This window comes from Pseudonocardia sp. EC080619-01 (assembly GCF_001420995.1).
GTDB lineage: Bacteria > Actinomycetota > Actinomycetes > Mycobacteriales > Pseudonocardiaceae > Pseudonocardia.
Genome location: NZ_CP012184.1, coordinates 232,501 through 290,171, shown reverse-complemented (window position 1 = coordinate 290,171; position 57,671 = coordinate 232,501). Strand labels below are relative to the sequence as shown.

Here is a 57,671-nt window from a genome sequence, read left to right as displayed (position 1 = left end):
GGGGACCGCCGTGGGGCGCCCGCGCGGACGTCACCCGCGCGTGGGGCGCTCCTCCGGAGCGGTGTGCGGGGTGGTGGCAACGTTCGTCCGTCCTCGTGGGGCGTCGTACGACACCCGGGTGGGTGATCGGACGGAACCTAGCCGAGGAGAGGACTGGTACGAGCGTCTCGAACGAGGCCGTAGCCGAGACGTAACGCGGCGGTACCGCAGGGCGAGGATCAGGACACGAGCGGTCGTGTGTCCCGGTGCAGACAGGTGAGCTTCGCGGTGCAGACGCGACGCCCGTCGTCGTCCACGAGCACGATCTCGGACGTCGACGTGGACCGTCCCATGTGGATCGCGCGGGCCGTGCCGGTGACGTGTCCCGAGGTGGCCGACCGGTGGTGGGTGCAGGACAGCTCGAGGCCGACCGGGAACCGCTCGGGCAGCGCGTTGAGTGCCGCCAGCACCGAGCCGAGGGTCTCGGCGAGCACCGCGCTCGCGCCGCCGTGCAGGAGGCCGTACGGCTGACGGTTGCCCGCGACCGGCATCCGCCCGACGACCTCGTCGGCGGTCGTCGTGAGCAGCTCGATGCCCATCCGCTCGCCCAGCTGCTCGGCGGAGTGCTCGGGGGACATCTCGGGGAGCTCGGCGGCGTCGATCGGCACGGGAGCGACCCTACGACCCCTGCGGGCCCGCCGGACGAAGGGACGCGGTGACGACGGCGACTCCGGATCCCCTTGATCACTCGAAGGGGTGGCGATAGCGTTTCGTTCCATAATAGAGAGCATTGCAAACTTTCGGTCGGCGACGGGGGCGGCAGATGGACGGGATCGGACGGCGTCAGGTGTTGCGGGGCGCGGTGGGGACAGGACTGGCCCTGGTCGGTGCGGGCGTGCCCGCCACGGCGGCCGCCGCGGCACCCGGGGGAGCGGCGCGCGCCGCGGCACCGGGGATCCCGGAGGCCGTGCCGGACGCCGACGGGGCACTGCGGCGCCTCGCCGAGGGCAACCGGCGCTGGCGCGACCTGCATCCCGAGCACCCGCACGAGGGCGCCGAGGTCCGGACCCGGCTGGTCGGCGGGCAGCACCCCTTCGCGACCGTGCTCTGCTGCGTCGACTCCCGGGTGCCGCCCGAGCTCGTGTTCGACCAGGGGCTCGGTGACCTGCTCACCGTCCGGACCGCGGGCCAGGTGCTCGACGACGCCGTGCGGGGCAGCCTGGAGTTCGGCCGGGCCGAGCTGGGGATCCCGCTGGTCGTGGTGCTCGGTCACACGTCCTGCGGCGCCGTCGCCGCGGCCGTGGACGCCGCGGCGGCGGGGGAGGAGCCGTCCGGCCGTCTCGGCTTCCTGGTCGACGCGATCGCGCCGGCGCTCCCCGCGTCCGGCACGCGCGAGGAGCGGATCGCCGCCGGGGTGGACGAGAACGTCCGGCGGATCGTGGCGGTACTGCGGGCCGACCCGGACCTGTCGGGGCCGGGGTCCGGCGGGGTGCCGACGGTGGTGGGTGCCCGTTACGACCTGGGGACCGGGCGGGTCGACCGGATCGTCTGAGCCGCAGCCGGTCCGGCCCGGCCCTCCCGGGCGGCCGCGGTGCTCGACACATCGCGGCGTGCGCACTTGCCCGATCCGACCGGTTCCCGCGATCGTGATCACCGACGGTGCATCCCTAGCGGAACGAGAGGTTCATGGCGAACGACGGCAGGCCGACCGCGACCGAGGCGTGGTCGACGATGCTCGAGGGCAACGGGCGCTGGCAGCGCGACGAGACCACCGGGCCGCACCGCACGGCCCGGGACCGGGAGTCGGCCGTCGGCGGCCAGGCGCCCGCGGCGATGGTGCTGTCCTGTGCGGACTCCCGGGTCCCCGCGGAGCTGGTGTTCGACCTCGGCCTGGGCGACCTGTTCGTCGTCCGGACCGCGGGTCAGGTCGTGGACGACGCGGTGCGCGGCACCCTCGCCTACGGGGCGGGTGCGCTGGGCATCCCGCTGCTGGTCGTGCTGGGTCACTCGCACTGCGGTGCGGTGAAGGCGGCGGTCTCGGTGGCGGCCGGCGGCGACACCCCGGCACCCGCGCCGTTGGGGTGGCTGGTCGGCGACATCGCGCCCGTCTGCTCGGGTGAGGGCGACGAGGCCGTGGCCGCCGCGGTGGACGCCAACGTCCGCCGCGAGGTCGCGCAGCTCGGCACCGAGCCGGCGCTCGCCGAGCTGGTGCGCGACGGGCGGCTGACGATCGTCGGCGCCCGCTACGACCTGGAGACCGGCGCGGTCGTCGGGCTCTGACCGCACGGGCGGGCCGGTGCGCCGGCCCGCCCGGCGCTCACGCGGGCCTGCGGGTCACCAGGATCGCGGTGCCCGGGAAGAGCTCGCCCCGCAGCGGCGACCACTGGCCCCACACCCGGTCGTGCCCCTCCGGCCACTCCGGCTCCACCAGGTCCTCGAGGACCAGCCCGGCGGCGACGACGTCGCGCACCCGGTCGCCGATCGTCCGGTGGTGCTCGACGTAGGTGGCCCGGCCCTGCGCGTCGACCTCGAGGTAGGGCGTCCGGTCGAAGTACGACTGCGTGACGGTCAGGCCGGCCGGGCCGGGATCGTCGGGGAACATCCAGCGCATCGGATGGTTCACCGCGAACACCCAGCGCCCGCCGGGGCGCAGCACCCGGTGCACCTCGCGCATGACCCGCTCCGGCTCCGCGACGAACGGGATCGCGCCGAAGGCGGAGCAGGCCAGGTCGAAGGTCCGGTCGCCGAACGGCAGGTGCTCCGCGCCCGCCTGGACGAGCGGCACCGCGATCCCGGTCCGTCCGTTGAGCGCCGCGGCGTGCCGGAGCATGCCGCCGGAGACGTCCAGCGCGACCGGGTGCGCGCCGTGCGCGGCGAGCCACCGGCTGCAGGGGGCCGACCCCGCGCCGATCTCCAGGACCCGCCTGCCGGCGAGGGACTCCCGCGGGCCGAGCAGCTCCGCCTCGTCCTCGTGGAGGTTCTCCGGGCACCAGACGAACGCCGCGTCGCCGATGTCGGCACCGTGCTCGGCCAGGTAGTCGTCGGCGTCGGCGTCGGCGTCCCACCACCGGCGGCCCGCGGCCTCGGACTCGGCGCCGGACACCCGGCGCCGGGCCACGCCCGCGGTCCCGACGGCGGTCTCGGCGGAGGAATACTCGTCGCGGCTGCTCATCGCCACCCGATCGTCGCAGTGCCGGCCGTTCGCCCGTTTACCGGACCCGCATTGCCCGGGACTTTCGGTGCCGCGTAGCATGATTTCCTGACCGTGGTCAACGTGTCGGACGACCGCCCGGCGCCACTCCTGCGCCGCCTCGCGACCGCCCGTCGCACGTAGGTTCCGACCACGGGAATCGACGCCAGAGGGTGACTGTTACAACGTCACAGCTATACGCACCAGAACCGGTGAGCGTTGCTGCAGCAGCGCGGACCGGACCGCCCATGTCAGAGAAATCCATCGGAGCACCCCACTACATGTCCACCGACACCACCGCCGCCCCGACCACGCCGCAGGTCGCTATCAACGACATCGGGTCGGAGGAGGACTTCCTCGCCGCCATCGACCAGACGATCAAGTACTTCAACGATGGCGACATCGTCGAAGGCACCATCGTCAAGGTCGACCGTGACGAGGTCCTGCTCGACATCGGCTACAAGACCGAGGGCGTCATCCCCTCGCGCGAGCTGTCGATCAAGCACGACGTCGACCCCGCCGAGGTCGTCGAGGTCGGCGAGTTCGTCGAGGCCCTCGTCCTCCAGAAGGAGGACAAGGAAGGCCGCCTGATCCTGTCCAAGAAGCGCGCCCAGTACGAGCGCGCCTGGGGCACGATCGAGGCCCTCAAGGAGGCCGACGAGCCGGTCGAGGGCACCGTCATCGAGGTCGTCAAGGGCGGCCTGATCCTGGACATCGGGCTCCGTGGCTTCCTCCCGGCCTCGCTGGTCGAGATGCGCCGCGTCCGCGACCTGCAGCCGTACGTCGGCCGCAAGATCGAGGCCAAGATCATCGAGCTGGACAAGAACCGCAACAACGTGGTCCTGTCCCGCCGCGCCTGGCTCGAGCAGACCCAGTCCGAGGTCCGCAGCGAGTTCCTCAACCAGCTGCAGCGCGGCCAGGTCCGCAAGGGCGTCGTCTCCTCGGTGGTCAACTTCGGTGCGTTCGTCGACCTGGGCGGTGTCGACGGCCTGGTGCACGTCTCCGAGCTGTCCTGGAAGCACATCGACCACCCCTCCGAGGTGGTCGAGGTCGGCCAGGAGGTCACCGTCGAGGTCCTCGACGTGGACCTCGACCGCGAGCGGGTCTCCCTGTCGCTGAAGGCGACCCAGGAGGACCCGTGGCGCCTCTACGCCCGGACCCACGCGATCGGCCAGATCGTCCCGGGCAAGGTCACCAAGCTCGTCCCGTTCGGCGCGTTCGTCCGCGTCGAGGAGGGCATCGAGGGCCTGGTCCACATCTCCGAGCTGGCCGAGCGCCACGTCGAGGTGCCGGAGCAGGTCGTCCAGGTCGGCGACGACGCGATGGTCAAGGTCATCGACATCGACCTCGACCGGCGTCGCATCTCCCTCTCGCTGAAGCAGGCGAACGAGGGCATGACGACCGAGACCGAGTTCGACCCGACCCGGTACGGCATGGCCGCCGAGTACGACGACCAGGGGAACTACATCTACCCCGAGGGCTTCGACGTCGACTCCGGCGAGTGGAAGGAGGGCTTCGACGAGGCCCGTTCCACCTGGGAGAAGCAGTACTCCGAGGCCCAGGCCCGCTACGAGCAGCACATGGCGCAGATCCGCAAGGCCGCCGAGGCCGAGGCGGAGGGTGGCGACGACGTCGCGCCGGCCAACTACTCCTCGGGCGGGGGCGACGAGCGTCCCAGCGCCGGCAGCAGCACCGGTGGCAGCGGCGGTGGCCAGGCCGAGTCGGGCGGCTCCCTCGCCAGCGACGAGCAGCTCGCCGCGCTGCGGGAGAAGCTCTCCGGCGGAGCCTGATCCCGTGACCCGGCCCCCCGCGGGCCGGATCGCAGTGCCGCACCGAGCCCCGGTGACCCCTGTGGTCGCCGGGGCTCGGCGCATGTCGGCGGCCGTCCGAGGGAGTACATCGGCGTGTCGACACGACCGGGTGATGCCTGCGCCGTTGCACGGCGTGTCGGTTCGGACACGCCGGGTAGAGATCACGGTTCGGCACCGGTCGCCCTACGCTCCGGCTGCGTTCGGGAAGTCGATCTCCGCCGGGCTCTAGATTGTCATCATGGTCGGCCGCTCCGTCCGCCGGACGCGCTCCGGCACCGCCCTGCAGTCCTTCTCCGCCACCCGTCGCGGACGGGTGGCGCTCCTCGCCGGGGTCGCCCTCGTCGGGGCCGTCTTCTCCGGATGCGCCACCGCGTCGGGTGATCCCGGGATCGCCGTCCCGACCTTCGCCGCGGAGGACTCGGCCTCGGCCCAGTCCGGGTCCGCGCCGATCCCGATCGCCCTGCCCACCGACTGTGCGCAGATCATGGACCCGGAGCAGGCCGGTGCCCTGTTCGGCCAGGTCCTCGGCTCCGTGTCGGTCCAGTCCGTGCGCGGGGTCCCCGAGCTGGCCGTGAACCGCACCGAGCGCACCGCCTGCACCTACCGTGCCGGCGGGCAGGAGCAGGCGTTCGGCGGTGGCGGCGCCCGCAACAGCGGCCCGGTGCTGTACCAGCTCAACATCGGCCGGTACGGCGACACCGCATCGGCGACCCGGCAGTGGCAGCTCAACGCCAACGCCGAGCGGTCGGACGCCACGGCCTCGCGGGACATCACCGTCGGGACTGTCCCCGGGGTGCTGATCGAGCGGCCGGACGAGACCACCCTCGCGATGGTCTACGGGGTCGACACGCTGACCTTCATCCTGCCGGTCGCGGCGCCGGGGCAGAACCGCCCGGCCTCGGAGACCCTGCCGGACCTCGCCCAGCGCATCCTCCCGGCGCTCACGCCGACGCAGCCGCCGTCGGCGCGCCCGGCCACGCCGGCGCCGGGCGGCCCCGTGTCGCAGGCGGGCCGTCCCGCCTCCGGTGCACCCGGCGCGACCTGATCACGTCCTGACGGTCGTCGCCGATACGGTGCTCGTGTGCTGCGGACAGGGCTGACCGGAGGAATCGGGGCGGGCAAGTCGACGGTCGCCCGCCGTCTCGTCGAGCGTGGGGCGGTGCTGGTCGACTCCGACCGCATCGCCCGCGAGGTCGTCGCGGGCGGGACCGAGGGGCTCGCCGCGGTGGTCGGGGCGTTCGGTGACGGCGTGTTGGGGCCGGACGGCGAGCTCGACCGGCCCGCGCTCGCGTCGATCGTCTTCGGGGACCCGGAGGCCCGGCGCACGCTGGACGGGATCGTGCACCCGCTGGTGCGGGCACGCTCGGACGAGCTCGTCGCCGCGGCGCCGCCGGAGGCGATCGTCGTGCAGGACGTCCCGCTGCTCGTGGAGGGCGGGACGGCGCCGGCGTTCCCCCTCGTCGTCGTGGTCGGGGTCGACGCCGAGGAGCGGGTCCGTCGGCTCGTCGGGGCCCGCGGGATGGCCGAGGCCGACGCCCGCGCCCGGATCGCGGCCCAGGCCACCGACGCGCAGCGCCGGGCCGCTGCGGACGTCTGGCTCGACAACTCCGGCGACGAGGACTCCACCCGTCGCCGGGTGGACGCGCTGTGGGACGAGCGGCTGGTGCCGTTCGAGGAGAACCTGCGCCGCGGGCGACCGGTGTCCGACGGGGCCCCGAGCCTGGTCGAGCCGGACCCGGACTGGGCCGGGCAGGCCCGCAGGCTCGCCGACCGGATCGGCGTCGCGGCCGGGCGGCTCGGGCGCGGCGTCGAGCACGTCGGCTCGACGGCGGTACCCGGGCTCCGCGCCCGCGACGTGCTGGACCTGCAGCTGGCGGTCGAGTCGCGCTCCGACGCCGCACTACTGGCCGGTCCGCTCGCCGACGCCGGATTCCCGGTGGACCCGGGGGCGGAGCCGGACGCCGCGGGAACCGTCCGGGTGCACCGTTCCGCCGATCCGGGCCGGCCGGCCGTCGTCGTCGTGCGGGTCCACGGTTCCCCCGCGTGGCGGCACGCGCTCGGGATCCGGGACCGCCTCCGTGCCGACGACCGGGCCCGTGCCGGCTACGCCGAACGGAAGCAGGCCGCCGCGACGCTCTACGGGGACGATCCGGACCCGATCCGCTACTCGGCGCACACGGCGGCGTGGCGCGACGACCCGTCCGGGTGATACGTCCGTCCGGGTGTGATGCGATCCGTGACGCCCGCGTGAAGATCCACCCGTTTCTGTAACGGTTCCTGCTCGTTGGTCGATCAGGCGGGGAGAGAGCGTCGGCGCTCCCGTCCCGCCGGGGTACGGGCGGTCTCCGCCGGTCGGGCCGCACCGCGGCCCGGTCGGCACGGGGACCGGGTACGGCGACGAGAGGACACGGGGTTGAGCACGGTGGCGCAGCGATACGGGGCGGGCGGCGAGTACGCCGAGCCCGGTCGCGTGCCCGGCGTCCCCCATCCGGACGAGTACGGGTACGACCCCTACGTCGGAGGGGCCCCGGGTGCCGAGTACGGGGCCTGGACCGGCGGCGGTGCGTGGGACGACGGACCGGCGGGCGAGGAGCCCCCGCCGATCAGCGGGGCGATGGTGCAGCAGCACCGCACGCTCCCGCACGGCGAGCTCCGCGCGGACTTCGGTGCACACCTCGAGACGCACTACCCGCGCCTGGTGGCCCAGCTCTACGCGATCACGCTGAACCCGCAGGAGGCGCACGACGCCGCGCAGGACGCGTACTCGCGCGCCTGGCGGCGCTGGTCGGACCTGCGGGCCGACGACGGCCACGGCGCCGACGGCGACGGGGCCGTCGGCTGGGTGCGCCGGGTCGCGATCCGGACCTCGATGCGTGGCCGGTTCCTGCGGCGCAGGCGCCGTCCCTCCGCGGAGGAGACCGACCCGCGCACCGGGGCCCTGTTGGAGGCGCTGGGCCGGCTCGGCGCGGCGGACCGCCGCGCGGTCGTGCTGCACCACATGGCGGGCCTGCCGGTCGGCGCCGTGGCGGAGCTGGAACGGGTCGGGGAGCAGGACGTCCGGCGACGGCTGGCGCGGGGGCGCGAGATCGTCACCGAGGGCATGGCCGAGGTGCTGGAGGAGATCGTCGGGGCGCCCGTGGCGTTCCCCGGCGCGGACGGTGGGTACCCGCCCGCCGTCGAGGGGGGACGGGCATGAACGGGTACGGCGACATCGACCGCGAGTTCCACCGGCTCGACGACGTGCTGGCGGCCGCGGTGCCGCTGCCGGCGATCGACGACGTGATCGCCCGCGCCGCCGGAGCCCGGCGCGCGACCACCGCCGCGGCCGCCGCGGTGCTGACCGTCGGCTCGCTGGGCGGGCTCACCGCGGTCGCGACGGCCGCTGCCCCGGGCGGCTCCTTCGTCGGAGCGCCGTTCGCCATCGCCTCGCCGCAGACCGGCGCCTCGACCCCGGCGCCGGTGCAGGCCGAGGAGCCGGGCAGCCCCGCGCTCGACGACGGGACGCTGCCGCCGTCGTTCGACCCCACCACCGCCGCGACCGAGGGCGGCGCGCTGGAGGGCTCCGGCCCCGTGGCGGGTGCTCCGGCGCCCGTGCTGCCGCCGCCCCCGGCGCCGCCCGCCGGTGGGGGACAGGTCCCGCCGCCCCCGCCCGCACCGGGTCCGGGGCCGGGTCCGGGCACACCGCCGCCGGGGGACGACGACGGTGGCAGCACGCCGCCCCCGTCGACGACGAACCCGCCGGAGGGCTCGCCGGACCCGACCACCCCGCCGACGACGCCGCCGCCGAGCGAGACGCCGACGCCGACCCCCACCGACGACCCGACGACGCCGCCGTCGTCGTCGAACGGGGAGGGCTCGCCGGAGCCGACCGAGACGACGACCTCGAGCTCGGCTGCCCCGACCACGAGCTCGACGACGGCCGGCCCGACCAGCACCAGCTCGGAGACCGGCGAGTCGTCGAGCACCAGCGCCGTCGGGCTCGGCCCGGCACAGCACCCGGCCGTCTGACCGGGCGCCGGGTCAGCCGGCGAGATCGGCGGGGGCCTCGGGCTCGGCGCGCGGCCCCAGGTCGACGCCGAGCGAGGCCAGCCACGCCTCGTGGTCGTGGCCGTGCCGCGCGAGACCGTCGAGCACCGCGTGCGAGCGCTCCAGGGCGTACTCGGCCTGCACGGGGTCCAGGAGGCCCTGGGCGACCGCGGCGACGAACTCGTCCGTGTCGACGACCTCGGTCTCCCGGCCGCGGTGGACCACGAGATCCAGGTAGAGGTCGGTCATCCGGATCCGCCGGCCCTCCCGGACCAGCGACGCGACGTCGATGTACATGTCCTGGTCACGCTCGTGCCCGGGCCGCCACCGCCAGTCGGACAGACAGACGCCGAGTTCCGGCAGCACCCAGGACTCGACCCACCAGGCGTTCGGCCGGGCGACGACCGGCCGGGAGACGTAGAGCCCCCAGCTCTCCTCCCGGAGCGTCTCGATCTCGCGGCGGATGCCCTTGGTGTCGTACTGGGCACGGGCGTCGGGGTCGAACAGCTGCGACTTCGGCGGGTGCACGGGGTGCATCCTGCCGGGGCGGGCGAGGGGCTGTCAGGGGCGTACGACGCGAAACTGTCGGAGGTCGCTCGTACCCTGGGGCCATGGCTTTCGCGACCGAGGTCCCGGGCTCCGCGGCGAGCACCGCCGCCGACGTGCACCCCGATGCCGGCACCACGCCGACGGACACGCCGCTCGCGCACTCCGAGCACCGCCCGGTCGGCGAGATCGAGCGGAAGGACGGCCGGTTCCAGGTCGTCAGCGACCTCCAGCCGGCGGGGGACCAGCCGACGGCGATCGCGGACCTCGACCGGCGGCTCCGCGCCGCCGAGCAGGACATCGTGCTGATGGGCGCGACCGGTACGGGCAAGTCGGCGACCACGGCCTGGCTGATCGAGCAGCAGCAGCGGCCGACGCTCGTGATGGCGCCCAACAAGACGCTGGCCGCACAGCTGGCGAACGAGCTGCGGGAGATGCTGCCGCACAACGCGGTCGAGTACTTCGTCTCGTACTACGACTACTACCAGCCCGAGGCGTACATCGCGCAGACCGACACCTACATCGAGAAGGACAGCTCCGTCAACGACGACGTCGAGCGGCTGCGGCACTCGGCCACGATGAACCTGCTGTCCCGGCGCGACGTCGTCGTGGTCGCGTCGGTGTCCTGCATCTACGGCCTCGGTACCCCGCAGTCGTACCTGGACCGGTCGGTGGCCCTGGCGGTCGGTGAGGAGGTCGAGCGGGACCGGTTGTTGCGGCTCCTTGTCGACATCCAGTACACGCGCAACGACATGTCCTTCACCCGCGGCACCTTCCGGGTCCGCGGGGACACCGTCGAGATCATCCCGGCGTACGAGGAGCTGGCGCTGCGGATCGAGTTCTTCGGCGACGAGATCGAGGCGCTCTACCACCTCAACCCGCTGACGGGGGACACCGTCGAGCAGGTCGACGAGATCCGGATCTTCCCGGCCACCCACTACGTCGCGGGCCCGGACCGGATGGAGCGTGCGGTCTCCGACATCGAGGCCGAGCTGGAGCAGCGGCTCGAGCAGCTGGAGAACCAGGGCAAGCTGCTCGAGGCCCAGCGCCTGCGGATGCGCACCCAGTACGACATCGAGATGATCCGGCAGGTCGGGTTCTGCTCGGGCATCGAGAACTACTCGCGTCACATCGACGGCCGCGGGGCCGGCACCGCACCGGCCACGCTGATCGACTACTTCCCGGAGGACTTCCTCCTCGTCATCGACGAGTCGCACGTGACCGTGCCGCAGATCGGCGGCATGTACGAGGGCGACATGTCCCGCAAGCGCAACCTCGTCGAGTACGGGTTCCGGCTCCCGTCGGCGGTCGACAACCGGCCGCTGACCTGGGAGGAGTTCGCCGACCGGATCGGTCAGACCGTCTACCTGTCCGCCACCCCGGGGCCCTACGAGCTGAACCGGACCGGCGGTGAGTTCGTCGAGCAGGTGATCCGGCCGACCGGGCTGGTCGACCCCGAGGTCGTGGTGAAGCCCACCAAGGGCCAGATCGACGACCTGGTCGCCGAGATCCGCGACCGCACCGAGCGCGACGAGCGGGTCCTGGTCACCACGCTGACCAAGAAGATGGCCGAGGACCTCACCGACTACCTGCTCGAGCTCGGCATCAAGGTCAGGTACCTGCACTCCGAGGTCGACACGCTGCGCCGGGTGGAGCTGCTGCGCCAGCTGCGGTCCGGCGAGTACGACGTGCTGGTCGGCATCAACCTGCTCCGCGAGGGTCTCGACCTGCCCGAGGTGTCGCTGGTCGCGATCCTCGACGCGGACAAGGAGGGCTTCCTGCGCTCGGGCACGTCGCTGATCCAGACGATCGGCCGCGCCGCGCGGAACGTGTCCGGCCAGGTGCACATGTACGCCGACCGGATCACCGACTCGATGCAGTACGCCATCGACGAGACCGACCGTCGCCGGGCGAAGCAGGTCGCCTACAACACCGAGCGCGGCATCGACCCGCAGCCGCTGCGCAAGCGGATCGCCGACATCCTCGACCAGGTCTACCGCGAGGCCGAGGACACCGAGTCGGTGCCGGTCGGCGGCTCCGGGCGCAACGCCTCCCGGGGCAAGCGGGCCGCCGGCGAGGCGGGCCGGGCCCCGTCGGCGGGCAGCGCCGGTGTGCCGGCGAAGGACACCGCGGGGATGCCGCGGGCCGAGCTCGCCGACCTGATCCAGCAGATGAACGACCAGATGCTGACCGCGGCCCGGGACCTCCAGTTCGAGCTCGCGGCCCGGCTGCGTGACGAGATCGGGGACCTCAAGAAGGAGCTGCGCGGGATGGACGCGGCCGGGGTGACGTGACGGCCGTGCCGTAGGGCGGCCGGGCTGTGGGTGTGCCACGGCCTCCCGCTACCGTGGGCCACCGTTCTCGTCCACCACACGGCCGTCCGGGTCCTCCGGCCCGGCCCCGGCGCGCAGCGGAGGAGCCCGCGTGACCGTCACCAGCACCACGCCCGACCCGGACGTGCCCGTCCCCGGTGCCGGGACCCTGTTCCGGCTGCGGTCCGCGGCGCTGACCACGGCCACGCTCTGGGTGACGGTGCCGCTGCTGGCGGTCTCGCTGTTCTGGTCGTTCATCCGGCTCGGCGGCTACGCGCTCGATCTCGACGTCTACCGGCTCGGCGTGCAGGTGTGGATGGCGGGCGGCGACATGTACGGCCCGCTGCCGTTGCCGATGAACGGGCCCCCGCTGCCCTTCATCTACCCGCCGTTCGCGGCGATCGCGATGGTCCCGCTGACGGTGATCCCGTACGGCGCCGCGTTCGGCACCCAGTTCGTCGTCTCGTTGCTCTCGCTGGCGCTGTGCATCGTGCTGGCGATCCGGGCGGCGTGGCCGGCGGGCGGATGGCGTGCCGCGCTCGTCCTCGGAGTGCCGGCACTGGCGGCGACGCTGCTGATCGAGCCCGTGGCGCAGACCTACGCCTTCGGCCAGATCAACCTGGTCCTGATGGCGCTGGTCGCCGTCGACTGCCTCGCCCCCCGCACGCTCTGGCCGCGCGGCATGCTGCTCGGGCTCGCCGCCGCGATCAAGCTGACCCCCGGCGGGCTGGTGCTGTTCTTCCTGGTGCGCCGTGACTGGAAGGCGGCGGGCGTCGCCGTCGTCACCGGTGTCGTCGCCACCGGGATCGGGTTCCTCGTCGATCTCGACTCGTCGGTCCGTTACTGGTTCGTCGGGGGGCCGGCGGCCGGGGTGAGCGGGTCGACGTTCTTCTCCAACGAGACCGTGCAGGCGTCGCTGGCCCGGATGGGGCTGCCCGAGCCGTGGTTCACCGTGCTGTGGCTGCTGATCGTAGCCGGGCTGCTCGCGCTGGCGGTGCCGGTGATCCGCCGCAGCGAGCCGGTGATCGCGCTGTCGGCGACCGCCGCCGTCGTCCTGATGGCGACGCCCACCGCCTGGTCGCACCACTGGGTGTGGGTGGTGCCCGCCCTGATCGGCATCGCCGCGCACGCGATCCGGTACCGGTCCGTCGCCTGGGGGGTGGTCGGCGCGGTCATCGCGACGATCTTCTTCCTCGCGCCGTTCCGCTGGCTGCCGAACGTGTGGGGCGTCCAGATGCGCTGGACCTGGTACGAGCAGCTGCTCTGCGCCAGCTACGTCGTCCCGGCGGTGATCGCGCTCGCCCTGGGCTGCTGGTACGTCACCCGCGGGGCGGGCCGCCCGGGCGGCCCGGCGGCACCTGCGCCGGAGATGCTCCGCGTCGGGCCCTGACCCCGCCCCGACCGGCTCGTCGTTCGGCGTGCCCCTATGGCGCGCGCCACAGGGGCACGCCTAACCTGGGGCCGGGAGGTGCCGGTGGCCGACGACGACGTCGAGAACGAGGCGAGCATCTGCGCGGTACGTCCGGGCACCGATCTCGGCAGGCACGCCCGCATGCTGTCCCGGCTGCACGACGCCGTGCTGTCCGGCGACGCCGTGCCCGACCGTGCCCGACGGCTGGTGGCCCGCTCCTGGGACCGGGTCCGCGCGCAGGGTGTGAACCCCGACGCGGGTGACCCTCCCGGTCCGCTCGACGCGGGCGTGGTGGAGCAGCGACGGACCACCTCCCCGCTGGTCCCGGTGCTCCCGGCGTTGCGGTCGGCGCTCACCTCGATCGCCGAGGACGCGCGGCACGTGATGGTGGTGACCGACGCCGACGGGGTGCTGCTCTGGCGAGAGGGCTCCACCTCCGTCCGCCGCCGTGCCGACGCACTGGGCTTCACCGAGGGCGCGAACTGGTCGGAGCGCACGGTCGGCACGAACGCGATCGGGACCGCGATCGCCGAGGACGGGCCGGTCCAGATCTTCTCCGCCGAGCACTTCGTGCGCAGCCACCACGGCTGGACCTGCACCGCGGCACCGGTGCACGACCCGCGCAGCGGGGAGCTGCTCGGGGTCGTCGACATCTCCGGGCCCGCCGAGACCATCCATCCGACGACGGTCGCGCTGGTCGACACCGCGGTGCGCCTCGCCGAGGCCGGGCTGTGGCAGTGGCACGAGGCCCGGCTGGAGATGCTGCGCACCATCGGCGCCCCGATGCTCGCCCGCTCGTCGGGGCCCGGTCTGGTCGTCGACGACCACGGCTGGGTCGCCGCTGCGACCGGGCTGCCCGGTGTGGAACGGGTCGCGGCACCGACCGCGGACCGGTTGCTCGCGGTGCACGGCCTGGGCCCGTGTCTCCCGGAGCCGGTCCCGGGCGGGTGGCTGCTGCGGCCCGCCGACGCCGGCGGCTCCCCGCGGATGCGGCTCCGCCTGGACCTGGACGCCCGCCCGCCGAGCGCCGTCGTCGAGGGCACCTCCCGCTGGGTGCACCCGCTGTCGATCCGGCACGCCGAGGTGCTCGTCCTCCTGGCCCGTGCGGGCACCGGTGGGCTGGACGCGGCGGCGCTGTCGCAGGGCCTGTACGGCGACCGGGCGCACCTGGTCACGGTGCGCGCGGAGATGTCCCGGCTCCGGCGTGGCCTCGGCGGGATCCTGCTGGCCCGCCCGTACCGGATCGCCCCGGAGGTCGAGCTGGACCTCGCCGGGGTCGCGCAGAGCCGGATCGTCCGCGACTCGGCGGCACCCGGCGTCGCCGCCCTCCGCCGGGCCTGACGGCCCGCGGCCGTCCCGCTGCAACCCGGCTGCAACGGTGGCCGTGACCGCCGTCACGCGGTGGACTCGGTGTGGCGGGCCGGGACCGGCCCACGCGGCAGGGACGCCGCGCCGCGCGCACCGGCGTCCCGCGCGTCTGCCGAGACGAAGGGAGCCGACATGGGTGTCGCCGTGGTCACCGGGGCAGGGCGGGGGATCGGGCGGGGGATCGCGTTGCGCCTCGCCCGCGACGGCCACTCGGTCGCCGTCAACGACGTGAACGCCGACGGCGCCGCCGCGGTGGCCGAGGAGATCGTCGCGGCCGGCGGGACCGCCCGTCCGTATCCCGGCGACGTCACCGACCCGGACGCCGTCACCGCGCTGGTTGGCCGGGTCGTCGACGAGCTCGGCGGGCTGGACGTCATGGTCGCGAACGCCGGGATCGCCCAGGTCAAGCCGCTGCTGGAGGTCACCCCCGACGACCTGCGGAGGATCTTCGACGTCAACGTGTTCGGTGTCGTGTACTGCCTGCAGGCCGCGGCCCGCGTGATGATCGACCGCGGTACCGGGGGCAAGATCGTCAACGCCGCGTCGATCGCCGGCCACGCCGGGTTCGACCTGCTCGGCCACTACTCGGCGACCAAGTTCGCCGTCCGCGCGCTGACCCAGGCCGCGGCGAAGGAGCTCGCGCCGCACCGGATCACCGTCAACGCCTACTGCCCGGGCATCGTCGGCACCGACATGTGGGACCTCATCGACGAGCAGATGGGCGCCCGTAGCGGCGCGGCGAAGGGGGAGACCCTGAAGCAGTACGCCCAGGGCATCCCGCTGGGACGGGTGCAGACCGCCGACGACGTCGCGGCCTTCGTCTCCTACCTGGCCTCACCGGACTCGGACTACATGACCGGCCAGGCCGTCATGATCGACGGCGGGGTCGTCATGGTCTGAGCCGCGCCGGGCCGGGGAGCCCCCCGGCCCGGCACCGCTCAGCTGGTGATGTCCTTGCGGGTGAAGCGCCAGGCCGCCGCCCCCAGGAAGACGGTCGCGTAGCAGACCGCGGAGAACGCCCCGTAGGTCATCTCGGCCCAGTCGATGTCCCGGGCCAGCAGTGCGGACCAGGCGTCGCCGTAGTGGGTGGGCAGGAAGTTCCGGATCACGCCGAGGTCGTCGATCTGGTCGATGATCTGGGAGACGATCGACGCCATCACCGCCCCGCCGACCGCGCCCAGCGGTGCGTCGGTGCTCACCGACAGCAGCAGGGCGAGCCCCGCGACCCAGCTCAGCTGCACGGTGACGTAGAGCGCCCCGAGCAGGACCCGGCCGACGGCCGTCCAGAACGGCAGCGACTCGCCCACCGGGGACACCAGGTCCCCGGTGCCGTACGCGATCGCACCCACCACCAGCGACGCGATCGGGAGCAGCAACAGGGCCGCGACCGACAGCAGCCCCGCGACGACGGCCTTCTGCCGCAGCAGCCGCGCCCGCGGCACCGGGATCGCCAGCAGGTAGCGCAGCGACGACCAGGACGCCTCGGCCGCCACCGTGTCCCCGAAGAACAACGCCACCAGCACCACCAGCAGGAAGCTCGCCGACGCGAACAGCGTGAAGACCGCGAAGTTCGTCGCGGAACCCGACGCCAGGTCGACGAGGTTCGGCCCGCTCGCCGTGCCGCCGTCGTCGTCGCCGCCCAGTGAGAACGCCGCCCACAGGATGATCGGCATGGCCACGACCAGCGCGAACGCCACCTGCGTGCGGCGCCGCTCCAGCTGCCGGACCAGCTCGGTCCGCAGCGGCAGCGTCCGGCCGGGGACGGCCGGTGGCGCGGCCCCGCCCTCGACGAGATCGCCCACGTGCCCCCGCCGGGTGGACAGCTGGCGCTCGTCCCCGCCCCGGCGGCCGTCGTCGCTGCTCACGAGCCACCTCCGCTCACGTCACGGCCCTCCGGGCCCACCAGTTCCAGGAACGCGTCCTCCAGCCGTCCGCGCGGCCCGGCCGCGCTGACCGCGACCCCCGCGCCGACCAGCGCGGCGACGGCGTCGGCCCGCGCGACGCCGTCGAGGTGGGCGTGCACCACACCCGGTTCGTCGCCGGTGATCACGTCGGACACACCGTCCAGACCGGCCAGGATCCCGGCGGTCCGGCCGGTGTCGTCGACGGTGAACGACGACCCACCGCCGGCCGCCGTGAGCTCGGCGACGGTGCCGGACGCGACGACCGTTCCCCGGTGCATGACGACGACGTCGGTGCAGGTCTGCTCGACCTCCGACAGCAGGTGGCTGGAGACCAGCACCGTGCGGCCGGCGGACGCGTAGCGGCGCAGCAGCTCCCGCATCGCGTGGATCTGGGGCGGGTCGAGCCCGTTGGTGGGCTCGTCGAGGATGAGCAGCTCCGGGAGCCCCAGCATGGCCTGCGCGATCGCCAGCCGCTGCCGCATCCCCTGCGAGTACGTGCCGACCTTCCGGTGCACCGAGTCGCCGAGCCCGGCGATCTCCAGGGTCTCCGCCATCCGCGCCTGCTCCGGGGGGCGCCCGGTCGCCTGCCAGTACAGCCGCAGGTTCTCCGCCCCCGACAGGTGCGGCAGGAAGCCCGGCCCCTCCACGAACGCCCCGATCCGGGACAGCACCGCCGCCCCCGGGCGGATCGGGCGTCCGAACGCCCGCATCTCGCCTCCCGTCGGTGCGATCAGGCCCAGCAGCATCCGCAGCACGGTCGTCTTCCCGGCGCCGTTCGGGCCGAGCAGCCCGAGCACCGCGCCGCGGGGCACCGTCAGGGAGACGTCGGAGACGGCCCGGAAGCCGTTGCGGTAGGTCTTCGCGAGGCCGCTCACCTGCAACGGCGGAACCTCGTCGCCGCTCCCGTCCGCGGCGGCGTCCGCGGCGTCCGGATCCGCACGGCGGGACCGGTACCGGGTGACCAGCCAGGCTGCCAGCGCGGCGGCGAGCACACCGGCGATCCCGAGGACCGGCCAGAGGGGCACGGTGCCTGCCGATTCGGTACGGCCGGGGACCTGCGGGACCGACAGCGTCCCGTCCCCGCCCGGGGAGACCCGCCACACCGCCGGATCGGTGCCCGAGTCGTAGGACTGGTCGGTCGTCGCGAACTGCACCTGCAGCCGGCTGCCCGCCGTGACCGGTGCGACGACGCCGGGCAGCGTCACCGCCACCTCCACCGGGCTGCCGTCGGCCGGGACGCCGACCCGCAGCGGGGCGACGGCGTTGCCGAGCAGGGTGCTGCGGCCGTCCGGGGACAGCGCACTCACCGAGGCGAACAGGACCGCCGTCGACGGCGCCGGCTGGCCCGGCACCCGCGCGATCCGCACCGTCGTCCGCGCGGCCCCGGACGGCTGCATCGCCTCGGCGACCGGCTCGGAGACGAACCGTGCGGACTGTCCGGGCGCGGCGAGCGAGGAGAGCGACCCGAGCGACCCCAGCGAGCCGAGCGCCGAGCCCAGACCGGGCAGCGAGGTGATCGCCGCCGGGTTGCCGCCGGGCGGGTGCGCGACGACCTGCTCGCCGCCCGACAGCGGGACGGGCGTCGCCGGGGTCGCGCCACCGGTGAGACCGGGGTAGCCGTCGGCGAGCACGGTGCGGCCGGTCGGCGTGTCGCCGCGGGTGCGGACGTTGCTGCGCACCTGGTAGGCGAACGGGGCCTCCGCCAGCGCTCCGGTCGTGCCGTCGGCGGCGGGTTCCCCGCGCAGGTGCTGGTCGAACCAGTCGCCGATCCGGGCGCGGACCTCGGAGTCCGGGGCGGAGCCGTCGTGACCGCCCGCGAACCACAGCACCGACACCGGCGTGCCGTTCGCGGCGATCTCCCGGGCGTTCGCGTCGGCCTGGTCGAGGCCGAAGAGAGTGTCCTGCTCGCCCTGCACCAGCAGCGCCGGCGCGGCGATCCGGCCGGTGACGGTCGCGGGGGAGGAACGACGCAGCAGTGCCGCCAGCTCCGGGGAGACCCGGCCGCTGCGGGCGGCCTCGGCGTAGGCGGCGCAGACGTCGGCGGCGAACCGGCCGCAGGTCACCTGTGCGCCCGGAACGGCGGCGGACGGCGCTTCGGGGACGCCTCCGGCTCCGGGGGCGGCGGAGCCGGGAACGGCCCCGCCGGCCGGGCCGCCGCTCCCGGCGGACGATCCGGCTCCGGGCGCGTCGGAGCCACCGGAGCCACCGGAGCCACCGGCCGACGATCCGCCGCCCCCCGCGGCGTCGTCGGACGCTGAGTCACCGGAGCCACCCGGACCAGCGGAACCGCCGGAGTCACCGGTGCCGTCCGAGCCACCGGAACCACTCGAGTCGTCCGGGCCACCCGACCCGCCCGAGCCTCCGGCGACCCGGCCACCGGAGCCGAAGAACACCCCGGCCCAGCCGCTCTTGAAGACCCCGTCCGGACCGTCCGCGGCCGCGGCGGGCGTGCCGGGCAGGTCCTCGCCGGCCGGGACCGCGTTGTTCGGGAACAGCGACTGCCCGAGGTCGTTCCACGTCATCACCGGGGCGAGCGCGTCGATGCGTGGATCGGTGCCGGCGAGGAGCAGTGCGAGCCCGCCGCCGTAGGACCCGCCCGTGACGCCGGCCCGCGGGTCCCCGGCGCCGTCCTGCGCGACCTCGGGCCGCGCGGCCAGCCGGTCGAGGAGCCGGGACGCGTCGGCGACCTCGCGCTGCGGGTCGTTCAGCCCGATCGTGCCGCCGGACGCACCGAACCCGCGGGCGGTCCAGGTCTGCACGACGTAGCCGCGCGCGGCGAGCTCGCGGGCGTCGCGGTCGACCGACTGCTTCGACCCGCCGAAGCCGTGGGCGACCAGCACCGCGGGTGCGGGCGTGGCCGCCGTCGCGGAGGCCGGGACGTACAGCGAGGTGTCGATCCCGACCGACCCCGGCTCACCGGGCCCGGCCGGCACCGCGACCCGCTCCTCGGAGACGGTGACGGCACCGCCGTCGTCGCCGGTCGCGGCGGCGGCCACGGGGGCGACCGACACCAGGAGGCCGCCGACGAGCAGGGCGACGAGCGGACCGGTGAGCCGGCGGGCCCGGGGGAGGACGTGCACCACACCGAAACTACGCAGAACGCTCCGGCCGCGCCCCCGCGCCGGTTGCGGTGTCCGGCGAGTCACGTCGCCACCGGCCCGGGTGGGACGCTTCCGGCATCCGGAATCGGACCGGGCAAAAAGGACGGACGGGGTCCCCGTCCGGGTGGTACCGGGTGCTGTCGGTCACCCCGCCTCGCCACGCAACGGTTCTGAGGTGGACACTCCACGCGAACCGCAGGGGAGTATCCCTACCGCGGTGGTGTCGTCAGCACGGTGCCGACGGGAGCGTTGTTCCCGGTGGACCCGGCACCACCGGCCACGCCTGGCGCCGCCACCGCGGCGACGTGGCGGGAGAGACCTCGGGCCGTCTCATGCTGCCCTGGTCTGGAGGAAGTACGTGAACGTCCCCCTGTGGGTCTGGCTGGTCACGATCGCCGGGTTCGTCCTGGTCATCGGCGCCGATCTCTGGCTGAACGACCACAAGCCGCACGCCGTCACGCTCGGCGAGGTGACGCGCTGGGTCGCCTTCTACGTCGCGCTCGCCGTGGCCTTCGGTATCGGCATCTGGTTCGTCGCCGGAGGCACCTACGCCGGTGAGTTCTTCGCCGGCTACCTCACCGAGTACTCGCTCTCGGTCGACAACCTGTTCGTCTTCCTGATCATCATGTCGGCGTTCAAGGTGCCGGTGATCCACCAGCACCGGGTGCTGCTCGTCGGCATCGTGATCGCGCTGATCATGCGCAGCATCTTCATCGCGGCGGGCGCCGCGGTGATCAACGAGTTCAGCTGGGTCTTCTACCTGTTCGCCGCGTTCCTCGTCTACACCGCGATCACGCTGGTCAAGCAGGCCGCCGGTGGCGACGACGAGGAGTGGGAGGAGGGCCGTGTCCTCCGCTGGGTGCGCAAGGTCTTCCCCGTCACCGACGACTACCAGGGCGCCAAGACGATCGTGAAGATCGACGGCAAGCGCTGGCTGACGCCGATGCTGATCGTGATGATCGCGATCGGCGTCACCGACATCATGTTCGCGCTGGACTCGATCCCGGCGATCTTCGGCCTGACCCAGGAGGCGTACCTGGTCTTCACCGCGAACGCGTTCGCGCTGATGGGCCTGCGCCAGCTCTACTTCCTGCTCGGCGGCCTGCTCAACAAGCTCGTGTTCCTGTCGTACGGGCTGGCCGTGCTGCTGGCCTTCATCGGCGTGAAGCTCGCGCTGCACGCCATGCACGAGAACGACCTGCCGTTCCTGAACGGCGGGGAGCCGCTGCCGGTGCCGGAGATCGGGATCGGGCTGTCGCTGGCCGTCATCATCGGCGTCCTGGCGATCACCACGATCTCCAGCCTGGTCGCGGTGCGCCTCAAGCCGGAGCTGGCCGAGCAGAGCAGCGCCATCACCGCGCCGCCGCTGGCGCGCTCGAAGGAGGAGGCCGCGCGGATCGTGGCCGCCGACGAGCAGGCCGACCACCACGTGTCGTCCCCGCCGCGCGACTAGCCCTCGAGGTGGTGGAGGACGACGTCGCCGATCCGGCCGTCGTCCAGCGTGAGCGTCATCCAGGTGTGGGTGGGCATCCGCCTGCGGTCGGTCGGCGACCCCGGGTTGAGCAGGCGGAGCCCGCCCGCGCACGTGTCCCACGGGATGTGCGAGTGCCCGAACACGAGCAGGTCGGTCTCCGGGTGTGCCCGCAGTGCCCGGTTCTCCCGGCCCTGCTTCGCGCCGGTCTCGTGGGTGACCGCGACCCGGACGCCGTCGATCACCACCCGGGCCGTCTCCGGCAGCCGGGCCCTCAGGTCGTCGCCGTCGTTGTTGCCCCAGCAGGCCACCAGCCGGGCCGCCCGCGCCGACAGGCGGTCGAGCAGCTCCACCGAGCACCAGTCGCCCGCGTGCACGACGACGTCGGCGGCGTCCACCGCATCCCAGACCGGCCCGGGGAGGCCGCCCTCGTGGGCGCCTCCCCGGGCCGGGGCATGGGTGTCCGAGATCAGGACGAGCGAGCTCAGTTCACGCCGACCAGGTCGCAGACGAAGATCAGCGTCTCGTTCGGCGCGATGACGCCGCCGGCGCCACGGGCGCCGTAGCCCAGGTGCGGCGGGATGACGAGCCGGCGACGGCCGCCGATCCTCATGCCGACGACGCCGGTGTCCCAGCCGGAGATGACCTGGCCGGCGCCGAGGCCGAACTGCAGCGGCTGGCCACGGTCGTAGGAGTTGTCGAACTCGCGGCCGGTGGACTGGGAGACGCCGACGTAGTGCACGGCGACGGCGTCGCCCGGCTTGGCCTCCGGGCCGTCGCCGACGGCGAGGTCCTCGACCACCAGGTCGGTGGGCAGCGGGCCGTCGACGATCTCGACGGCGGGCTTCTGCGGTGCGGTCACGGTGCGTGCTCCCAGCGGGCTGGATCCCGACCTCGGTCGGCTGTCCCCGGGGACCCTGCCAGAACGGGGTCCACCGGGACGCGCCGGACCCCGGGCCGTGCCGCTCGCGGAGCGCCCGGTGCCGGTCGTCCCCGATCCGGCCCGGTGACCACCCGGTTCGTGCCAGGCTGCGCCCCATGACCGATCCCGACCCGCGCGTCGCCTGGACCACCTGGCTGGCCGCCCTCGACACCGCCGGCTACCCCGCATCGGAGAACGCCCGCCCGCCCGCCGGCCCGGCCGACGTCGACGCCGCCGAGGTCGTGTTCGGCAGCCCGTTCCCGGCCGCGCTCCGGGCGCTCTACCTGCTCTGCGACGGTCAGTGGAACGACCACCCGCGGGTGCCGGGGTACAAGCCGGACCGGTTCACCAGCCTCTTCCCGGCGACCTACCGGATGCTCCCGGTCGCGGAGGCCGTGGTGATCTACCGCGGCTGGCTGGACGTGCTGGAGGACGGCAGCCACGACCACGTGACCGTCCGCGCCGGTGACCCGGTCCGGGCCCGCTACTGGGACGCGGGCTGGTGGCCGCTCGCCCTCGACGGGGGTGGGAACGCGCTCGCCGTCGACGTCGTCCCGGAGCCGGGCGGGGACGTGGGCCAGGTCGTCGTCGCCGGGCCGGACGAGGACGAACGCCGGCGCGTCGGGGCCGGCGTCACCGACTACCTGCGCCGGTTGGCCGCCTCCGCACTGCCCGCACCGCAGGACCCCGACCCCGGCGGGTCGTCGTACTGCTTCTGGGACCTGCCCGACCTGCGCTGAACCGCCCCAGCGGTCCGGATCGGACGGTGTGGTGCCGATCACCGCGAACAGGACATAGTGCTCCGAAGAGGATCGGAAATCAACTCTGTCGTGGCTGTCACATTCTTGCGAGCATCTATCACAGCATCGATCCCGGTGGGGTGACGCCGGTGTCGTGGTGCGCGCACGAATACTCACACGACGAGTTCGCCGATGGCGTTCGCGCTGGTCCGCGGCGGTGTGGCGACGAGGAGGCTGCGACCGCCGATGATGTCGATCCTCATATTCGCGGCCGGTGCCGCGTTGCTGATCTACAGCGCCGAGAAACTGATCACCTATCTGGTCGGGGCCGCCCGCGGTCTCGCGATCTCCGTCTTCCTCCTCGCGGTGATCTTCACCGGAATCGAGTTCGACGACCTCGTGTTCGGCGTCGCGCTCAACCTGGAGGGCATGGAGGACGTCGCGCTCGGCGTCGTCTTCGGCACGGTGATCTCGATGGTCGGCGTGGTGCTGGCGCTGGCCGCACTGCTGGTGCCGTGCCGCGTCCAGGTGCCCCGCGACTACCTCGTGATCTTCGCGGCGTCCCCGCTGGTCCTGGTGGCGCTGGCGTTCGTCGGCCAGATCGGGACGGCACTGGCGATCCTGCTGATCGCGCTGTTCGTCGCGTTCGTGGCCTACGTCGCGGTGCGCGAGCGCACCCGGTCGGTCGCGGTGTTCCGCGACAGCGAGGTCATGGAGGGGGCCGGGAACGGCGGTGGCGGCACGCTGTCCGACGACGTCTCCCGCACCGGCGACATGACACTCACCTCCAAACGGCACCTGCCCGGCTGGGCACTGCTCGGGCTGGCGGTGCTGTCGCTGGTCGGGCTGGTCGTCGGCGCCTGGGTGATGGCCGAGGGCACCGAGGGCATCCTGGAGGACTTCGGGATCGCCGGCACCGTGTTCGGCGCGACCATCGCGACCCTGGTGCTGACCCTGGAGGACATCTTCCTCACCGTCGAGCCCGCCCGCCGCGGTGCGCCGCTGATCGGCGTCGGCAACGTCATCGGGTCGGTCGTGTTCTCGGTGACGGCCAAGCTCGGCATCATCGTGCTGGCCGGCGGTGCGATCGAGGTGGGCGACGACGTCTTCGTCTGGCACCTGCCGGCGCTGATCCTCCTGATCGGGTTCTCGACGTACGCGTTGTGGACCGGACGGCTGCGACGCTGGCACGGCGTCGTGCTGCTCGTCGGCTACGTCCTCTACTGGATCGTCAGCTTCGTCGTCTTCGGGGTCGTCCCTGCGGACGACGATTAGGGGCGCTGCGCGCCCGTGAGTGGAAAACGTGGCCCTGACCCACTTTTCCACTCACGAGCGCGGAGCGCCTACCGATGCGGCCGCGGCACCAGCTCGAGATCCACCGGGTCCGGGCGGTTCGCCTCGGCCACGGCCTCCTCCACCCGGGCGTGCTCGGGGGAGAGGTGGCAGACCGGGTCGGTCGCCGCCGGGTCCCCGGTCAGCTGGAAGGCCTGGCAGCGGCAGCCCCCGAGGTCGATCTCCTTGCGGTCGCAGGTCCGGCACGGGTCCTGCATCCAGCTGTCGCCGCGGTACGCGGTGAAGAGCGGCGCGGAGGTCCAGATGTCGGCGAGCGAGGACTCCCGGACGGACGCGGGTGGCAGCGGCAGGGTCTGCGCGGCCGGGCAGGGCAGTGCGTGCCCGTCCGGCGCGACGGTGAGCTGGCGCTGCGCCCATCCGCCCATGCAGGGCTTCGGGTAGCGGCTGTAGTAGTCGGGCAGGACGTGCACGATCTCCATGCGCCCGGCCAACCGCGCCCGGGCCGCCGTGACGATCTCCTCGGCGCGGTCGAGCTGCTCGCGGCTCGGCAGCAGCGACGACCGGTTCTTCCACGCCCAGCCGTAGTACTGGGTGTTCGCCAGCTCCACCCGGTCGGCCTGCAGCTCCTCGACGAGGGTGATGATCTCGCCGATCCGGTCGATGTTCTGCCGGTGCAGCACGACGTTGACGGTCAACGGCCAGCCCAGCTCCCGGACCAGCCGGCACGCCTCGATCTTGCGCTCGAAGGAGCGGACCCCGGCGATCCGGTCGGACGTGGCGGGCTCGTCGGCCTGGACACTGACCTGCACGTGGTCGAGCCCGGCGGCGCGCAGCGCCTCGGCACGCGGCCGGGACAGCCCGATCGCGCTGGTGACCAGGTTCGTGTACATCCCCAGGGACTGCGCCGTGCGCACCAGCTCGGTCAGGTCGCGGCGCAGCAGCGGCTCGCCGCCGGACAGGTGGCACTGCAGCACCCCGAGGTCGGCCGCCTCGGCGAACACCCGCTGCCAGTCGGCGGTGGAGAGCTCGTCGTCGTAGCGGGCGAGCTCGATCGGGTTGGAGCAGTAGGCGCAGGCCAGCGGGCAGCGGTAGGTGAGCTCGGCGAGCAGCCCGAACGGGCGCGGCGCGGTCATCGGCCCGCTCCGCCGAGGGTCACGAGGTTCCGGTCCGCGAGCCGGCCCAGGTAGTCGCGCACCTGGCCGGCGACCGTGGCCTCGTCGGCACCCTCGTGCCCGGCGACGAGCGCGGCGACGATCTCGTCGACCGTCCGGCCGCCGTCGCACAGCGCCAGCACGGCGTGCCCGGTGGGGTTCAGTACGACGACGGTCTCCGGTCCGAGCAGGACGTGCCCGCCGGTGGCCCGGTCCGGACGCATCCGGACGAACTGGCCGAGCCGGGGACGGGCGTCGCCGGGAACCTCCGTCACGGTGTCACCCACGATCGGGATAGGCATGGTCGATCGCGTCCATCATGGACCACAACACGTCGCACTTGAAGGACAGCGCGGCCTCGGCGGCGTCCTGTTCGGCGGCGCTGTGGCAGTGCTCGACGACGACCTCGAGCGCGTGCTCGGAGTCCCGCGGTGCCTGGAACAACCGGTTCCGGAAGTACTGGAGGCCGTCCGGCTCGATCCAGGTGTAGTACTTCTCGAACGCGGCCAGCCGCTCGGCCATCAGGTCGGGCGCGAACAGCTCGGTCAGCGAGGACGCCACCGCCTCGACCCAGGGCTTCGTGCGGGCGAAGGTGACGTAGGCGTCGACGGCGAACCGGACACCCGGCTGGACGTGCCGGTGGTCGAGGATCTCCGCCCGGCTCAGGCCGCACGCCTCGCCGAGTCGCAGCCACGCCTCGATCCCGCCGCTCGTGGGGCCGTCGGCGGCGGTGCCGTCGTGATCGGTGATCCGGCGGATCCAGCGCCGCCGGACCGTGACGTCCGGGCAGTTCGAGAGGATCGCCGCGTCCTTGACGGGGATGGCCTCCTGGTAGGCGAACCGGTTCGCGACCCACCCGCGGATCTGGTCGGGCGTCAGCGTGCCCTCGTTCATCCGCAGGTGGAACGGGTGCGCGCTGTGGTAGCTGCGGGCGTGGGCGCGCAGGCGTTCCACCAGTGCGGTGCCGGTGCCGCTGTCGAGCGTTGCGCTCACCTCAGACCTCCAGGTCCAGTCCGTCGGTGCCGACCGTGAAGCCGGCCTTCTCCACCTCGGCGCGCTCGTCCGAGTCGTCGAGCAGGATCGGGTTGGTGTTGTTGACGTGCACGTAGACGACCCGCGGCAGGCCCAGCCGGGACAGCACGTCCAGACTGCCACCGGGGCCCCCGACGTGCAGGTGTCCCATGTCGTGCGCGGTCTTGGAGGCCAGGCCGAGCCGGATCATCTCGTCGTCGTGCCAGGTGGTGCCGTCGATCAGCAGTACGTCGGCACCCGCCAGCTCGCCGAGCACCGCGGGGGTCAGCTGCTGGACCCCGGGCAGGTAGACCGCGCTGCGGCCGCTCGCGGTGTCGGTGAACCGGTAGCCGACGACCCGGCCCGCGCCGTCGCCGCCGGTGCCGAACCGGTCGTGCTTCGCGGTGGGCACGTCGAACGCCCGGTAGACGAGCCCGCCGAGGTCGTGCCCGGTCCCGGGGACGACGGGTGTCCAGTGCACGGGGCAGAACTTCTCGAGCGTGTCCAGCAGACCGGTGCCGGCGCGCAGGGTGCGTTCGGAGGCGGCGGTCGCGTGCACGTGCACACCGCTGCCCTCGCGCAGCAGCACCAGGCCGAGCGTGTGGTCGATCTCGGCGTCGGTGAGCAGCACGCCCTGCAGCGGTGAGGCCCGGTCGCCGGTGGGGTGCAGCGCGGGGGTGTCCGCCAGCTGGGTGCGGACGTCGGGGGAGGCGTTGACGAGCCACCACCGTTCCCCGTCCGGGCTGACCGCGATCGACGACTGGGTACGCGGTGTCGCGGGGCGCGTGCCGTCGCGCACCGCCCGGCACCCCGGGCAGCCGCAGTTCCACTGCGGGAATCCACCACCGGCTGCCGAACCCAGGATCCGGACGCGCATGTTCCTCCTCGTAGGCACGCCGCAGGGGCGCCGGATCCTCTCCGGCGCCCCTGGACGTTCACTCCGTCACGCCTCGGTGCGGGCGATGTACATCGTCACCTCGGGCGCGCAACCGACCTCCTCGAAGTCGGGGGCCTCCCACTCGGTGATGCTCTCCACGGCGGACACCTCCTTCCGGGTCTCGGGTCTGCCGTGTCCAGAATGGCCGGTCCTCAGTCCTCCGGCAGGGCGAAGCAGAACAGCGCGTCGCCCGCGGCGGCCCCGAGCAGGCCGGGCAGGAAGCCCTCGATCCAGCCGCCCCAGCCGGTCGGCACCGCGATGTACTGCCGGCCGTCGACGCTGAAGACCGTCGGGCTGGAGTGGTGACCGCTGCCGCACTGGAACGACCAGAGCTTCTCCCCGGTCTCGGCGTCGAGCGCGACGAACTCACCGGTCGGCGTGCCCTGGAAGACCAGGCCGCCCGCCGTGGTGACGTTCGAGGCGCACATCGGGTACTCGTTGCGCCAGCGCCACTTCTCCTCGCCGGTGAGCGGGTCGATCGCGCTCACGAAGCCGTAGAAGTCCTCGAGGTCGACGGCGACGCCCGCGCCCCAGTAGGGGATCGACTCCTTGAACTCCCGGCGCCTGCGGGTCGCCGTCGCCCCGACCTCCTGCACCGGGACGTAGATCAGCCCGGTCTGGCGGCTGTAGGACATGTGCGTCCATTCCTTGCCGCCGGCCGGACCCGGCCAGAAGTGCACCGGGACGCCCTCCTCGTCCGGATACACCTTGGGCGTGACCTTGCCCTCCGGGGTGATCTCACCCCAGGTGATCCGGTCGACGAACGGGAACACGCGGACGAGCTCGCCGTTGGTGCGGTCGAGGACGAAGAAGTAGCCGTTCTTGTCCGCGTGCGCGAGGAGCTTCCGCCCGTCCGGCGCGTCGAACAGGACGTTCTCCATCGTGGAGTCGTAGTCCCACAGGTCGTGCGGGGTGAACTGGTAGTGCCAGCGGATCTGCCCCGTGTTGACGTCCACCGCGACGGTGCTGTCGGTGTACAGGTTGTCACCGGGGCGGACCGCGCCGTCGAAGTCCGGCGCCGGGTTGCCGGTGCCCTGGAACAGCAGCTCCAGCTCCGGGTCGTAGGTGGGTGTGACCCAGCAGTTCGCCCCGCCGCGCTGCCACGCCTCGCCGTCGTCGGGCCAGGTCTCCGAGCCGGGCTCGCCCGGCTTCGGGACCATGTAGCAGCGCCAGCGCCGCTCGCCGGTCTGCGCGTCGAAGGCGTCCAGGTGACCGCGGACGCCGAACTCGCCGCCCGCGCTGCCGCAGATCACCATGTCCTTGACGATCAGCGGCGCGACCGAGCCGCTCTCGCCGGCACGTACGTCACCGTTGACGACGTCCCAGACCTTCTCGCCGGTACGCGCGTCGAGCGCGATGAGGTGGGCGTTGAGGGTGTACATGTACACCTTGCCGTGGCCCACGGCGACGCCTCGGTTGACGTTGCCGCAGCACAGCGACACGTCGTACGGCGAGGCGTGCTTGTAGCGCCAGAGCTCCTCGCCGGTCTTGGCGTCGATCGCCCAGGCCCGGCCGTCCGGGCCGGAGACGTACATGACGCCCTCGACCACGATCGGCGACGCCTCGAACGAGTAGGTCGAGGCGCCGGACTGCATGCCCACCGCGCCGGCCTGGAACACCCACGCGGGGGTGAGGCGGCGGACGTTGTCCTTGTTGATCTGGTCGAGCTCGCTGTAGCGCTGACCGTCGTAGGTCCCGTAGTAGGTCAGCCAGTTGTCCGGCTCCGAGCGGGCACCGAGGATCCGGTCGTAGTCCACGTTGCGGGTGGCCGGGGCCTCGCCCTTGACGTTGCTGAGCTGTGCGTGCGGGATGGCTTCGCCCGCGTCGACGTAGTCGGTCATCTCGTCTCCTTCCTACGGGCGCGGCTGCGGGGGTCGGTCGAGCTTGGCGCTGTCGGGGACCTCGCCACCGATGACGATCGCCCCGGTGAGACCGCGGCCCTCGTCGTTCCCGCTCGCGGAGCCGTAGTAGTAGGTGCCCGGCCCGTCCAGGTTGAGCTTCGCGGTGCCCTTGGAGTGGTTCACCAGCCAGATGAACTTGGGGTCGCCGTTGCTCGGCAGCACCGCACAGTGGGTGTTCTTGTCGTCGTTGATCAGCGTCAGCTCGATGTCCCCGCCGTGCGGGAGGACGAGGATGGCGGGGTCGTAGCGCAGCTCGTCCTCCGGGATCCGGATGGTGGCGCGCAGGACACCGTCGGCACCCTCCTCGGCGTTGCCGATGCTCCCGGTGTTGAGCAGTCGGCCGAGTGCGGTCCTGTTCTGCCCGTCCAGGCCCGCAGCGGCCAGTTCGGCCGTCCGATCACCTGAAGTCGTCGTCATTGACATATCCTCCCGAGCGCAATTCGTCGGCGGGTTGCGTGATCACTTTCACACTGGTCGGTACGGCCGTCAACCCCAGGATCGTGGGAATTCCGGAGAACGATCACGCGGTCCCCCGGGGGCGATCCGGACGTGAATACGACGGCGCTCCCGCAGGCTTCGCGAGGGGCTCACCGTCCGGTGTCGCGCAGCAGGTCCGGGTGGCCGGTCCGGCGCCGGGGCGCCGCCGGTGGGACGTGGTGTCCGCCGGCACCGGCACGCTCCACGGGAGGATCTTCCTGGTCATGGCGGTGCACGGTCGACGGCGTGGTCGGCCGTGGCGGCGCGCCGGGGCGCGGGTGGGCGGGGGCCGGGGGATCGGGGCCGGGCGTCGAGGTCGTCCGCTCCGGTGGTGCACCCGCGCGCCGGGTGCTGATCCGGAAGTGCCGTTCGTAGCTGTTCCGGAAATTGCTCCGGGACGTGTGCGATCGCATTTCGCCGGACACCGCACCTCTGGCCGAAAATAAGCGTCGAGCCTGTGTCGGTGAGCTTTCCGGAATTCGTTCCGGCTTCTGTCCGGTGTGCGATTCCGTCGCCCGGTGGGTGGCGCCCGTCACTCCAGCGGGCCCGGCCCGTGACGCTGTGACGTGCAGCGTTCCCGTAGACGAAGATCGTCCGGCGGTCGCTCTGTCTGATGTGGACATCGAGTGCGACGCCCGCTCCGGGCGCGTCCCGGGGCGGTGCCGGGAGGTATTTCCCGCTGGTCCGCGCGGTACCGGGGCGAATGAAACATGTGTTTCCCGGGTCGGTTCCGGCGAGGCGTCACCGTGGTGCGGGCGCGGGGCCCGGGACAGGGACGGCGCGGGAGGGCAGGAACACGGCGCCGGGCCCGGTGCCCGCAGGTGGCGGCCGTGGCGGCGGGCCCGCCACGGGCGGGCGGAAAGACGGCGGCGACCCTGACCTTACGGTCAGGGTCGCCGCCGTTCGTGCCGTCCGGTCGTCGTCACCAGAACTTGATGCCGGCCGCCTTCAGCCGCCGGCGGTGCTGACGCACCGCGGTGTCGATCGCCTCCGGGGTGATCAGGTCGCCCCAGACCTTCGCCGCGTTCTCGCCCTGCTCCAGCAGCGCGTCGGCGTCCTCACGGCCGATGTCGGCGCACTGCACGATCCGGGAGCCGAACCCGATGTGCCACCGCTCGTCGCGCAGGACGAGCTCCATCCCCTTCCGCACCCCCGGCAGCGGGCGGGACAGGCCCTCCAGGGTGTCGAGCATCGCGTGCTGCCCGGCCAGCAGGACGACCCCCTCGATGACCATGTGGTAGAGCCCGACGGCCCCCGTCAACCCGGCCGGGTCCTCGGCCAGCTGCCGCGCGGTGGCCGGCAGGCGGTGCTCGAACAGGTCGACGAGCTCGGCACCGACCTGCGCGCGCAGCACGTCCTGCCGCGCGGCCGGGTTCGCCCCCGGGATCCCGGCGACGTCCGAGGCGACCCGGTCGAAGAAGCGGGCGTGCCGCGCCTCGTCCCGGGCCTGCGCCCGGAACGCCGCCTCCATCGAGTCCTCACGGGCCGCCGCCTGGTAGGAGCCGAGCTGTCCCGCCACCGAGGTCTCGGCGATGCAGAAGCCCGCGATGAGCCCGAGGACCCGCTCGTGCTCCCACTCGGTCAGCGCAGGCCAGGCGGCGCGGTCCTCCGAGAAGTCGATCTCCGTCTCGTCCCACTGCAGCGACGCGGCCAGCGTCACGAAGTGGTCGTAGCTGCCGATCATGGCCATGACCGCACCGTCCTCACAGTCCCGGGAACTCCTCGCCCGGCTCGAGCTCGCGGAAGTCCGACTTCGAGGCGCCGCAGATGGGGCACATCCAGTCGTCCGGGATGTCCTCGAAGGGGGTGCCGGGCTCGATGCCGCTGTCCGGATCGCCCTCGGCCGGGTCGTAGACGAAACCGCACGGTTCGCAGAACCACAGCCGGGCCTGCGCCTCGGCGACCGCCGTCCCGCCGCCGCTCATACGCCGCTCCGGACCGGACCGGACCGGCGCCGCGTGGTGTGTTCGTGCATCGTCATGTGCCTCCCACGGCGTCGTTGCCGTACCACCGGACGACACCGGCCGCGCCGCACGAGGCCGGTCACGGTCGTCCTGTGACCAGGGAGCCACACCACGTGCCGCCCTCGCAAGGTCCACCGCGAAACACGTGTTTCGGGTGATGCGGCCCGTCGCGGTGCCCGGTACCGGCACCGGGTGCACCGGGGGCGGGACTCAGCCGCCGAGGGCCTCGCGCAGGAACCCGACCTGCAGGAGCAGCAGGTTCTCCGCGACGACCTCCTGCGGGGTCATGTGCGTGACCCCCGACAGCGGCAGCACCTGGTGCGGGCGGCCGGCGGCGAGCAGCGCCGAGGACAGGCGCAGCGTGTGCGCGGCGACGACGTTGTCGTCGGCCAGGCCGTGGACGATCATCAGCGGGCGGTGCGGGGCGTCCGCGGTCGGCGGGGTCCCGGCGTCGTCGACGATCGACGACCGGGTGTACGACTCGCCGCCGGGCATCCCGAGGTAGCGCTCGGTGTAGTGGGTGTCGTACAGCGCCCAGTCGGTGACCGGCGCGCCCGCCACACCCGCGTGGAACACGTCCGGCCTGCGCAGCACGGCGAGTGCGGCCAGGTACCCGCCGAACGACCAGCCGCGGATGCCGACCCGGGTCAGGTCCAGGTCCGGGTACTCGTCGGCGGCGGCGTGCAGCGCCGCGACCTGGTCCTCCAGCACCGGACCCGCGAGGTCGCCGTGGATCGCCCGCTCGAACTCCGGGCCGCGCCCCGGCGAGCCGCGGCCGTCGGTGACGACCACCGCGAAACCCTGCTCGGCGAACCAGCGGCTGGTCAGGTGCGCGTTGCGGGACCGCACGACGCGCTGGGAGTGCGGCCCGCCGTACGGGTCGAGCAGGACCGGGACCTTCGTGCCCGGGACGTGCCCGGACGGCAGGAACACCGCGGTCCGCAGCGCCCGCTCGCCGAACGCGTGCAGCGCGGGTGCGGGCGAGAGGCCCGGCTCGACGGCGTGCCCGGCGACCGGGTGCTCGGTGCCGTCCGCGGTCACCAGCACCGCGTGCGGCGCGGTCACCAGGTCCTGGGAGATCCGGACCAGGGTGCCGCCCGCCGCCGTGCCCGCGTGCAGGCCGTCGGCGGGGGAGAGCAGGACGGGCGAACCGCCGGGGGCGACCGAGTAGAGCGCCACCGACGTCGGGTCGGCCGACGCCCGGAACAGGACGGTCTCGCCGTCGATCCCGAGGACGTCGCGGACCTGCAGGTCCGGCCCCGTGAGCGTGGCGTCGCCGTGTACGAGGCGGCGCGCCCCGCCGTCGTCGGTGACCCGGACGAGCGCACCGGACTCCGTGCGGGCCGGCACGCCCGGGACGTTCTCCACCCACACCGCGTCGGTCTGCGAGTGCAGGGTGGTCGTGGTGCCCGTCGCGGGGTCGACGGCGAGGGTGCGCACCTCCCGCTGGTCGCGCGGCTGCACCGAGAGCAGCGGGCCGTGCGCGTCCCACCCGGCGGTGGCGAGGTACTCGTGGGCGCCGGCGTCCCAGCGCACCGGCGTACGGGTGCCGTCGAGGGTCACGATCTCCAGGCCGACGACGGCGTTCGGAGTGCCCGCCGCGGGGTACCGGACCTCGGCCGGGACCCGGTCCGGGTGGGCCGGATCGGCGATGTGCCAGCGGGCGACGGGGGACTCGTCGACCCGGGCGACGAGCAGCGCGTCGCCGTCGGGGGACCACCAGAAGCCGCGGGTGCGGCCCATCTCCTCGGCCGCGGCGAAGTCGGCGAGTCCGTAGGACACGTCGTCGGCGTCGGGCACGGCCGGCCGCGTCGTCGTACCGGTGGCGAGGTCGTGCAGGTGCAGTGCCCGGTCGGCGACGAACGCGACCCGGGAACCGGTGGGGTCGATCCGCGGGTCGACGACGGCCTCCACCGCGCCCACGTCGAGCGGGCGGACCTGCGGGTCCCCGGTGAGCGCGACGGTGAACGGACGCCCGGACAGCGCGAACACGGCCCGCTCGACGGCGGCGTCCACCGTGTACCCGACGACGCCGCCGGCCTGCTCGCGCACCCGCTCCCGGCGGGCGCGCTCCGCGGCGGGCAGGTCCTCCTCACCCGGCAGACCCGGGACCTGCGCCGGGTCCACCAGCAGCCGCTCCTCGCCGGTCGCCGCGTCGACCGACCACAGGCACGTCACCGGGTCGGTCCCCGACCGGGTGCGCAGGAACACCGCGCGGGACCCGTCCGGGGCGACGGTGAACCCGCGGGGGACGCCGAGGGAGAACCGTCGGGTGCGGGCGTGCAGGCGGGGGAACGTGTCCGTCACGGGCGTCTCTCCGGGGAGGTCGGGGTCGAGCCGGACCGTATCCGACGCCCCGTCGCGGCCGTGCGCGCCGGCGCCGCCCGGCCACCGCGCAGCCTTGCGCCGCGAGCCGGTCGGCGCGCTCGTTCTCCGGGTGCCCCGAGTGTCCCTTCACCCAGAACCAGGTCACGTCGTGCCGCCGGACGGCGGCGTCCAGCTCGCGCCAGAGGTCGTCGTTCTTCACCGGCTCCCCGGCGGCGGTGCGCCAGCCGCGCGTCTTCCAGCGCGGCAGCCACTGGGTGATCCCGTTGCGCACGTAGGTGCTGTCGGTGTGCAGGTGGACGACGCTGTGCCGGGTGAGCGCCTCCAGCGCGCGGATCGGCGCGGTGAGCTCCATCCGGTTGTTCGTCGTGGTCGTGGGCTCCCCGCCGTGCAGCTCCCGCTCGTGTTCGCCGTAACGCAGCACCGCACCCCAGCCACCGGGACCCGGGTTCGGCACGCAGGCACCGTCGGTGAAGATCTCCACGACCACCGTCACGGGCCGCGACGCTAGCCGTCAGTACAGGCGGTACGACGCCCGGGCCGCGCTGAAGCCGTGGCCGGACGCCGCATCACGGCACTCGACACCGGTCCGGCGGCTGACGCAGGTGACGTCGCCGCGTGTCACGTGCGTGTCGTAGCCGAGGGCCGTCCCGTCGGTCGGCGCCGGGACTCCGTCGCAGCTCGCCCGCGCGCCGCCGGCGCGGCCGACGACGAGGCCGGGGTCGGTGCAGCCGTCGATGCCCTCGGCGGTCCACTGCCGGTTCCGCACGTCGCAGCGCGCCTCGCCGCCGTCGACGCGGCAGGCGATGTTGCCGGTCGGGGAGGTGAAGGCCGCGACGTCGCCGAACGCGGCCGGGTCGGCGGCGGTGCTGCCCGCGACCAGGTCGGCCGGGGCCGGGACGGTCGCGTCCGTCGCCGGCGCACCCACACCGGCGGCGTCCGTCCCGGAGCCGGCTCCCGCGTAGGCGGCGACGACGACGCCGACGGCGAGCGCCAGCGTCGCGCCGACGGCGATGGCGGCGGTCCGGTGCGGCACGGCGGACCGGAGCGTCCCGGTGAACCGCTCGGTGTCGACGGCACGCAGGGCGACGAGGGGGTTCCACCGGCCCGCCTGCCGGTCCTGGTCGTGCTGCGGACGGCCGCCGGGGTACACCTGCGGCACGGGCGCTCCGGGCGGCGGGACCGCAGGCCAGGGCATGGGGGGGGAGTGCGCGGGCCGGCCGGCGGGCCCTGGACGGGGCCGGTCAGCTCGGTCGCCCCGGGGGCCGGGCCCGCCGGTGCGGCGGGCCCGTGTCCGGCCGGTCCGGCGGTCCCGGGTGCACGCGGACCCGGGACCTGTGGGCGCGGTGGAGCGATCGGTCCGGCGTCGCGGCGCGGGCCGGGGACACCGGCTACCCCGGGGAAGCCGGCCTGCCCGAGGGCGCCCGGCCCGTCCGGCGTCCCCGCCTCACCGGGGCCGCCGGGAACGCCCGCTCCGTCCGGGGCGGCGCGGCGATCGGCGCCGGCGCCGGGCGACGGTGCCGGACGGGGACGCGGCAACGGTGGTCCGTCGAGCACACCGGCGGCCGGATGGCCGTTGCGGCGGTCCTCGGTTCGGTCGTGGGCACGGTCGTCGGCGTGGGGAGCGCTCATCGATCGGGCACGGTAAGTGCACCTCGTGGTCGCGCACAGCGTCCGTTCGGAGCAGTAACGGCGGCCGGTCGTCCTGCAACGATGACCGTGCGTGAACGACAGCGACGGACGTACCGCCGGCACGACCGGAGCCCGTACGCCGCTCGGACGGGCCCGGTCGCCGACGGGGCCCGCGCGTCACGGCATCCTGGCCGGGTGAGCCAGGCCCTCTACGAGATCACCGTGAACGCGCTGCTCGACCGCGACCGCCCGCTCACGGCCGCCGAGTGGGACGCGGCGGCCGCCCGAGTCGGCGGGAACCGGGTGCCGTTGCTGCTCGCCGAGCTGGACGACGCGGGCCTGCTGGACGACGAGCTCCTCCCCGCGGCGGTCCGGCAGGCCTGGGCGGGGGCCGACGACGCCGTCGACCGGCTGGGCCCCGCACGCTGGGCCGAGCTGTTCGCGGCGGCCGGGCTCCCCGTCCCGCCCGGCGCGGCGGTCACGGACGAGGCGGCGCCGCGGATCACGGATGGACGCGCGTCCCCTTGACGATCTTGTCGACGGCGTTCCGCGGCCCGTGCACGGCCACACCGACGAGATCGAGCTCCTCGGCCCGGTCGGCGGCGACGACGGCCCGGTTGTCGTCGTCGTTGCCGGTGCCGAACATCGCCGAGGTGTAGATCGCGGCCGGCAGCCCGCGGGTGACGGCCCGGGCCCGGCAGGTCCCGAGCGTCGCGGCGTCGGCCGCCCGGACGATCACCGGGAGGCCGAGTGTGGGGAGGTAGGTGTTGCCGTCGGCGTCGGCGTAGGGGGCGCCGATCAGTTCCGGGACGGCGGTGGCGACGCCGGCGGAGAGGAAGGCGGTCACGTTCGCGACCTGCCAGCCGGCGAGATCGTCGCGGAGCACCACCACGATCTTCGTCGCGGGGCGCTCGACCGGGGCCGGGGCGGGGACGGTCGTCGTGTCGGGTGCGGTCACCCGGCCGATCCTCCGGTGCCGGGCCCGGCGGGTCTTGTACGTTCCTCACATGTCCCGAGCGGAGCGGGCACCGGACGACGTCGTCGCCTGGCGCCCGGAACGGGTCCCCGGGATCGCCGAGGTCCTGCACGCCCGGTTCGGCACGCACCGCTACCCGGTGCACGCGCACGCGACGTGGACGCTGCTGATCGTCGACGACGGTGCCGTCCGCTACGACCTGGACCGGCGGCCGCACGGGACCGAGGAGGCCCCGGTGACGCTGCTGCCCCCGGGCGTCGCGCACGACGGCCGCGCAGCGAGCGGGGCGGGCTTCCGCAAGCGGGTGCTCTACCTCGAGCCCGGGCTGCTCGGGCACCACGGGATCGGGCCCGCCGTCGACCACCCCGGGGTGCGCGACCCGGTGCTGCGCCGTCGCCTCGACGAGCTGCACCGGGTGCTGACCGCGTCCGGGACGGACCTGCACGCGGAGAGCCGGCTGGCACTCGTCACCGAGCGGCTCGCCCGGCACCTCGCCCCCGCCGGGACGCCCGATCCGGGGCCGCCCGGCGACGGCCTCGCCGGGCGGCTGCGCGACCTCCTCGACGCCCGCACGGCGGACGGGATCACCCTCGACGAGGCGGGCCGCCTGCTGCACGCCCATCCCGGTCACCTGGTGCGGGCGTTCTCCCGGCGGTTCGGGCTGCCCCCGCACCGCTACCTGGACGCCCGCCGCGTCGAACGGGCCCGTGGGCTCCTGCTGGACGGCATGGCCCCGGCGACGGCGGCCGTCACCGCCGGGTTCCACGACCAGGCGCACCTGCACCGGCGGTTCGTCCGGCTGCTCGGCGTCACGCCCGGGCGGTACTCCCGGTCACGACCGGGCGCACCGGCGACGCGCTGACGACGACCGGGCGGCCCTCCTGCGTCACCAGCCGCGCGACTTCCACTCCGGCAGGCCCGGGCGCTGCTCGCCGAGCGTCGAGTCGTCGCCGTGGCCGGGGTAGAACCAGGTGTCGTCCGGCAGGGTGTCGAACACGCGGCCCTCGAGATCGGTGAGCAGCTGCGCGTTGTCCTCCGGCGACCAGGTCTTGCCCGGACCGCCCGGGAACAGGCTGTCCCCGGTGAACAGGTGCGGCCGGTCCTCGCCCCGGTAGAGCAGCGCGATCGAGCCCGGCGTGTGCCCACGCAGGTGGATCACCTCGAGCTCCACGGCGCCGAAGACGATCGTGTCGCCGCCCTCGACCAGCTCGTCCATCGGGGCCGGCAGCTCCGGGGCGTCCTGCGGGTGGGCGATCAGCCGCGGCTCGAACATGCCCGCGATCGCGCCCAGCGCCTGCCAGTGGTCGGCGTGCCGGTGCGTGGTGACGAGGTGACGCAGGTCGGGGCGCTCGTCGGTCGCACCGATCAGGTCGGCCAGCCGGGCCGGCTCCGCCGCCGCGTCGATCAGCAGCGCCTCGCTGCTCTCCTTGCAGACCAGGAGGTAGGCGTTGTTGTCCATCTCGCCCACCGAGATCTTGCTGATGCTGAGCTTCTCCAGGTCGCGGCGGATGGCCGCGCCCCCGGGGTCGGTGTGACCGGTGTAGTTCTCCAGGACGTCCACGGCGCGAGGGTATCGGCCGCCCCCGACGATCGCGGCGGGGAGAACCCGCCGGTCGCACCCGCGGGGCCGCTCACGGCTCGAACATGCGTACGAGTATCGTCCCCGGCGTACCGACCGGCGCGTGCCGGGGTGCGTCCACCGAGGAGGGACCGGGCGGAGCCCGGCTCGACGGGTTCTTGTCGGTGGGCCGACCTAGCATCGGAGCCGGACGTGGAGACAGCCCGCACCGGCCGCCGGAGCCCGGTCACGGGAATGTCCCGACCGCCGCGGGCGTCACAACCGGGTCCGGCCCGACGACCCCGCTGTTCCAGGAGGCGCGCATCGTGAGCGACCAGAGCACCGACCGCCGCGAGGCCGGCGACGCCCTGTCACCGGGCGCCCAGCCGGTACCGAGCGGTCCGAAGCTGGTCGTGCGCGGCGCGCGCGAGCACAACCTGCAGGGCGTCGACATCGACCTGCCCCGCGACAGCATGATCGTGTTCACCGGGCTGTCCGGGTCGGGCAAGTCGAGCCTCGCGTTCGACACGATCTTCGCCGAGGGTCAGCGCCGGTACGTCGAGTCGCTGTCGGCCTACGCCCGCCAGTTCCTCGGGCAGATGGACAAGCCCGACGTCGACTTCATCGAGGGCCTCTCGCCGGCGGTCTCGATCGACCAGAAGTCGACCAACCGCAACCCGCGGTCGACGGTCGGCACGATCACCGAGATCCACGACTACCTGCGCCTGCTCTACGCGCGGGCCGGGATCCCGCACTGCCCGCAGTGCGGCGAGCGGATCGCGAAGCAGACGCCGCAGCAGATCGTGGACCAGGTCCTCGAGATGGAGCAGGGCAGCCGCTTCCAGGTGCTCGCCCCGGTCGTCCGGACCCGCAAGGGCGAGTTCGTCGACCTGTTCTCCACCCTGCAGTCGCAGGGCTACTCCCGGGGGCTCGTCGACGGCACCGTGCACCAGCTCGCGGACCCGCCGAAGCTGAAGAAGCAGGAGAAGCACGACATCTCCGTCGTCGTCGACCGGCTGTCGGTCAAGGCGACCGCCAAGCAGCGGCTCACCGACTCGGTGGAGACGGCGCTGCGGCTGGCGGACGGGCTCGTCGTGCTGGACTTCGTCGACCTCCCCGACGACGACGCCGGCCGCGAGCGCCGGTTCTCCGAGAAGATGGCCTGCCCGAACGGGCACACCCTCGCCGTCGACGACCTCGAGCCCCGGACCTTCTCCTTCAACTCGCCCTACGGCGCCTGCCCGGCCTGCGCGGGCCTGGGCATCAAGAAGGAGGTCGACCCGGAGCTGGTCGTCCCCGACCCGGACCTGTCGCTCGGCGACGGCGCGATCGCGCCCTGGTCCGCCGGGCACAACGCCGAGTACTTCGGCCGGCTGCTGTCGGGGTTGTCGACGGCCATCGGTTTCCGGATGGACACCCCGTGGCGCAAGCTGCCGGCCGCCGCGCAGAAGGCGGTGCTGAACGGGAGCGACGACCAGGTCCACGTCCGCTACCGCAACCGGTACGGCCGGGAGCGGTCGTACTACGCGAACTTCGAGGGCGTCATGCCGTTCCTCGAGCGTCGCCTGGAGCAGACCGAGTCGGAGTCGCAGCGCGAGCGCTACGAGGGCTACATGCGCGACATCCCGTGCCCGGCCTGCGGCGGCGCGCGACTGCGGCCCGAGGTCCTGTCGGTCACCATGCCGCACCGTGACCTGGGGGAGCGGTCGATCGCCCAGGTCTCGAACATGTCGGTCGCCGAGTGCTGGCACTTCCTGCAGGGCATGGTGCTCGACGAGCGCCAGACCGTGATCGCCGGTGCGGTGCTCAAGGAGATCCAGGCCAGGCTCGGCTTCCTGCTCGACGTCGGGCTGGAGTACCTGTCGCTGGACCGGGCCGCCGGCACGCTGTCCGGCGGCGAGGCGCAGCGCATCCGGCTGGCCACCCAGATCGGTTCCGGCCTGGTCGGCGTGCTCTACGTGCTCGACGAGCCGTCGATCGGCCTGCACCAGCGCGACAACCGGCGGCTGATCGACACCCTGACCCGGCTGAAGGACCTCGGGAACACGCTGATCGTCGTCGAGCACGACGAGGACACCATCCGGGCCTGCGACTGGGCGGTGGACATCGGCCCGGGGGCCGGTGAGCACGGTGGGCACATCGTGCACTCCGGGCCGGTCGCGGAGCTGGAGTCGCACGACACCTCCCTGACGGGGGCGTACCTGTCCGGGCGGAAGACGATCCCGCTGCCGCAGCGCCGCGAGCTGGACCACGACCGGAAGCTGACCGTCGTCGGCGCGCGGGAGCACAACCTGCGCGGGATCGACGTCGACGTCCCGCTCGGTGGCCTCGTCTCCATCACCGGCGTCTCCGGCTCCGGGAAGTCCACGCTGATCAACGACATCCTGGCCACGGTCCTGGCGAACAAGCTCAACGGCGCCCGGCAGGTCCCGGGCCGGCACACCCGGATCACGGGCGTCGACCAGGTCGACAAGCTGGTGCGGGTCGACCAGTCGCCGATCGGGCGGACCCCGCGCTCCAACCCGGCGACCTACACCGGGGTCTGGGACAAGGTCCGCAAGCTGTTCGCCGCGACCACCGAGGCGAAGGTGCGCGGCTACGCCGAGGGCCGGTTCTCCTTCAACGTCAAGGGCGGCCGCTGCGAGGCGTGCACCGGCGACGGCACGATCAAGATCGAGATGAACTTCCTCCCGGACGTCTACGTCCCGTGCGAGGTCTGCAAGGGCGCCCGGTACAACCGGGAGACGCTCGAGGTGCACTACAAGGGCAAGACCGTGGCCGACGTGCTCGACATGCCGATCGAGGAGGCCGCGGAGTTCTTCGAGCCGATCACCTCGATCAGCCGCTACCTGCGGACCCTGGTCGACGTCGGCCTCGGCTACGTCCGTCTCGGGCAGCCCGCTCCCACGCTGTCCGGGGGTGAGGCACAGCGGGTCAAGCTGGCCTCCGAGCTGCAGAAGCGCAGCAACGGCCGGACCGTCTACATCCTCGACGAGCCGACCACGGGCCTGCACTTCGAGGACATCCGCAAGCTGCTCGCGGTGATCCAGGGGCTCGCCGACAAGGGCAACACGGTGATCGTGATCGAGCACAACCTCGACGTCATCAAGACGTCGGACTGGGTCATCGACATGGGTCCGGAGGGCGGATCCGGTGGTGGCACGGTCGTCGCACAGGGGACACCCGAGCAGGTGGCGGCCGAGCAGGCGAGCCACACGGGCCGGTTCCTGCGCGACCTGGTGACACCGGACGACAGCCCGGCGCCACGTCGTCGCCGCACGGCCCGCAGCCGTACGGCCGACGCCTCGTCGAACGGCGCCACCGGGAGCGGGAGCTCGAACGGCTCGGCCCCGGCGACCCGGCGGCGCAGCCGGGCGACCGCGGCGTCCTGATCCGCGTGCCCGTCCCTCCGGGGACCGGACCGGCGGGCGGCGGGCCGACGTCCCCGCGACGCACCGGACGGCGGGCCCGGTTCGGGCATCCGGGCAGCGCCTGCTAGCCTGGGAATGCGACCACCCGGGGCCGCGTTGACTCGTGTGTTCCGGGCGTCAAGTGGAGCCCCGCTCCCACCCGCGCCGTGATCGTAGCGGCGTCCGGGTCCATGGTCCGGCCCTGTGGCGTACGTGTGCCACCCGGCCGATCAACGGGTCTTCGCTTGTCGTCGCCGGCGCACCAGGTAGAAGCGACACAGCGAGTCACACAGGAGACCCCATCAGCACAGAGCCCCGCATCAACGACCGCATCCGCGTGCCCGAGGTCCGCCTCGTCGGCCCGAACGGGGAGCAGGTCGGGATCGTGCGCATCGAGGACGCCCTCCGGCTGGCCCAGGACGCCGATCTCGACCTCGTCGAGGTCGCCGGCCAGGCCCGCCCGCCGGTCTGCAAGCTCATGGACTACGGCAAGTTCAAGTACGAGAGCGCGCAGAAGGCCCGGGAGTCCCGGCGCAACCAGCAGCTCACCGTGATCAAGGAGCAGAAGCTCCGGCCGAAGATCGACAAGCACGACTACGAGACGAAGCGCGGACACGTCCGCCGTTTCCTCGAGGGCGGCAACAAGGTCAAGGTCACGATCATGTTCCGTGGCCGCGAGCAGTCCCGCCCCGAGCTGGGCTACCGGCTGTTGCAGCGTCTTGCCGAGGACATCGGGGACATCGCCGTCGTCGAGGCCGCTCCGAAGCAGGACGGCCGCAACATGACGATGGTCCTGGCGCCGACCAAGAAGCCGGCACCGCGCAAGTCCGCGGCCGCCGCCAGCACCGACGCCCCGGCGGAAGCCGAGGCGTGAGTCCGGCCCGCCCGCCGGTCGCCCGGCGGGTGGGAGGAGACGCAGTACCCGAAACGACCCCCGGGCCGCCGGGGGCCGACACCGAACGGATTCGTCATGCCCAAGAACAAGACGCACAAGGGGACCGCGAAGCGGGTCCGCACCACCGGCAGCGGCAAGCTGATGCGTCAGCAGGCCGGCCTCCGTCACCGGCTGGAGGTCAAGTCCCGCAAGGAGAAGCGTGACCTCTCGGGCACGGTCGACGTGGCCAAGCCGGACGTGAAGCGCGTCAAGAAGCTGCTCGGTCGCTGACTTTCCGCCCCACGAACTTCCGGCGCCGTCCATCCCCCTCGGCCGGCGCCGAAACCCCCCAGGAGACACACCATGGCACGCGTGAAGCGCGCGGTGAACGCCCAGAAGAAGCGTCGCACCACGCTGGAGTCGGCCGCCGGATACCGCGGACAGCGTTCGCGGCTCTACCGCAAGGCCAAGGAGCAGATGCTCCACTCCATGACCTACTCCTACCGGGACCGTCGCCAGCGCAAGGGCGACTTCCGGCAGCTGTGGATCACCCGCATCAACGCCGCGGCCCGCGCGAACGACATGACGTACAACCGGTTCGTCCAGGGCCTCAAGGCCGCCGGTGTCGAGGTCGACCGCAAGAACCTCGCCGAGATCGCCGTGAGCGACCCGGCCGCGTTCGCCGCGCTGGTCAAGGTCGCGAAGGAGAACCTGCCGGCCGGGACCGAGCAGGGCTCCGCGGCCTGAGGTGACCCGTACCGAGACGCCCGGTACCGAGCGCACCCCGCGCGTCGCAGCCGCCCGCAAGCTGCTGCGACGCCCGGGGCGCGATCGGGCCGGGCGTTTTCTCGTCGAGGGCGCGCAGGCGGTCCGTGAGGCCCTCGACGCCTGCCCCGTGCACGAGCTGTTCGTGACGACGGCGGCCGCGCAGCGACACCCCGAGCTGGTCGAGTCGGCTCGGGAGGGGGGTGCACGCGTCCTGACCGTCACCGACCAGGCGGCGGCCGGCCTGTCCGAGACCGTGACCCCGCAGGGCCTGGTCGCGGTCTGCGACCTGCTCGACGTGCCGCTCGCGACGGCGCTCGCCGGCAGTCCCGGCTTCGTCACCGTCTGCGCCGGAATCTCCGATCCCGGCAACGTCGGGACCGTGGTCCGGGTCGCGGACGCGGCCGGCTGCGACGCGGTCCTGCTCGCCGGGGACACCGTCGACCCGCACAACGGGAAGGCGGTCCGCGCCTCCACCGGCAGTGTCTTCCACCTGCCGCTGGCGCGTGACCGGGACGCCCAGGGCGTCGTCGCGGCCTGCCGGTCCGCAGGGCTCACCACGCTGGTCGCCGACGGCCGCGGTGAGCTCGACCTGCACGCCCCGGAGGCGGCGCCGATCCTGGCCGGTCCGGTCGCCTGGATCCTCGGCAGCGAGGCGCACGGTCCCGGTCCCGACGTCTTCGCCGCCGCCGACCACCGGGTGCGGGTGCCGATCCACGGCCGCGCCGAGTCGCTGAACCTGGCCACGGCCGCAGCGATCTGCCTGTACGCGACGGTCGGCGCCCGGGCCGGGGCGGCCCCGCGGCCCCCGTCCGCCCGGGACTGACCTGCTCCGAAACCCGTTCGGGGCGCACCTCTACGATCGGGGCACCATGAGTGACGACGGTACGAACCCGCTGGACCCGGACGCGCTGAAGGCTGCCGTGGAGGCGGCGCGTGCGGCGTTCGACGCCGCCGCGGACCTGGACGACCTGGCCGCCGTGAAGCCGGCCCACCTCGGCGACCGTGCCCCGATCCCGATGGCCCGCCGCGAGCTCGGGCAGCTGCCCGGCCCGGAGCGCGCCGACGCCGGGAAGCGGGTCAACGCCGCCCGCCAGGAGGCACAGGCCGCGTTCGACGAGCGCCGGGCCGTTCTGGTCACCGAGCGCGACGCGCGGGTGCTGCGCGACGAGGCCGTCGACGTGACCCTGCCGTGGGACCGGCGCCCCCGCGGCGCCCGGCACCCCGTCACCCAGCTGTCCGAGCGGATCGCCGACATCTTCGTCGCGATGGGCTGGGAGGTCGCCGAGGGCCCCGAGGTCGAGGCGTCGTGGCTGAACTTCGACGCGCTGAACTTCGGCAAGGACCACCCCGCCCGCACCATGCAGGACACCTTCTACCTCGGTGACCCGGCGCGCGGGCAGGACTCGGGGACGGTGCTGCGCACGCACACCTCGCCGGTGCAGGTCCGGACCCTGCTCGAGCGGGAGCTCCCGGTGTACGTGGCGTGCCCCGGCCGTACGTTCCGCACCGACGAGCTCGACGCCACCCACACCCCGGTCTTCCACCAGGTCGAGGGGCTCGCCGTCGACCGCGGTCTCACCATGGCGCACCTCAAGGGCACCCTCGACGCGTTCGCCCGCGCCGTCTTCGGACCGGAGGCCGGTACCCGGATGCGGCCGTCGTACTTCCCCTTCACCGAGCCGTCCGCCGAGGTGGACCTCTGGTTCCCGCAGAAGAAGGGCGGGGCGGGCTGGGTCGAGTGGGGTGGCTGCGGGATGGTCAACCCGAACGTCCTGCGCGCCGCGGGCGTCGACCCTGACGAGTTCTCCGGCTTCGCGTTCGGCATGGGCATCGAGCGGACCCTGATGTTCCGCAACGGCATCCCCGACATGCGCGACATGGTCGAGGGCGACGTCCGCTTCTCCACCGCGTTCGGCGTCTGAGCGATCCCGCCACCACCTGCGTCACCACCTGAGGAGTTCTGAGCAGTGCGAGTGTCCGCCTCCTGGCTCGCCCGGCACGTCGACCCGGCGGCCCTGCCCGCCTCGCCCGAGGAGATCGGCGAGGCCTTCGTGCGGGTCGGGCTGGAGGTCGAGGACATCCACCCGGCCCCGGAGATCAGCGGGCCGGTGACGGTCGCGCGGGTGCTGGAGATCTCCGAGCTCACCGGGTTCAAGAAGCCCATCCGGTACTGCCGGGTCGGCTTCGAGGGTGACCGTTCCCGCCAGGTCGTCTGCGGGGCGACCAACTTCGCCGTCGGTGACCTCGTCGTCGTCACGGAGCCGGGGGCCGTCCTGCCCGGCGGGTTCGCGATCGCCTCGCGGACGACCTACGGGCACGTCTCCGACGGCATGATCGCCTCGGCGAAGGAGCTCGGCCTCGGCGCGGACCACGCCGGGATCCTCGTGCTGCCCCCGGGCACCGCCGAGCCTGGCGACGACGCCGTGGCCGTCCTCGGTCTGGCCGAGCCGGTCGTCGAGCTCGCCGTCACACCGGACCGGGGCTACTGCTTCGCCGTGCGCGGCCTGGCCCGCGAGCTGGCCACCTCGCTCGGGGCGGACTTCACCGACCCGGCCGGCCGGGTGACCGTCCCGGACACCGGCGGCGACGCCTGGCCGGTCCGGATCGCCGACACCGAGGGGTGCCCGCGCTTCGTCGTCCGCCGCGTGGACGGCGTCGACCCGGCCGCGGCCAGCCCCTGGTGGATGCAGCGCGCGCTGCTCTCCGCCGGGATGCGGCCCATCTCGCTGATCGTCGACGTCACGAACTTCGTCATGCTGGATCTCGGGCAGCCGCTGCACGCCTACGACGCCGTGCGCGTCTCCGGAGCGATCGAGGTCCGCCGGGCGGCGGCGGGGGAGAAGCTGGAGACGCTCGACGGGCAGTCCCGCACCCTCGACCCCGACGACCTGCTGATCACCGACGACTCCGGGCCGATCGGCCTCGCCGGCGTGATGGGCGGGGCGTCGACCGAGATCCCCGCGCTCGCCGACCTCGCCGACGGCGTCCGGGTGGACGTGCTGATCGAGGCCGCGCACTTCGCCCCGCAGGTCATCGCCCGCGCCGCGCGTCGGCACAAGCTGCCGAGCGAGGCGTCCCGCCGTTTCGAGCGGGTCGTCGATCCGGCGCTGCCGCCGGTCGCGGCCGAACGGGCCGCGCAGCTGCTCGTCGAGCTGGGCGGCGGCACGCTCGCCGACGGGCGCACGGACGAGGGCGGGATCCCTGCGGTCCCGTCGGTGCGGATGCCGCTGTCGATGCCGGACCGGGTCGCCGGCGTCGCCTACCCGCGGGGTGCCACCGTCCGCCGCCTCGGCCAGGTGGGGTGCGCGGTCGACCTGGACACCGGCACCGACGGTCAGGGCGTCGTCGTCGCGACGCCACCGACCTGGCGACCGGACCTGCGGATGGCCGCCGACCTGGTCGAGGAGGTGCTGCGGCTCGAGGGCTACGACACCATCCCCTCCGAGCTGCCGACCGCTCCGGCCGGGCGCGGGCTGACGGTGTCCCAGCTGCGGCGGCGCGCGGTGTCGCGGGCGCTGGCCGAGGCCGGGCACGTCGAGGTGCTGCCGTTCCCGTTCGTCTCCGACAGCGTGTGGGACGACCTCGGGCTGGACGCCGACGACGAAAGGCGTCGCACCGTCGCCGTCACCAACCCGCTGGACGCCGAGCGGTCCCGGCTGACCACCACCCTGCTGCCGGGGCTGCTGGACATGCTGGTGCGCAACCGTTCCCGTGGGACGGAGGACCTCGCGCTGTACGCGATCGCGCAGGTCGTGCAGCCGCAGGAGACCACACCGGAGATGCCGGACCCGGCGGTCACCGGCAGGCCGTCCGACGACGAGTACGCCGCGATCCGGGCCGCGCTGCCGGCGCAGCCGGTGCACGTCGGCGTCGTCCTCGCCGGGAACCGCGAGCCGCGCGGATGGTGGGGGCGTGGCCGCCCGGCGGCCTGGGAGGACGCCGTCGAGGCCGCCCGCCTGACGGGTGCGGCGGCGGGGGTGGAGCTCCGCCCGCGGCGCGCCGAGCGCGCGCCGTGGCACCCGGGCCGGTGCGCCGAGATCGTCGTGGCCGGGACCGGGACGGTCGTCGGTCACGCCGGCGAGCTGCACCCGAAGGTCGTCGAGGCGCTGGGTCTCCCTGCGCGCACCGCCGCCGCCGAGATCGACCTGGACGCGGTGCCGCTGCGCGAGAACCTGCCGGTCCCGCTGGTGTCGGCGTTCCCGCCGGTCGCGGTGGACGTCGCCCTGGTCGCCGACGAGTCGGTCCCGTCCGCGGACCTCGCGGACGCGCTGACCGCGGGTGCGGGGGAGCTGCTGGAGTCGGTGCGGCTGTTCGACGTCTACACCGGCGACCAGGTCGGTGCGGGCAAGCGGTCGCTGGCGTTCTCGCTCCGGTTGCGCGCCGGGGACCGGACGCTGACCAGCGAGGAGGCGAACACCGCGCGCGACGCCGCGGTCGCCGAGGCGACGAGCCGGTACGGGGCGGCGCTGCGCTGACCCGTGTCGTGGCTCAGCGGGGGAGCGCGGCGGCCGCGGAGCGTGCGGCGGCCCGCCACTGCTCGTCGCTCGGGGTGCGGCCGGCGACGGCGATCGTCACGAGGTGGCGTGCGGTCCCGAGCTGCAGTGTCGGACCGGCCACCGTGCCGAGCAGTGCGGCCTGCGTGCCGTCGCCGGTCCCGGTGAGCGGGCGGGCGCCCGCGGCGTCGCGCACGTAGCGGGCCGGGGTGGTCCGGTTGGTCGTGTACACGTTCACCGCGACCGACGACGACCCGCCGACGGCGAAGCAGGACCGGGTGGTGGTGCCGTCCGACCGGCGGACCTCGGAGTCGGCCGCGTCGACGGCCGGGCCGGTGCCGAGCAGGCCGGTCAGGGCCGCCTCGTCGAGGAGGCACTCGTCCGCGAGGACGTCCGAGGTGAGCGCGGGCGGCGCGGTGGCGGGCCGTGGCACCGGGGCGCCACGCCCCGGCCGGCGACCACCGGCCTCCCCGTCACCGCCGACCGCGACCGGCGGGACGACGCGGGTCGCCCCGGTCACCGGGGCGGGCGGCGGTGTCTGCGGGGCGGGTTCCGGCACCGGGGCCGGCGCGGGCTCGCCCGTCACCGGCGACGCCGGCTCCGTGAACGACGACGGTGGGACGCGTGTCGCCGTGGGCCCGGGTACCGGTGCGGCCACCCCGGCGGGACGGGCCGGCCCCTGACCGGCCGGCCACGGCGTGCCCGCCACGGTGGTCGCGCAGCCCACCAGCACGACCGCGGCCAGGCCGGTCAGGCCCGCCGCGACGATCCTCGCCGGGAGACACCCGGTCGAACGCTCCGTCCGCACCCGCGGGAGGCTAGGGTCCGGCGGCGTCGCCGGTCGCGGTCCGCGGTCCCCCGATCGCGATCGCGAACCGCGTTGCATGAGCTTCCGCCGGCGTGCATAATCATCCACGTGGTACGCATCGCAGTGGCGGGAGCCAGCGGGTACGCCGGGGGAGAGCTCCTCCGGTTGCTCCTCGCACATCCGGACGTGGAGATCGGTGCCCTCACAGCAGGCGGCAACGCCGGGAGCCGTCTGGGCGAGCACCAGCCGCACCTCGCGCCGCTCGCGGAGCGTGTGCTGGAGGAGAGCACGGCGGAGCGTCTCGCCGGGCACGACGCGGTGTTCCTCGCGCTCCCGCACGGCAAGTCCGCCGAGCTCGCCGCGCAGCTCGGCGAGGACACCCTGCTGATCGACTGCGGGGCGGACCACCGGCTGACCGATCCCGCCGCCTGGGACCGCTGGTACGGCGGCGAGCACGCCGGGCACTGGCCGTACGGCCTGCCCGAGCTGCCCGGGGCACGGGAGCAGCTCGTCGGCTCGAACCGGGTCGCCGTGCCCGGCTGCTACCCGACGGGCACGAGCCTCGCACTGTTCCCCGCGCTGGTCGCGGGCCTGGTCGCGCCCGAGGTCGTGATCACCGCCGTGACCGGCACGTCGGGCGCGGGCAAGTCGCTCAAGCCCCACCTGCTCGGCGCCGAGGTCATGGGCTCCCTGTCGGCGTACGGCGTCGGGGGCGCCCACCGGCACACCCCCGAGATCACCCAGAACCTGTCGGCCGCACTCGGCGCACCGGTGTCGGTGAGCTTCACCCCGGTCCTCGCGCCGCTGCCCCGGGGCATCCTCGCCTCGTGCTCGGCACCGCTGGCCGATCCCTCGACCGACACGGCCACGGTCCGGCAGACGTACGAGAAGGCCTACGCGGGCGAGCCGTTCGTCCGGCTGCTGCCGGAGGGGCAGTGGCCGACCACCGCGCAGACCCTGGGGTCGAACGTGGTGGCCCTGCAGATGACCGTCGACCCCGACGCGGGGCGCCTGATCGTCGTCTCCGCCATCGACAACCTCACCAAGGGCACCGCCGGCGGTGCCGTGCAGTGCATGAACCTGGCGCTCGGCCTGCCCGAGACGACCGGCCTGCCGACGACGGGAGTGGCACCGTGAGCGTGACCGCAGCGCAGGGGTTCCGTGCCGCGGGGATCGCCGCGGGGATCAAGAAGTCCGGCAGGGCCGACCTGGCGCTGGTCGTCAACGACGGGCCGCGCACCGAGGCCGCGGGCGTGTTCACCCGGAACAAGGTGAAGGCCGCTCCGGTGTTGTGGTCGCAGCAGGTGCTCACCACCGGAGCGCTCCGCGCGGTCGTGCTCAACGCCGGCGGCGCGAACGCCTGCACCGGCCCCGAGGGCTTCCAGACGGCGCACGCCACCGCGGAGAAGGCCGCGGAGATGCTCGGGTGCGGCGCGATCGAGGTCGCGATCTGCTCGACCGGTCTCATCGGCGAGCAGCTCCCGCGCGAGACCGTGCTCGCCGGTGTGGAGAAGGTGTCCGGCGAGCTGGCGGCGACTCCCGAGGCGGGGGCCTCGGTGGCCGGCGCGATCATGACCACCGACACCGTGCCGAAGGAGGCCCAGGTCTCCGACCCGGCGGGCTGGACCGTCGGCGGCACCACCAAGGGCGCCGGGATGATCGCCCCGTCGATGGCGACGATGCTCAGCGTGATCACCACCGACGCGGTGGTCGAGCAGCCCGTGCTCGACGCGGCGCTGCGCGAGGCGGTGCGCTACAGCTTCGACCGGCTCGACGTCGACGGCTCGATGTCGACCAACGACACCGTGCTCGTGCTGTCGTCGGGTGCGTCGGGCGTGCCGGCCGACCAGGCCGTGTTCACCGCTGCGCTCACCCGGGTCTGCCGGGACCTGGCCGCCCAGATGCAGGCCGACGCCGAGGGGGTCAGCAAGCGGATCACCGTGCGGGTCAGCGGGGCCGCCTCGGAGGACGACGCCGTCACGGTCGCCCGCACGATCGCCCGGGACGCGCTGGTGAAGACCGCGATGTTCGGCTCCGACCCGAACTGGGGCCGGATCGCCGCCGCGGCCGGGTACGCCGACGCGGACATCGATCCGGAGACGCTGGACATCACGATCAACGGCGTGCTGCTGTGCCGCGGTGCCGTCGTGGCCGGTGACCGCGCCGACTGCGACCTGTCCGGCAAGGACGTCCTGATCGAGGTCGAGCTCGGCCGCTCCGGCGGGATCGAGGGCAACACCGCGGAGATCCGGACCACCGACCTGTCCCATGCCTACGTGGAGGAGAACAGTGCCTACTCCTCCTGAGCAGTCCGCCGCGAGCAGACCGCAGCCGCAGGTGGCGCCCTCGCCGGAGACACCTGCACGGCTGAAGCGGGCCGGCGAGAAGGCCGGGGTGCTGGCCGAGGCGCTGCCGTGGCTGCAGCGCTTCCACGGCCGGATCGTGGTCGTGAAGTACGGCGGCAACGCGATGATCGACGAGGAGCTGAAGCAGGCCTTCGCCCGGGACATGGTCTTCCTGCGGCTGGCGGGCATCCACCCGGTCGTCGTCCACGGCGGCGGACCGCAGATCAGCGCGATGCTCACCCGGCTGGGGATGCCCGGCGAGTTCCGCGGCGGGCTGCGGGTCACCACCCCGGAGACGATGGAGATCGTCCGGATGGTGCTCTTCGGTCAGGTCGGCCGGGAGCTGGTCGGGCTGATCAACCAGCACGGGCCCCTGGCGGTGGGTCTCTCCGGTGAGGACGCCGGCCTGTTCACCGCCGAGAAGCGCACCGCCCTGGTGGGCGGCGACCCGGTCGACATCGGGCTGGTCGGCGACGTCACCGAGGTGAACCCGGACGCGGTGCTGGACATCATCGCCGCGGGCCGGATCCCGGTGGTCGCCGGGATCGCGCCGGACGCCGACGGCCAGGTGCACAACATCAACGCCGACAGCGCGGCCGCCGCGCTGGCAGGTGCACTGGACGCCGCGAAGCTGGTGGTGCTCACCGACGTCGAGGGGCTCTACGCGAACTACCCCGACCCGGAGTCGATCATCACCTCGCTGACGGCGGACCAGCTCGAGCCGATGCTGCCCCGGCTGGAGAGCGGCATGGCGCCCAAGATGGAGGCCTGCCTGCGCGCGGTGCGCTCGGGCGTCGGGCAGGCGCACGTGATCGACGGGCGGGTACCGCACTCGGTCCTGCTCGAGGTCTTCACACACGAGGGTGTCGGGACGATGGTCCTTCCCGACACCCCGGCTGACGGGGTGACACAGGAATGACCACGCACGCCCAGCGGTGGCAGGCCGCGCTGATGAACAACTACGGCACCCCGCCGCTGACCCTGGTCCGCGGCGAGGGCGCCCACGTGTGGGACGCCGAGGGCCGCCGGTACCTGGACCTCTACGCCGGCATCGCGGTCAACGCGCTGGGCCACGCCCACCCCGCGGTCGTCGAGGCGGTGTCCACCCAGGTCGGCACGCTCGGCCACACCTCGAACTTCTTCATCACCGAGCCCGCTCTCCAGCTCGCCGAGCGCCTGCAGGGGCTGCTCGGCCGGGTCGACGCGCGCACGCTCCTCTGCAACTCCGGGACCGAGGCCAACGAGGCCGCGTTCAAGATCGCGCGCCGCACCGGGCGGCCGGAGATCGTCGCCTGCGAGGGTGCGTTCCACGGCCGCACCATGGGAGCGCTCGCGCTCACCGGGCAGCCGGCGAAGCGGGCCCCGTTCGAGCCGATGCCGTCGGGTGTCACGCACATCCCGTTCGGCGACCTCGCGGCGCTCGACGCGGCGGTCACCGAGAACACGGCCGCGGTGTTCCTGGAGCCGATCCTCGGCGAGGCCGGGGTGATCGTGCCCCCGGAGGGCTATCTCGCCGAGGCGCGCCGGATCACCGCGGAGCGGGGGGCCCTGCTCGTCCTCGACGAGGTGCAGACGGGCATCGGGCGGACCGGGCAGTGGTTCGCCCACCAGGCCCATGGCGTCGTTCCCGACGTCGTCACCCTGGCCAAGGGCCTCGGTGGCGGTCTGCCGATCGGAGCCTGCATCGGGATCGGCGCAGCGGCCGCGCTGCTCGAACCGGGGCAGCACGGCACCACCTTCGGCGGCAACCCGGTCGCCTGCGCGGCGGCGCTCGCGGTGCTCGACACGGTCGCGACCGACGGGCTGCTCGAGCACGTCGGCCGGCTCGGCAAGGAGATCCGCAGCGGGATCGAGGGCCTCGGACACCCGGTGGTCGGCGAGGTGACGGGCGCGGGCCTGCACATCGGCATCGGGCTGATCTCGCCGGTCGCGGCCCAGGCGGCGACCGCGGCGCGCGACGCCGGTTTCCTGATCAACAACTGCACACCGGAGCGGCTGCGCCTGGCCCCGGCGCTCACACTGACCGACGAGGAGGCCCACGAGTTCCTCACCGCGTTCCCCGCGATCCTCGACGCGGCCGCCGCCGAGCGGGAAGGCCAGGGCAGCTGATGCTCCGTCACCTCCTGCGCGACGACGATCTCTCCCCGGCCGAGCAGACCGAGCTCCTCGACCTGGCCGACCGGCTCAAGGCCGACCGGTTCTCCGAGCGTCCCCTCGAGGGACCGAAGGCCGTCGCCGTCGTCTTCGACAAGTCCTCGACCCGCACCCGCGTGTCGTTCGAGGCCGGGATCACCCAGCTCGGGGGCACGGCGGTCATCCTCGACGGGACCACCAGCCAGCTCGGGCGTGGCGAGACCATCTCCGACACCTCCCGGGTCCTGTCCCGCTACGTCGACGCGATCGTCTGGCGCACCTCGGGCCAGGAGCGGATCGAGGAGATGGCATCGGTGGCGACCGTGCCGGTGGTGAACGCGCTGACCGACCGGTTCCACCCGTGCCAGATCCTCGCCGACCTGCAGACGGTCCGGGAGCGGCTCGGGCGGCTCGCCGGCGTCACGCTCACCTACCTCGGCGACGGCGCGAACAACATCGCGCACTCGCTGCTGCTCGGCGGGGCGACCGCCGGGCTGCACGTGCGCGTGTCCGCCCCGGCCGGGTTCACCCCGGACCCGGAGGTGGTCCGCGACGCGAAGGCGCGCGCCGAGCAGACCGGCGGTTCGGTCACGCTCGTCGCCGACCCGGTCGCCGCGGTCGCGGGCGCCGACGTCCTGGTCACCGACACCTGGACGTCGATGGGGCAGGAGGAGGACGGTCTGGACCGGATCGCGCCGTTCCGCTCGTACCAGATCGGCGCCGATCTGCTCGCCCGCGCCGCCCCCGGCGCCATCGTGCTGCACTGCCTGCCCGCGCACCGCGGGGAGGAGATCACCGACGACGTGATCGACGGCCCGGCCAGCGCGGTGTGGGACGAGGCGGAGAACCGGCTGCACGCGCAGAAGGCCCTCCTCACCTGGCTGCTGCGCGCATGAGCGACGGCGAACGACGTCAGGGCAACGCGAGCCGGGTCACCCGGCAGGCCAAGATCGTCGACGTGCTCTGGCACCGCGCGGTACGCAGCCAGCCGGAGCTGCAGGTCCTGCTGGACCAGCTGCACGGCATCGAGACCACACAGGCCACGCTGTCGCGGGATCTCGACGAGCTCGGCGCGGTCAAGCTCCGTGGCCCCGACGGCGGCGCCCCGGTCTACCGCATCCCCGAGGACGGAAGCCCGGTCCGTGGCGTCGAGGGCGGCACGACGCGGCTGGGCCGCTTGCTGGGGGAGCTGCTCGTCTCGGCCGACGCGAGTGGGAACCTGGCGGTCCTGCGGACGCCGCCGGGCGCCGCGCACTACCTTGCGAGCGCGCTCGACCGGGCCGCGCTGCACGACGTCGTCGGGACCATCGCCGGCGACGACACGATCATCGTGGTCGCTCGCGAGCCCCGCACCGGGGCGGAGCTCGCGCAGCGGCTGCAGGAACTGCCGAACGCCGTGCCGGCCGACGTGCCGGTCCCGGCGCACGCGACGAAGGAGAGCTGACATGGCGGACCGGGGCGTACCGGCCCACGGAGCCGGGCCGGGCACCGCACCGGCGACCGGCGGCACCGGCGACGGGCGGCGGTCATGAGCGCCGCGCTGTGGGGTGGCCGGTTCGCGTCCGGTCCGGCCGATGCGCTCGCCGCGCTGAGCAAGTCGACGCACTTCGACTGGGCACTGGCCCCCTACGACATCCGCGGTTCGAAGGCGCACGCCCGCGTGCTGCACCGTGCCGGACTGCTGTCGGACGAGGAGCTGTCCGGCATGCACAAGGCGCTCGACGAGCTCGCCGCGGACGTGGCGTCCGGCGTGTTCGGCCCCGAGCCGGGTGACGAGGACGTGCACACCGCTCTGGAGCGCGGCCTGATCGAGCGGGCCGGGCCCGACCTCGGCGGGAAGCTGCGCGCCGGCCGGTCGCGCAACGACCAGGTCGCCACCCAGTTCCGGATGTGGCTGCGCGACGCGACCCGGCGGGTCGCCGACGGGGTGCTCGACGTGGTCGACGCGCTGGTCGGCCAGGCCGAGACGCACGCGGGCGCGGCGATGCCGGGCCGCACCCACCTGCAGCACGCCCAGCCGGTGCTGCTCGGCCACCAGCTCGGTGCCCACGCGCAGGCTCTGCTGCGCGACGTGGACCGGCTCCGCGACTGGGACCGGCGCACCGCGTACTCGCCGTACGGCTCCGGCGCGCTCGCCGGTTCCTCGCTGGGGCTCGACCCGGAGGCCGTGGCCGCGGAGCTCGGCTTCACCGGCTCGTCGGCGAACTCGATCGACGGCACCGCGTCGCGGGACTTCGCCGCCGAGGCCGCGTTCGTGCTCGCGATGATCGGCGTCGATCTCTCGCGGTTGTCGGAGGAGGTGATCCTCTGGGCGACCGCCGAGTTCGGCTATGTCACCCTCGACGACGCCTTCTCCACGGGCAGCTCGATCATGCCGCAGAAGAAGAACCCGGACGTCGCGGAGCTGGCCCGCGGCAAGTCCGGCCGGCTGGTCGGGAACCTCACCGGGCTGATGACGACGCTCAAGGGCCTTCCGCTCGCCTACAACCGCGACCTGCAGGAGGACAAGGAGCCGCTGTTCGACTCGGTCGCCCAGCTCGAGCTCCTGCTCCCCGCGATCGCCGGGATGGTGGCGACACTGACCTTCCACACCGACCGGCTGGCCGAGCTGGCCCCGGCCGGCTTCACCCTCGCGACGGACGTCGCGGAGTGGCTCGTCCGCCAGGGCGTGCCGTTCCGGGTGGCGCACGAGGCGGCCGGCGGATGCGTCCGGGCCGCGGAGGCCCGCGGCGTCGGCCTCGACGACCTGACCGACGGCGAACTGGCCGGCGTCCACCCGGCGCTGACTCCGAGTGTCCGCGAGGTGCTGAGCGTGGAAGGCTCCATCGCGTCGCGGGACGCCCGGGGCGGTACCGCGGGCGACCGGGTCGCCGAGCAGCTGACCGACCTGCGCGACGAAGCCGCAGCAGCACGAGAGTTCACCGGAGGAACCGCATGACCGACCCTGCCGCAGCGTACGAGGAGCTCAAGGCCGCCGGCCTGAAGCTGGACCTGACGCGGGGCAAGCCGTCATCCGAGCAGCTCGACCTGTCGAACGCGCTGCTCGGACTGCCGGGTGCGGGTGACCACCGCGCAGCCGACGGCACCGACACCCGCAACTACGGCGGTCTCAAGGGCCTGCCCGAGCTCCGGGAGATCTTCGCGCCGTCCCTGCAGGTCCCGGTCGACCAGCTGATCGCGTGGAACAACTCCAGCCTGGAGCTGATGCACGACACGCTGGTGCACGCGCTGCTGTCCCCGTTGCCGGGCGCGACCACCCGCTGGGCCGACGCCGGCCGGGTGGCCTTCATCGCGCCCGTCCCCGGCTACGACCGGCACTACGGCGTCTGCGACCGCCTCGGCATCGACCTGGTGTCCGTTCCGATGACCCCCGAGGGCCCGGACATGGACGAGGTCGAGCGGCTCGTGGCCGACGACCCGTCGATCAAGGGCATCTGGTGCGTGCCCAAGTACTCGAACCCGGACGGTGCCGTCTACTCCGACGACGTCGTGCGCCGGCTCGCGTCGATGCCGACCGCGGCCCCGGACTTCCGGATCATGTGGGACAACGCCTACGCGGTGCACCACCTGACCACCGACGAGATCGAGATCGCCGACATGCTGGCGCTGGCCGCCGAGGCCGGTCACCCCGACCGTCCGTTCGTGTTCGGCTCGACCTCGAAGATCACGCTCGCCGGTGCCGGCGTCGCCTTCCTCGGCGCGTCGCCGGCGAACGTCGAGTGGTGGACGGCGCTCACCGGCAAGAAGTCGATCGGCCCGGACAAGGTCAATCACCTGCGCCAGGCCCGCTTCCTCAAGGACGAGGCCGGTCTGCGTGCCCACATGGCCGCCCACCGTGAGCTGATCGCGCCGAAGTTCGCCGCCGTCGAACGGCTGCTGAGCGAGGCGTTCTCCGACGTCGAGGGCGTCTCGTGGACGACGCCGAAGGGCGGCTACTTCGTCAGCCTCACCGTTCCGGACGGTCTGGCGACCGAGGTCGTGCGCCTCGCCAAGGACGCCGGCGTCGTGCTGACGCCGGCCGGTGCGACGCACCCGGGAGGCAAGGACCCGCAGGACGCGGTCATCCGCCTCGCCCCGACCCTGCCGCCGCAGGACGAGGTGGAGAAGGCGATGGCGGGTGTCGTGACCTGCGTGCAGCTCGCCCTGTCCCGGCGCTGAGTGGGGGCGGAGCACGACGCCGAGGGGCCCGACCGGCCCGACCGGTACGACCGGCCGGGCCCCTCGGCCGTCCTGGACCGGTCGGAGCTGGCGGTCGACGTCCTGCCGGCCGCCGAGCGGCTCCTGGGGTGCGTGCTGGAGGCGGACACCCCGGACGGTGTGGTCGCGGTGCGGCTCGTCGAGGTCGAGGCGTACCGGGGACGGGACGACCCGGCGTCGCACTCGTTCCGGGGCCGTACTCCGCGCAACGCGGTGATGTTCGGACCGCCGGGGCACCTCTACGTGTACTTCGTGTACGGCATGCACTTCTGCGCGAACGTGACGTGCTTGTCCGACGGTGAGCCGGGCGCGGTGCTGCTTCGTGGTGCCGAGGTCGTGACCGACCCGGGGATCGCCCGGCTCCGGCGGCCGACCGCCCGCACGGACGCCGACCTGGCTCGCGGACCGGCCCGCCTGGCGTCGCTGCTCGGGCTGGGGCGCGACGACAACGGTGTCGACGTCACCGACCCGGCGTCGCGCGTGCGGCTGGTCGCGGGGGACCCGGTGCCCTCCGGGTCCGTGCGGACCGGTCCCCGGGTGGGTGTGGCGGCCGCGGCCGACCTGCCGTGGCGGTACTGGGTGGCGGGGTCGACCGCCGTGAGTACGTACCGGGCGGGGACCCGGGCAGGGCGCAGGA

General features: G+C 73.7%; 53 protein-coding genes and 1 pseudogene (1 of these 54 running past the window's edge). 32 read left to right on the top strand and 22 right to left on the bottom strand.

Going from position 1 to position 57,671, the window contains the following annotated elements; genetic code table 11:
• Positions 1–218 precede the first annotated feature (218 nt).
• Positions 219–647, bottom strand: a complete 429-nt coding sequence (locus AD017_RS01315; protein ID WP_010223717.1) for a PaaI family thioesterase — start codon at positions 645–647, stop codon at positions 219–221.
• A gap of 155 nt (positions 648–802) precedes the next feature.
• Between AD017_RS01315 and AD017_RS01310 the strand changes: the two genes are divergently transcribed.
• Together AD017_RS01310 and AD017_RS01305 are read left to right on the top strand one after the other, a co-directional pair.
• Entirely contained in the window at positions 803–1,531 is a 729-nt protein-coding gene (locus tag AD017_RS01310; RefSeq protein WP_060572384.1) for a carbonic anhydrase, read from the top strand.
• Positions 1,532–1,665: 134 nt separating this feature from the next.
• Complete coding sequence (locus tag AD017_RS01305) at positions 1,666–2,259, top strand: carbonic anhydrase (protein WP_060572382.1); 594 nt, start codon at positions 1,666–1,668, stop codon at positions 2,257–2,259.
• 37 nt (positions 2,260–2,296) lie between these two features.
• Here the strand turns inward: AD017_RS01305 and AD017_RS01300 are convergent, their stop codons facing one another.
• Positions 2,297–3,151, bottom strand: coding sequence for a class I SAM-dependent methyltransferase (locus tag AD017_RS01300; RefSeq protein WP_060576173.1), 855 nt, complete (start codon positions 3,149–3,151; stop codon positions 2,297–2,299).
• Positions 3,152–3,450: 299 nt separating this feature from the next.
• Between AD017_RS01300 and rpsA the strand changes: the two genes are divergently transcribed.
• From rpsA to AD017_RS35110, 5 genes are all read left to right on the top strand, one after another.
• Positions 3,451–4,959 carry a 30S ribosomal protein S1 gene (gene rpsA, locus AD017_RS01295; RefSeq protein ID WP_010223723.1) on the top strand — a complete coding sequence of 503 codons (1,509 nt, stop codon included), beginning with the start codon at positions 3,451–3,453 and terminating at the stop codon, positions 4,957–4,959.
• 259 nt (positions 4,960–5,218) lie between these two features.
• Positions 5,219–6,025 (top strand): hypothetical protein, encoded by an 807-nt coding sequence (locus tag AD017_RS01290; protein WP_060572380.1) that lies wholly within the window; start codon positions 5,219–5,221, stop codon positions 6,023–6,025.
• Between the two features lie 36 nt (positions 6,026–6,061).
• On the top strand, positions 6,062–7,189 hold the full coding sequence (gene coaE / locus AD017_RS01285; protein WP_060572378.1) for a dephospho-CoA kinase: 1,128 nt from the start codon (positions 6,062–6,064) through the stop codon (positions 7,187–7,189).
• A gap of 213 nt (positions 7,190–7,402) precedes the next feature.
• Entirely contained in the window at positions 7,403–8,176 is a 774-nt protein-coding gene (locus AD017_RS01280; RefSeq protein WP_060572377.1) for an RNA polymerase sigma factor, read from the top strand.
• A complete protein-coding gene (locus tag AD017_RS35110; protein ID WP_060572375.1) occupies positions 8,173–8,988 on the top strand; it encodes a hypothetical protein in 816 nt (271 codons plus the stop codon). The genes AD017_RS01280 and AD017_RS35110 overlap by 4 nt, the downstream gene beginning before the upstream one ends.
• A 12-nt stretch (positions 8,989–9,000) precedes the next feature.
• Here AD017_RS35110 and AD017_RS01270 read toward each other — a convergent pair whose 3' ends face one another.
• Positions 9,001–9,543 carry a DUF402 domain-containing protein gene (locus AD017_RS01270; protein WP_060572373.1) on the bottom strand — a complete coding sequence of 181 codons (543 nt, stop codon included), beginning with the start codon at positions 9,541–9,543 and terminating at the stop codon, positions 9,001–9,003.
• A 74-nt stretch (positions 9,544–9,617) separates the two neighbouring features.
• Between AD017_RS01270 and uvrB the strand changes: the two genes are divergently transcribed.
• The 4 genes from uvrB (at position 9,618) to AD017_RS01250 (ending at position 15,543) form a co-directional block, all read left to right on the top strand.
• Positions 9,618–11,846, top strand: a complete 2,229-nt coding sequence (gene uvrB / locus AD017_RS01265; RefSeq protein ID WP_082398992.1) for an excinuclease ABC subunit UvrB — start codon at positions 9,618–9,620, stop codon at positions 11,844–11,846.
• A gap of 130 nt (positions 11,847–11,976) precedes the next feature.
• Complete coding sequence (locus AD017_RS01260; protein ID WP_060572371.1) at positions 11,977–13,254, top strand: glycosyltransferase 87 family protein; 1,278 nt, start codon at positions 11,977–11,979, stop codon at positions 13,252–13,254.
• Between the two features lie 84 nt (positions 13,255–13,338).
• A complete protein-coding gene (locus AD017_RS01255) occupies positions 13,339–14,616 on the top strand; it encodes a GAF domain-containing protein (RefSeq protein WP_060572369.1) in 1,278 nt (425 codons plus the stop codon).
• A gap of 159 nt (positions 14,617–14,775) precedes the next feature.
• Positions 14,776–15,543, top strand: coding sequence for an acetoin reductase (locus tag AD017_RS01250; protein ID WP_010241611.1), 768 nt, complete (start codon positions 14,776–14,778; stop codon positions 15,541–15,543).
• Between the two features lie 38 nt (positions 15,544–15,581).
• Here the strand turns inward: AD017_RS01250 and AD017_RS01245 are convergent, their stop codons facing one another.
• Positions 15,582–16,508, bottom strand: a complete 927-nt coding sequence (locus AD017_RS01245) for an ABC transporter permease (protein ID WP_060572367.1) — start codon at positions 16,506–16,508, stop codon at positions 15,582–15,584.
• Positions 16,505–19,630: an ATP-binding cassette domain-containing protein gene (locus tag AD017_RS01240; protein ID WP_060572365.1), complete on the bottom strand. Its 3,126-nt coding sequence runs from the start codon at positions 19,628–19,630 to the stop codon at positions 16,505–16,507. Before AD017_RS01240 ends, AD017_RS01245 begins: the two co-directional genes overlap by 4 nt.
• Positions 19,631–20,006: 376 nt before the next feature.
• Here AD017_RS01240 and AD017_RS01235 point away from each other — a divergent pair, with 376 nt between their 5' ends.
• Positions 20,007–21,101, top strand: coding sequence for a TerC family protein (locus tag AD017_RS01235; RefSeq protein WP_010241618.1), 1,095 nt, complete (start codon positions 20,007–20,009; stop codon positions 21,099–21,101).
• Here the strand turns inward: AD017_RS01235 and AD017_RS01230 are convergent.
• Together AD017_RS01230 and AD017_RS35945 are read right to left on the bottom strand one after the other, a co-directional pair.
• Entirely contained in the window at positions 21,098–21,607 is a 510-nt protein-coding gene (locus AD017_RS01230) for a metallophosphoesterase (protein WP_060576171.1), read from the bottom strand. The genes AD017_RS01235 and AD017_RS01230 overlap by 4 nt on opposite strands.
• Positions 21,604–21,981, bottom strand: coding sequence for an FKBP-type peptidyl-prolyl cis-trans isomerase (locus AD017_RS35945; protein ID WP_010241620.1), 378 nt, complete (start codon positions 21,979–21,981; stop codon positions 21,604–21,606). Before AD017_RS35945 ends, AD017_RS01230 begins: the two co-directional genes overlap by 4 nt.
• Before the next feature lie 176 nt (positions 21,982–22,157).
• Here AD017_RS35945 and AD017_RS01220 point away from each other — a divergent pair, with 176 nt between their 5' ends.
• Entirely contained in the window at positions 22,158–22,781 is a 624-nt protein-coding gene (locus tag AD017_RS01220) for an SMI1/KNR4 family protein (RefSeq protein ID WP_010241621.1), read from the top strand.
• A gap of 192 nt (positions 22,782–22,973) precedes the next feature.
• Entirely contained in the window at positions 22,974–24,056 is a 1,083-nt protein-coding gene (locus tag AD017_RS01215) for a sodium:calcium antiporter (protein WP_010241622.1), read from the top strand.
• A gap of 68 nt (positions 24,057–24,124) precedes the next feature.
• On the opposite strand, the gene pqqE is transcribed toward AD017_RS01215, so the two are convergent.
• The 12 genes and pseudogenes from pqqE to AD017_RS35105 form a co-directional block, all read right to left on the bottom strand.
• Positions 24,125–25,207 carry a pyrroloquinoline quinone biosynthesis protein PqqE gene (pqqE, locus tag AD017_RS01210; RefSeq protein WP_060572363.1) on the bottom strand — a complete coding sequence of 361 codons (1,083 nt, stop codon included), beginning with the start codon at positions 25,205–25,207 and terminating at the stop codon, positions 24,125–24,127.
• Complete coding sequence (pqqD, locus tag AD017_RS01205) at positions 25,204–25,500, bottom strand: pyrroloquinoline quinone biosynthesis peptide chaperone PqqD (protein ID WP_029239985.1); 297 nt, start codon at positions 25,498–25,500, stop codon at positions 25,204–25,206. The genes pqqE and pqqD overlap by 4 nt, the downstream gene beginning before the upstream one ends.
• Positions 25,501–25,504: 4 nt before the next feature.
• Entirely contained in the window at positions 25,505–26,218 is a 714-nt protein-coding gene (gene pqqC, locus AD017_RS01200; protein ID WP_010241625.1) for a pyrroloquinoline-quinone synthase PqqC, read from the bottom strand.
• 1 nt (position 26,219) lies between these two features.
• Positions 26,220–27,113, bottom strand: a complete 894-nt coding sequence (pqqB, locus tag AD017_RS01195; protein WP_010241627.1) for a pyrroloquinoline quinone biosynthesis protein PqqB — start codon at positions 27,111–27,113, stop codon at positions 26,220–26,222.
• Between the two features lie 66 nt (positions 27,114–27,179).
• On the bottom strand, positions 27,180–27,272 hold the full coding sequence (gene pqqA, locus AD017_RS34260; protein ID WP_227012628.1) for a pyrroloquinoline quinone precursor peptide PqqA: 93 nt from the start codon (positions 27,270–27,272) through the stop codon (positions 27,180–27,182).
• 53 nt (positions 27,273–27,325) lie between these two features.
• On the bottom strand, positions 27,326–29,014 hold the full coding sequence (locus tag AD017_RS01185) for a PQQ-dependent dehydrogenase, methanol/ethanol family (RefSeq protein ID WP_010241631.1): 1,689 nt from the start codon (positions 29,012–29,014) through the stop codon (positions 27,326–27,328).
• A gap of 12 nt (positions 29,015–29,026) precedes the next feature.
• On the bottom strand, positions 29,027–29,491 hold the full coding sequence (locus AD017_RS01180) for an MSMEG_3727 family PQQ-associated protein (RefSeq protein WP_010241632.1): 465 nt from the start codon (positions 29,489–29,491) through the stop codon (positions 29,027–29,029).
• 982 nt (positions 29,492–30,473) lie between these two features.
• The gene (locus tag AD017_RS01175; protein ID WP_010241636.1) at positions 30,474–31,241 is read right to left on the bottom strand and encodes a ribonucleotide-diphosphate reductase subunit beta; all 768 of its coding nucleotides are present in this window, start codon (positions 31,239–31,241) and stop codon (positions 30,474–30,476) included.
• 13 nt (positions 31,242–31,254) lie between these two features.
• Positions 31,255–31,476 carry a rubredoxin gene (locus AD017_RS01170; RefSeq protein ID WP_010241637.1) on the bottom strand — a complete coding sequence of 74 codons (222 nt, stop codon included), beginning with the start codon at positions 31,474–31,476 and terminating at the stop codon, positions 31,255–31,257.
• Positions 31,477–31,725: 249 nt separating this feature from the next.
• On the bottom strand, positions 31,726–33,822 hold the full coding sequence (locus AD017_RS01165; RefSeq protein WP_060572359.1) for a prolyl oligopeptidase family serine peptidase: 2,097 nt from the start codon (positions 33,820–33,822) through the stop codon (positions 31,726–31,728).
• A 73-nt stretch (positions 33,823–33,895) separates the two neighbouring features.
• Positions 33,896–34,330: pseudogene (rnhA, locus tag AD017_RS33155) on the bottom strand (ribonuclease HI); the annotation flags it as partial.
• 24 nt (positions 34,331–34,354) lie between these two features.
• Positions 34,355–35,002, bottom strand: a complete 648-nt coding sequence (locus AD017_RS35105) for a hypothetical protein (protein WP_060572357.1) — start codon at positions 35,000–35,002, stop codon at positions 34,355–34,357.
• Between the two features lie 665 nt (positions 35,003–35,667).
• On the opposite strand from AD017_RS35105, the gene AD017_RS01155 reads away from it, so the two are divergent.
• Entirely contained in the window at positions 35,668–36,000 is a 333-nt protein-coding gene (locus tag AD017_RS01155) for a hypothetical protein (RefSeq protein WP_060572355.1), read from the top strand.
• Here the strand turns inward: AD017_RS01155 and AD017_RS01150 are convergent.
• A complete protein-coding gene (locus AD017_RS01150; protein WP_010225576.1) occupies positions 35,975–36,430 on the bottom strand; it encodes a DUF2000 domain-containing protein in 456 nt (151 codons plus the stop codon). The genes AD017_RS01155 and AD017_RS01150 overlap by 26 nt on opposite strands.
• A 49-nt stretch (positions 36,431–36,479) precedes the next feature.
• Between AD017_RS01150 and AD017_RS01145 the strand changes: the two genes are divergently transcribed.
• Entirely contained in the window at positions 36,480–37,310 is an 831-nt protein-coding gene (locus AD017_RS01145) for an AraC family transcriptional regulator (protein WP_010225574.1), read from the top strand.
• Positions 37,311–37,334: 24 nt separating this feature from the next.
• On the opposite strand, the gene AD017_RS01140 is transcribed toward AD017_RS01145, so the two are convergent.
• Entirely contained in the window at positions 37,335–38,009 is a 675-nt protein-coding gene (locus AD017_RS01140) for an MBL fold metallo-hydrolase (RefSeq protein ID WP_010225571.1), read from the bottom strand.
• Between the two features lie 365 nt (positions 38,010–38,374).
• Here AD017_RS01140 and uvrA point away from each other — a divergent pair, with 365 nt between their 5' ends.
• The 7 genes from uvrA to pheT all read left to right on the top strand — a co-directional run bounded on the left by uvrA (position 38,375) and on the right by pheT (position 47,533).
• Positions 38,375–41,398, top strand: a complete 3,024-nt coding sequence (gene uvrA / locus AD017_RS01135) for an excinuclease ABC subunit UvrA (protein WP_060576170.1) — start codon at positions 38,375–38,377, stop codon at positions 41,396–41,398.
• A 355-nt stretch (positions 41,399–41,753) separates the two neighbouring features.
• Positions 41,754–42,290, top strand: a complete 537-nt coding sequence (gene infC / locus AD017_RS01130; protein ID WP_010225567.1) for a translation initiation factor IF-3 — start codon at positions 41,754–41,756, stop codon at positions 42,288–42,290.
• Between the two features lie 96 nt (positions 42,291–42,386).
• Positions 42,387–42,581 (top strand): 50S ribosomal protein L35, encoded by a 195-nt coding sequence (gene rpmI, locus AD017_RS01125; protein ID WP_010225565.1) that lies wholly within the window; start codon positions 42,387–42,389, stop codon positions 42,579–42,581.
• Between the two features lie 72 nt (positions 42,582–42,653).
• A complete protein-coding gene (gene rplT / locus AD017_RS01120) occupies positions 42,654–43,037 on the top strand; it encodes a 50S ribosomal protein L20 (RefSeq protein WP_010225564.1) in 384 nt (127 codons plus the stop codon).
• A 1-nt stretch (position 43,038) separates the two neighbouring features.
• Entirely contained in the window at positions 43,039–43,881 is an 843-nt protein-coding gene (locus AD017_RS01115; RefSeq protein WP_060572353.1) for an RNA methyltransferase, read from the top strand.
• Between the two features lie 46 nt (positions 43,882–43,927).
• Entirely contained in the window at positions 43,928–44,980 is a 1,053-nt protein-coding gene (gene pheS, locus AD017_RS01110; RefSeq protein WP_060572351.1) for a phenylalanine--tRNA ligase subunit alpha, read from the top strand.
• Between the two features lie 45 nt (positions 44,981–45,025).
• Complete coding sequence (pheT, locus tag AD017_RS01105; protein WP_060572348.1) at positions 45,026–47,533, top strand: phenylalanine--tRNA ligase subunit beta; 2,508 nt, start codon at positions 45,026–45,028, stop codon at positions 47,531–47,533.
• A 13-nt stretch (positions 47,534–47,546) separates the two neighbouring features.
• Here pheT and AD017_RS01100 read toward each other — a convergent pair whose 3' ends face one another.
• Complete coding sequence (locus AD017_RS01100; protein ID WP_060572346.1) at positions 47,547–48,359, bottom strand: hypothetical protein; 813 nt, start codon at positions 48,357–48,359, stop codon at positions 47,547–47,549.
• A 102-nt stretch (positions 48,360–48,461) separates the two neighbouring features.
• On the opposite strand from AD017_RS01100, the gene argC reads away from it, so the two are divergent.
• The 9 genes from argC to AD017_RS01055 all read left to right on the top strand — a co-directional run.
• Positions 48,462–49,496, top strand: a complete 1,035-nt coding sequence (gene argC, locus AD017_RS01095) for an N-acetyl-gamma-glutamyl-phosphate reductase (protein WP_174521810.1) — start codon at positions 48,462–48,464, stop codon at positions 49,494–49,496.
• The gene (argJ, locus tag AD017_RS01090) at positions 49,493–50,665 is read left to right on the top strand and encodes a bifunctional glutamate N-acetyltransferase/amino-acid acetyltransferase ArgJ (RefSeq protein WP_029239252.1); all 1,173 of its coding nucleotides are present in this window, start codon (positions 49,493–49,495) and stop codon (positions 50,663–50,665) included. Before argC ends, argJ begins: the two co-directional genes overlap by 4 nt.
• A gap of 31 nt (positions 50,666–50,696) precedes the next feature.
• Entirely contained in the window at positions 50,697–51,623 is a 927-nt protein-coding gene (argB, locus tag AD017_RS01085; protein WP_010225551.1) for an acetylglutamate kinase, read from the top strand.
• Positions 51,620–52,813, top strand: coding sequence for an acetylornithine transaminase (locus AD017_RS01080; protein WP_060572342.1), 1,194 nt, complete (start codon positions 51,620–51,622; stop codon positions 52,811–52,813). Before argB ends, AD017_RS01080 begins: the two co-directional genes overlap by 4 nt.
• Positions 52,813–53,733, top strand: coding sequence for an ornithine carbamoyltransferase (gene argF, locus AD017_RS01075; protein WP_060572340.1), 921 nt, complete (start codon positions 52,813–52,815; stop codon positions 53,731–53,733). Before AD017_RS01080 ends, argF begins: the two co-directional genes overlap by 1 nt.
• A complete protein-coding gene (locus AD017_RS01070; protein ID WP_010225546.1) occupies positions 53,730–54,281 on the top strand; it encodes an arginine repressor in 552 nt (183 codons plus the stop codon). Before argF ends, AD017_RS01070 begins: the two co-directional genes overlap by 4 nt.
• Before the next feature lie 84 nt (positions 54,282–54,365).
• Positions 54,366–55,775, top strand: coding sequence for an argininosuccinate lyase (argH, locus tag AD017_RS01065; RefSeq protein ID WP_060572338.1), 1,410 nt, complete (start codon positions 54,366–54,368; stop codon positions 55,773–55,775).
• Entirely contained in the window at positions 55,772–56,995 is a 1,224-nt protein-coding gene (locus AD017_RS01060; RefSeq protein ID WP_010225541.1) for an aminotransferase class I/II-fold pyridoxal phosphate-dependent enzyme, read from the top strand. Before argH ends, AD017_RS01060 begins: the two co-directional genes overlap by 4 nt.
• A 72-nt stretch (positions 56,996–57,067) precedes the next feature.
• Positions 57,068–57,671: the 5' portion of a DNA-3-methyladenine glycosylase gene (locus AD017_RS01055; RefSeq protein ID WP_060576169.1), read on the top strand. Its footprint extends 71 nt past the window's final position; 604 of the gene's 675 nt are visible here — the first part of the coding sequence; its start codon is at positions 57,068–57,070; its stop codon lies beyond the right edge, outside the window.

Coding starts and splice junctions, on each gene's coding strand:
- AD017_RS01300 (WP_060576173.1), bottom strand. CDS start 3,151: ATGAGCAGCCGCGACGAGTATTCCTCCGCCGAGACCGCCGTCGGGACC.
- AD017_RS01060 (WP_010225541.1), top strand. CDS start 55,772: ATGACCGACCCTGCCGCAGCGTACGAGGAGCTCAAGGCCGCCGGCCTG.
- AD017_RS01290 (WP_060572380.1), top strand. CDS start 5,219: ATGGTCGGCCGCTCCGTCCGCCGGACGCGCTCCGGCACCGCCCTGCAG.
- AD017_RS01215 (WP_010241622.1), top strand. CDS start 22,974: ATGGCGTTCGCGCTGGTCCGCGGCGGTGTGGCGACGAGGAGGCTGCGA.
- AD017_RS01270 (WP_060572373.1), bottom strand. CDS start 9,543: ATGCACCCCGTGCACCCGCCGAAGTCGCAGCTGTTCGACCCCGACGCC.
- AD017_RS01250 (WP_010241611.1), top strand. CDS start 14,776: ATGGGTGTCGCCGTGGTCACCGGGGCAGGGCGGGGGATCGGGCGGGGG.
- AD017_RS01145 (WP_010225574.1), top strand. CDS start 36,480: ATGTCCCGAGCGGAGCGGGCACCGGACGACGTCGTCGCCTGGCGCCCG.
- AD017_RS01080 (WP_060572342.1), top strand. CDS start 51,620: ATGACCACGCACGCCCAGCGGTGGCAGGCCGCGCTGATGAACAACTAC.
- pqqE (WP_060572363.1), bottom strand. CDS start 25,207: ATGACCGCGCCGCGCCCGTTCGGGCTGCTCGCCGAGCTCACCTACCGC.
- AD017_RS01220 (WP_010241621.1), top strand. CDS start 22,158: ATGACCGATCCCGACCCGCGCGTCGCCTGGACCACCTGGCTGGCCGCC.
- rpmI (WP_010225565.1), top strand. CDS start 42,387: ATGCCCAAGAACAAGACGCACAAGGGGACCGCGAAGCGGGTCCGCACC.
- AD017_RS01305 (WP_060572382.1), top strand. CDS start 1,666: ATGGCGAACGACGGCAGGCCGACCGCGACCGAGGCGTGGTCGACGATG.
- argF (WP_060572340.1), top strand. CDS start 52,813: ATGCTCCGTCACCTCCTGCGCGACGACGATCTCTCCCCGGCCGAGCAG.
- pheS (WP_060572351.1), top strand. CDS start 43,928: ATGAGTGACGACGGTACGAACCCGCTGGACCCGGACGCGCTGAAGGCT.
- AD017_RS01070 (WP_010225546.1), top strand. CDS start 53,730: ATGAGCGACGGCGAACGACGTCAGGGCAACGCGAGCCGGGTCACCCGG.
- pqqB (WP_010241627.1), bottom strand. CDS start 27,113: ATGCGCGTCCGGATCCTGGGTTCGGCAGCCGGTGGTGGATTCCCGCAG.
- rplT (WP_010225564.1), top strand. CDS start 42,654: ATGGCACGCGTGAAGCGCGCGGTGAACGCCCAGAAGAAGCGTCGCACC.
- AD017_RS01170 (WP_010241637.1), bottom strand. CDS start 31,476: ATGAGCGGCGGCGGGACGGCGGTCGCCGAGGCGCAGGCCCGGCTGTGG.
- AD017_RS35110 (WP_060572375.1), top strand. CDS start 8,173: ATGAACGGGTACGGCGACATCGACCGCGAGTTCCACCGGCTCGACGAC.
- AD017_RS01180 (WP_010241632.1), bottom strand. CDS start 29,491: ATGACGACGACTTCAGGTGATCGGACGGCCGAACTGGCCGCTGCGGGC.
- AD017_RS01185 (WP_010241631.1), bottom strand. CDS start 29,014: ATGACCGACTACGTCGACGCGGGCGAAGCCATCCCGCACGCACAGCTC.
- AD017_RS01175 (WP_010241636.1), bottom strand. CDS start 31,241: ATGGCCATGATCGGCAGCTACGACCACTTCGTGACGCTGGCCGCGTCG.
- AD017_RS01310 (WP_060572384.1), top strand. CDS start 803: ATGGACGGGATCGGACGGCGTCAGGTGTTGCGGGGCGCGGTGGGGACA.
- rpsA (WP_010223723.1), top strand. CDS start 3,451: ATGTCCACCGACACCACCGCCGCCCCGACCACGCCGCAGGTCGCTATC.
- uvrB (WP_082398992.1), top strand. CDS start 9,618: ATGGCTTTCGCGACCGAGGTCCCGGGCTCCGCGGCGAGCACCGCCGCC.
- argH (WP_060572338.1), top strand. CDS start 54,366: ATGAGCGCCGCGCTGTGGGGTGGCCGGTTCGCGTCCGGTCCGGCCGAT.